Here is a 42,026-nt window from a genome sequence, read left to right as displayed (position 1 = left end):
ACCGAACCCCAACAGCACCGCTTCCCTTCCTCCCGCACCGCGTTTCCGTTAGCGCGAAAGAGGCGTGATTCTATGCATCCGCCCCCATCCGCGCAAGCCCTTTGTGAAGAAAGTTTGAAACAGCCTCCGGGCGCTGGCGCGCACGGACCGTAAAACGCAACGCCCGCCGCCCTCCAAAGATATGACGAAGGCGCCGCTTCCCTTCTATATAAGAGGACGCGGAACAAGCAAGGAAACGGGCGCGGTCGAGTATCATGCCGCGACCGAACCACGCACTCATATTGATGATGGACAGCACGACTCAATCCGGCGACAGCGACCTTCGCGACGAATATGCGGCACTGCGCGAGCGCGCGATCCTGCTGGAAGAACAGGTGCCGCCGCTTCTGCAACGCATCTCGGACATGTTGCCGCGCATCAGCGGCGAATCCGAACTGGCCGACACGCATCGCGAGCGGCTCGTCGGCGCACGCAATGCGGCGCTGGTCTCGATCGAAAACTATCAGCAGGCCATTCCGTTCCTGCAGACGGCCGACTCGATCATCGAGCAGCTGGACAAGGCGCCCGAACGCGACGAAGACATCGAGTGGCGCGAATCGCTGCTGCAACGGCTGGACGAGCTGATCGACGTCGCGGTCGTGATGATCGACGATGCGGACAGCTACTTCGAACACGCGCAAGCCTGCGACCTGTCCAGCGTGCCGAAATCCATCCTCGAGAATTGAGCAGGCTTACCCGAAATCGCGCGATGCAGAGGCGTCGCGCCACGCCCGCCGACAGTCGCTAGCTGACCTCTTCGTCGCCGGGCCTGCCGCATCCCCTCACGAAACGCCCCCTGCGATCGCCATCATCCCGCGCAGAGCAGCACGCCGCTCCTACGGCGAATCGAGCACGATCGTCTCGCTCATCATCGGCACGCGGATGTATCCGCCCGCCGCATCGCCGTACGCATGCGCGTTCCCGTCGATCACGTATTGCGCGGTCAACGCACACAGCGTCGCGTCGCGCGCATCGACGGAACGCAGCGTCGATACGTCAATGCCCAGCCGCTCCAGCAAGTGCCGGCGCTGGTTGCGCTTCTGCTTCGCCGACGCCACGGCCTTGCCCAGCATCGCGCAGGTAATCGCATACGGATAGGTTTCGAAGCTCACGCGTCCGCCCGCGTAGCGCGCGTCGGTCAGCAGCGGATAGGCGCCGGCGAGCGCGCGGTAGACGCGCTCGCCCATGAACATCCAGTCGAAGAAGCCTGACGTGCTCGCGACGGCCTGCGCCCGCGACGGTGTCGGAAAGCACGAGATCCGTTCACGCGCGAGCGCCTGTTCGGCCGCGCGACGGCCGCTCCCTGTCCACCACAGGCTCGGCGCGTCGACGCCGATGGCGACGACATCATGAGCGAGGCACAGGGCGGGCAGCGACTCGGGCGCGATCCGCGCTTCCCGGCAGACGACCGTCGACCCACGCAGGATCACGAGATCGCACAGCTTCCTGTCGCCGCCGACGTCGACGCCCGCCACGGCAGCCGATTGCCGTGCGGCGGATCGGGCCGATCGCATAACGCGTGCGTCAGTCCGCCGGCCGCGCGGCGTACGCGGTGTCGAAGATCGCCTCGAGACCGGGATGGACGCCGCGCATCGGATCGACGACCGACTTCGCCCAATCGAAGTACGCCTGCTTGCGTTCGAGCGGCCAGTCCGCGGGCGGATGCCGGGCGATGTCGCGCAGGTTGCAGATCTTGTCGGCCAGCTTCACGAGCTTCGCGCGCCGGCTGATGGTGGCCGCGTGTTCGACCTGCAGACGCTTGCGTTCTTCCTTAGGCAACGACTTGTCGTCGGTGACTTCCATCACGATGTCCGCCACGTCCTTGCCGAACAGCCGCAGCAATTCCTGCTCGGTCGTCTCCGTATCCTCGACCGTGTCGTGCAGCACCGCCGCGACGATCACGCGTTCGTCCTCGACGCCGGCTTCGTTGGCCAGCACGTCGGCGAGCGCGATCGGATGATTGATGTACGGCGACGCCTCTTCGTCCTTGCGCCGCTGATTGCGATGCTTGTCCGCCGCGAACGCAATCGCGGCTACCAGCTTCTTCATATTCCCCCCTCGTGTGGCCAGACCCGCGACCGTTGAACCGGCCGCATGCGTTTCGGAACTGCTCATACTACCTGTACGCGATGACCCTTCCCGCGCGCCGACCCTCCGGCATACCGCGCATCACGCGCCGGCCGGCGCGCGCTGCAACTCGACCACGTTGACCCGCGCGCCGAATACGTCCCGCACGAGCGGCAGCAGGTGGTCGTGGTGCGTCAGGAACAGCACCTGGGTGCGCGTCGACAGATCGCGCAGCGCATCGAGCCCCGCCTTCGCGCGCGCATCGTCGAAATTGATGAACAGGTCGTCGGCGACGAACGGCAGTGCGGTGCGGCTGCCGAGCTGCAACTCCAGCGCCGCGATCCGCAGCGCGAGGAACAGCTGATCGCGCGTCCCTTCGCTCAGCCCGGCGACCTCGACCGACGTTCCCCTCGCGCGGCGCGCATACAGCGCGGGCGGCGTCCGCTCGGTATCGACGGTCAGCTTCGCGAATTCGCCCAGCGTGAGCCCCGCGAAAATCTCGCCCGCGCGCCGGAGCATCGGCCCCTGCTTCTGGTCGCGGTAGCGATCCGTCGCCCACTTCAGCAAGCGGCTCGCGGTGGCTGCCTCCAGATACTGTTCGGCCGCGTCGCCCATCGCCGCCAACGCCTCCTGCCGTTTCGACTCGGCAACCGCCGCGTTCGCCTGGCCGTCGATCGCGCCGAACGCCTGGTCGGCCACGACCTGCTGCTGCGCCAGCTCGTTCAGCCGCTTGCCGACATCGCCGAGCGACTGCTTCACCGCTTCGAGATGCGCGGGCACGTCGGCAATGTCCTGTTCCGCCACCTCGGCCTCGACGGCGGACCGGGACAGCCCGTCGCCGTCGCGCACCAGCGCTTCATGCGCGGCATCGACCGCCTGCCGAAGCTGGCGCTGCCGATCCGAGCGCTCGGCCAACGGCAGCGCCGCGTCGATCGACGCGACGCCGGCCAGTTGCAGCAGCGGCTGGATGCGCGCATCGGCGCCCGCGACCGTGGCGGCCGCGTCCGCGACCTTGGCGTCGGCCTGCCGCACGGCCTCGTCGGCACGATCGATCGCCCGCGCGACTTCCCTGGCGGCCGCGAGGCGCATCGTCAGCCGGCGCGCCACGTCCGGCCAGTCGCCGCTCGCCAGCCATTCCGGCGCGAGCGCTTCGGCAAGCCGCCGCGCGCCGGCCTCGAGCGCGGCCAGCTCAGCGCGGATCGCGGCGATCCGGTTGCGCGGCGCGTCGGCATCGGCCAGTTCGGCCGTCACCGTGTTCGCGAGCCCGAGCGCGCCTTCCGCCGCGGCCAGCGTCGTCGCGCTCGCGGACAGTTTCGCGTCGGTCAGCGCGTCGCGCCATTGCGCTTGCCACGCGTCGTAAGCCGCTTGTGCAAGGTCGGCCCGCGACTGCGCGGTCGCGCACCCGCGTTCGGCTTCCCGCGCGCGATCGTCGAGACTGTCCTTTCGTGCGGCCGCTTTCTCGGCCGACTGGACGAAGGTCTCGGCAACGGCGACGAGCGCGGCCAGCCCGTCCGACTCGCCGCCTCGCGATACCGTCGACAGCGCCGCACGCAGCGCGGCTTCCGCGCCGGCGCGGGCAGCACGCATCGTGTCGAATTCGCGGCGCTGGCGATCGAGATCGGCCTGCGCGGCGAACACCGCGTCGCGCTTCGCCAGCCAGTCGCCCATCGCCGCCAGCGGCATGCCGGGCACCGCGGCGGCCGTCGCGAGCGCGGCCCAGGCGTCGCGATGCGCGGCGCGTTCGCGCTCACGTTCGTCGAGCGCGGCCTGCCGGCGCGCCACGCCCGCACGCGCGGATTCGACCTGCTGACGCAGCGACTGCAGCGTCGCCGCGGCCTGGGTCGCACCGAGCTGTGCATCGACGAGTTCGTCCGCGAGACGAATCGCGTCGTCGACCGCCGGCGCGCCCGTCACGAGATCGACGGCGCCGCGGCGGATATCGCCCCACGCGCCATCGCGACGCGCGCGTGCCGCCAGCACGTCGGCGGTCGTGACGACCTTGTGGTTCTCCGCGAAATGCCTTTCCTGCAATTCAAGCCGCTCGAGCTCTTCGAGCGCACCGTCCCGCGCGTCGCGCGCGGCAGCGACGGCGCTCGCGCGTTCGCTGTCTTCCTTGAGCAGCGCGGCAAGCCGCGCCGCCGACGGCACGTCGAGCGCACGCAGCGCGTCGACCGGCATGCGCCATTGGCCGAGTGCATCGAGCGCGCCGGACAGCGTGCGTTCGGCAGCCGCGATGTCGTGCGCGAGCGCCTGCTCGCGCGGGCCGCTGTTGCGAAAACCCTGCGCATCGGCCAGCGCCGCGCGCAACGCTTCCGGCGCGTCGACGGTCGACAGGCGCGCGTGTTGTTCGCGGACCTGCGCCAGTTCGCGCGTGCGTTCGTCGAGCGATTCGCGCGCGCCGGCAAGCGCCTGGTGCAGCGCGCCGTGTTCGCGCAGCAGGTTCGCGACGGTTTTCAGCGACAGCGCCGTCGGCAACGCGGCGCGCAGCGACGCTTCGTCCGTCGGCCAGCCGAGCTGCGAAGCCGCCGACGACGCGGCGCACAGGTGCCGCTCGACGTCCGCGCCGAGCAGCAGCAGATCCTGCGCGTGATTCATGCACGCGCCGCGCAGCCGATCGAGCGCCTCGATATCGGCTTCGAGCGCCAGCGTGTCGGCGTCCGCGGCGATCGCATCGCGCGCCTGCCGCTTCGCGAGCAGGTCGGCGCGCCGTTCCTCGAGCACCTTCTGCTCGGCCGCGAGATCGCCCTGCGCCTTCAGCAGATCCGCATACGCGGTCGGCGGCAACTCGACGACCGCGCCCAGTTCGGCCAGCGCCGCGTCCTTGACCGTCAGCTCCTTCAGGTACGGCGCGAGCCGCCGCACGCGTTCGAGCTTCGAGCGCAGCGCTTCGAGCCGGCGCTGTTCCGCGCGCGCCTGCTCGATCTGCTGCTCGACCGCTTCGCGCGCGTCCTTGCGATCGACCCAGTCGCGCGTGCGCACCTGGACCGTCTTCAGCTCGGCCACCGCTTCGTTGAATGCCGTTTCGGCCAGCGCGAACGCGCTACCGCTGCGACGCGGCGCCCACAATTCGAGCGCGCGCGCGTCGAGTTCCTCGCGCACCGGCCCGAGGCTGCCCACCCCGGCAGCCGATTCGAACAGCACCTGGCCGAGCTTGTCCGATGCATCGAGAATGCTGCGGCCGCCATCGACCAGCCGCCCGTGATCGAGCCCGAACATCTGCTCGAAGAATTCGCGCGTCGCGCCATCGAGAATCGACGCCAGATAGTCGTCGGGCAGCTTGTCGTCGGCGGGCGTGCGCAACGGACTGCGCCCGCGCGCACGGTGGAACGCGAGTTCGCCCGTGCCGCTCTCCAGTACGCCGCCGATCCGCAACTCGGGCGTGCTGTGCAGGAAATCGAGCGGCGTCTGCAGCTTCATCCCGAACAGCAACTCGGACACGGCCGTGCGAATCGTCGACTTGCCGGCCTCGTTCGGCCCGACGATCACATGGAAGTCCTCGGCGGCCGACGGGAACCGCAGCGTCTCGTCGGTGAACTTGCCGTACTTGATCAGATCGAGCTGACTGATGCGCATCGCTTATTCCCCCCTCGCGAGCCGCGCGAGCAACGCGGGCCCGACCTGCTCGACCAGCGCCGTCAGCTCGCCCGCGCGCGCCATCGTCAGCAACGGCACGTCCTCCTTCACGTCGCTGCGGACCTTGCCGACGAACGGCTTCAGGTCGCGTTCGAGCAGCGCGAGGAAATCCGGATCGTGCGCGGCATCGGCCAGGATCTGCTTCAGGTCCTCCAGCGCTTCGAGTTGCTCGCTCTCGCCCGACTGATGATCGGCAGCGGACGTCGCGAGCCGGACCTTCTCGAGCCACAGCCGCTCGTTGCCGATGATGCCGATCTGGTTCAGCACTTCCGCACGCAACTGCGGCGCGCGGCCGAAAAAGAGGCCGTGCGCGGGCGTGCGTCCCGTGACGGTGACGCGCACCGCGCGCGGCACGTGGCCGTCGACGGTCAACAGCGCCTCCAGCGACTGGCCGATCTTTCGCGACAGATCGGCCACCGACAGGCAATCGGACGCATCGACCGACACGGCTTCCCAGCGCAGCACGTCGAGATACAGACGTTCGACCTGCGTCCTGCCTTGCTCGACCGTGACGAGCACCGCGCCGCGCCGGCCCGTCTCGCGGATATGACGTCCCTGCAGGTTGCCGGGAAACACGACGGTGGAGGAGCCCGTCCATTGCTGGAATTCGTGCACGTGGCCGAGCGCCCAGTAGTCGTAGCCTTTCGCGTGCAGTTCGGCCAGCGTGCATGGCGCGTAGTTCGCATGCGCCGCGTAGCCTTCAAGCGCCGTGTGCAGCACGCCGATGTTGTAGTGCCCGGGCACCGGGTCCGGATAGCCGATCGCGAGATTGTCGACGACGGCCTTGTCCTTGAAGCTCTGGCCGTGCAGCGCGACGTCGAATTCCGGCAGCCTGACGGTTTCCGGCTTGCGGTGGCCGAACACGGTGACGTTGTCGGGCAGCGTCAGCTTCTTCGTCATCTCGCTTTCGGCATCGTGGTTGCCGCCGAGGACGAACGCGCGGATGCCGGCCTTGCGCAGGCGCCCCATCTGCTGGCCGAAGAAGATGCCGGTGTTGTGATCCTTCCAGTCGCCGTCGTACAGGTCGCCCGCGATCACGAGGAACGCGACTTCCTCTTCGATCGCACGATCCACGAGTTGCCGCAACGCCTCGCGCGACGCGTTGCGCAACTGCGCGGCCGGCGCGTCGGGATACGCGCTCAGGCCGTGCAACGGGCTGTCAAGGTGAATGTCTGCCGCGTGGATGAACTTCACGAAGGTTCCTCTGTTTCATGGCGAACGGGCGACGCCGCTCGCACGGGCCGTGCCGTCATGCGTCGTCCCGGTAGCCGCCGGGCTTGCCGCCGCACATGCGACACGCGTCGGACCGGATCATGCTGCCCGCTGCAAGCGGGTCGGGATGGTACCTGAAAGCGGGTAACGACATGCGCTCTCCGTCGGTCGGGATGACGGGGAAGCACGCGATACCGATGCGAACCGACATTGTGCCGCAGCACGAGCGAGCGACGGCGATACCGCGCCGCTGAAGAACGGGCAGCACACGACATGATGGCCGCGCGATCGCCCAATAGCGCGGATGCGCGCCGAATCGTGTGTCGGGCGAAACCAAACGGAAACGGCGTTGAACAGGCAGCAGGAAAGCACACAGGCTCGCCCCGCGTGCGTCACGATGCACGCGGGCGCCCGGCTACCTGCGCTCACTCGCCGCGCGGGACCGGCGGCGGCGCATAGCCGTTGTCGTTGCCGGGAAACGGATTCGCGCTGCGGCGCAGCGCGTCCTCGTCGCTCTCCTTCTGCGCGAACAGCGCGACGCCGATCACGCCGACGTTCGCGGCATCGCCGTACTTCGAATTCGCGACATAGCTGTCGGGCACGACCGCGAAGCGGAACGCGGCAACTTCGTCGCGGCTCTTGCGGAAGCCCTCGATCGTCAGCGTGCGGCCCGGATACAGCACGTAGCCGCCGTTCGTATAGCTGCCCGGCCGCCCCGACCGCACGTCGAGCCCGTCGACCGTCGACACGACTTCGAACGCGCGCCGCCCCTGGTTGCGCAACACGATCATGTAGCGCGATCCCTCGACGCCCGCCATGTGCCAGCGGCCGTCGCGGCGCGCGAGACGCAGCGGCGCGCCCTTCTCGTCGGTAAACGACAGCGCGATGTCGCCGTTCGCAAGCGCGACGCGGGTCGGCAGCCGACGCACCTGCGACGCGGGAAGATGGCCGGGCAGCACGTCGTTGTAGTAAACCGACGCGAGATCCGTCGGATTCGCCGGATCCGCGCGTTCGAATTCGACCTGCCGGGTTTCGGATCGCACCGACTCGCCCCACGCGGTGCCGAGCCCGCGGCGCTCGCTGGCATCCGGTGCGGGAGCGGACGCGGTGGTACTGGAAGGCGGCGGGGGCGGCGCCGCACAGGCGGCCAGCCACAGCGCGCAGGCGAGCGCGAGAAGACGGAACAGAATGGTCATGACGTGATGCCTCGGAATGTTATCGGACCGCGCCGGGCGCGCCGGAACGGTGTTTTTGTATCGTCTGTCGTCACGGTGTCGATCGGACATGCTGGCCCGTGCCGACCGGCGCTGCCATCGCGGCGACCGGCGGTCGGGAGCCCTGCTATTTAAGCATGGCGCGCGTGCATTGGGCAGGGGTCGGCCGTCGATCCGGGATTGATCGAGCGCGGCACTTCGGTGATATTCGTTGGAGGTATTTTCTCACCGATGGGCGCGTTGCTGCCGGGCGACCCTGCGCGGGTGCATCGTCAAAGCTCGGCACTTCAACCGCTCGCGATCCGCGAATACAGTCGGCAGATAACGTTTCGATGCCGGCGCGACTTGCAACAAGGCAACGTATCGCTCTCGGGCAATGCGGTAACCGGGACGACGGCGGCCCCCCGTCCCGGCATCGACTATTCGACGACGTCGGTCGTCGCGATCCGACGGCGCCGACCTCGGATCATCGTCTCGCGCGCGGTCTCACCGGCGAACCGCCCCTCATGCGGTGACCAGCTTTTCATCCGGCTGCTGGAGAAAACCGTCTTCGTAGAAGTAATCGAAGAACGTGCGCAACCAGTCGTTGGCCGGACGCAGACTCGATGCGAGCACGTCGCCCGCGAGCCGCTTCAGTTGGGTGACGTCGATCGGAAGAATGCGCCCGACCGTCGGATCCGCAACGGGATTCAATTTCTTGAGCACCGGAATCAGCATCGAAAGCGGATGCGCCGGGTCCTGCCGCACATGCTCGGCCAATGCCGCGAGCCACGCGTCGTAGCTCACCCGCTCGATCGCGAAGCCTTCGTCTTCGATGAAATCGACCAGCGCGTCCAGCGAGTTCCAGCGCGGGTTGATCACATGCACGCCCTGCCCCGCGGCAGTCGGGTCGAGCGACGCGCGTACGATGATCCGGCTGACGACGTCGACCGGCAGGATGTTGTCGAATCCGACGTCGCGCGGCGCCTTTCCAAACAGGATGATGCCCTTGATCAATCGACAGAACAGATCGTCCAGGTTCATCCGCCCGCTCACCGCATGCCCGACGATCCGCGCCGGACGATAGACCGTGACGGGAACGCCGCGCGCGTGCGCCTGCGCGAGCAACTGCTCGGCGACCCATTTGCTCTGTTCATAGCCGCTCGTCAGGTGTTCGTGGAACGGCACCGCGAGCGTTTCCGGCAACGCATCCGAATAACGGTTCAGCGTGCCGACCGTGGACACGTAGTGAATCGGCGTCACGCGATGCAGGCTCGCCAGTCTGACGATGTCCTGGGTCGCCAGCACGTTGACCTGCTTCAGCGTTGCGTACGGATAAACGAAGTTGACCAGCGCGCCGTTGTGGTAGATCGCATCGATTTCACGTGCGAGCGCGTCGAATGCAGCCGCCGACAAGCCCAGGTTCGGCTCGCCGAGATCGCCCGGCACGGCGACGATCCGATCGCGGTGCTGCGCGTCCCACAAGCCGTGCGACTGCATCGCGGCCTCGATACGTCGCACGCCGGCGGCCGGATCGTCGGCGCGCACCACGCACATCACGCGTGCGTCGGTCGTCGCGAGCAGCGTATGGAGCAGGTGCACGCCTAGGAATCCGGTCGCGCCCGTGAGCAACACCGTCCGATACGGGCGCCACGCATACGGTTGCCGTGTCCCGATCGCCGGGTCGAGCCGCGCTTCGCCCGGCAAATCGACGGCCGGCGTATCGCGACGCACATCGCCATTCGCGATACTGGCGGCCAGGCCGGCGATCGTCGGCGCGGCCAGCAGCGTTTCCATGTCGATCGGGTGCTGAAGCCGCTCGCCGATCTGATACAGCATCACGGTGGCTTGCAGCGAATCCCCGCCGAGATCGAAGTAATTGTCGTGAATGCCGATACGCGGCTGCTTGAGCAACACGCACCAGATGTCGTGGATCGCCGTTTCCACCAGGTCGCGAGGCGCCGCATGGCGACCATGCCGGCGAACCTCGACGTCACCGGAAAGCAGCCGGACACGGTCGATCCTGCCTTTCGCGGAACGCGGCAGGGCGGCGAGCGCGACGACTGCGCCGGCGGACAGTGCCGGCACGCCGCGCAGCCCGGCCAGTCGGCGCACGATGTCCGCGGCGTCGGCCGTCGCGTCCTGATGGAACAGCGCATGGTCCCATTGTCCGCTTTCGGCGATCCGCTCGACGAGCGCCACCTCATCGACGCCCGCCTGCCGTGCGACGTCGGCCTCGAAATCGAGCCAGTCCGCCGTCGTCTCGTCGGAACACGCGCTTCGGTCGGGCAGCCACGTATGACAGCCATGCTCGGTGTGCCACGCGTCCAGCGTCGTGCGCAACCACGTACCGTTGCGCGTGACGGTCAGGCTGTCGCGGTCCGGCTTGCCGTTGCGCAACATCAGATCGGGCACCGAATGCCCCGACACGACGAGCGTACCGAGCGCGTCCCCACCCGCCGGGTTCAGATGGGTGTCGGCGACGAACACGGATTCATTGGCCGATACCACGCCCGATTCGACGCGATCGAATCCATCGGCCGACGACACCGCATGCGGGAGCGACCACGCAGGCCAGCACAATTGCCGGAAACGCTTCGCGCCGGGTGCGAGCTCGGCGAGTCTCGCGGCGTCCGCACGCGTCAATGAGCGTGCATCGGCCATGACCCAGTCGGTGCGAAGCGCGCCGGCCGACAGCATCGACGCGGCGCGGACGATATGACGCGTCGCTTCCGGACTCAGGACGATACCGTGCCAGTGCGCATCCGGAGACGCCGCTCGCCGCAGAAACGCGGGATCGCCGGCGCTCGCGATCTGGTGCAGCGACAGCCCGGCACTCAGTGCGCCCAATACCGTCCACAACGCCGTATGCGACAGCGGCCCGTCGCCGAGCGCAACATCCCGCGATGCACCGGCCGGTAACGTCGCGCCGAACGCGCGCGCGGCTTCGACAAGCTGGGCGTGCGTATAGCGCACGACATGCCAATCGCCATCGACATCGCGCCGCAGCAACGAACATGCGCCCTGTACCGGATCTGAACGATCGTCGAGCGCACCGTCGATTTGCCCGTACATCGGGTCCTGCTCGTCGAATACGTAACACATGACGCCGGTCAACGGCGTATGCTGCGCGGTCGTCACGCAGCTTCGCAGCGGTTCCGGCGACCAACTGCCGTCGACGAGCGCATCGAACGCGGCCGACGGCAGATTCGGATCGGTCATCGCGCAATCGACGCCATACGTCAGCCCGGACAGCAGCAAGACCAGCCCGGAGACGGGGTCGTCGCATGCAATCAGCACGCGCTCGCCCGGCCGATAGCCGAAACGCCGCCATTGATGAACGGCACGCTGCACGCGATCGGCCATCGTTCCATAGGTGACGCCGTGCGCGCCGCCCGGCGACTCGCGCCCGTCCAACCGGGCAAAGGCGATTCGATCCGGCGTGCGTGCGGCATGCGCGGCGATATGCGCCGACAACGTCGCGTCGCCCATCGATGCGTGTGCGGATGCGTCGGACACGCCGCCGGTACCCGTCGACGGTCGCGCATCGAGCATGAGATCGCGCACTTTTCGCGGGGTCGCGTCGGCCAGGATTTCGAGGAGCCCGCGGTACTGCGACGCCATGCGTTCAATGAACGCCGCGTCGAAACGGGCCGTGTCGTAGGTCAACTGAAACGTCAGCGTATCCGTCGGCAATACGATCAGCGCCAGCGCATAGCTCGTTTCCTCGACGGCGCGCGGGTCGTCGATCCGCCACCCGCAACTCGCCGCGAGCCGGTCGAACGCATCCCGGCCCGGATAGTTCTCGAATACGTAAAGCGTGTCGAACAGCGATTGCTGGCGCGGCACTTCGCTGCATTTCAATACGTCCGCGAGTGCGCTGTGCGCATGCTGTTCCAGGCGCTGCGTACCGGCTTGCAAGCGTCGCAACCAGTCGGCCGTATCGAGCTCGCCGTCGAGCGTCGCACGCCACGGCAGCGTGTTGATGAACAGGCCGGCCATGCGTTCGATGCCGTCCACTTCTGCCGCACGTCCCGATACGACGATGCCGCCGACGACGTCGTCGCAACCGCCGTAGCGCGCAAGCAGCATCGCCCACGCACCCTGGCACAGCGTATTGAGTGTCACCCGGGCGACGCGGCACGCGCGGCCGGCCGCCTCCATCCATCCGGCCGGCATCGTGTCGGCCCGAACCGACAGCGTGCGGCGCGTGTCGGCGCCGCTTGTGGCACCGTTCGCCGGCGAAGGGCATACCGACGGCGCGAATCCTGCCGGCCTGCGATAGCCGCGCAACAGATCGCGCCAATAGTCGAGCGAACTGTCGCCATTGCGTGTGCGCAGCCACGCAACGTAGTCGCGATAGTCCCGCGCGACGGCAGGAAGCGGCGCGTCCGGGCGGGAATAACGCTGAAACACCTCGCCGAGCAGCAATGGCATCGACCAGCCGTCGAGGATCGCATGGTGATAGGTCCACAGGAACCGATGCCGCTCGTGACCGAGTTCGATCAGCGTGACGCGCATCAGCGGCGCGACGCTGAAATCGAAGCCGCGCGCGCGGTCGCTCGCGAGCAATCGATCGAATCGATCGGCTTGCTCGTCGGCCGCGTGATCGCGCCAGTCGATCACCTCGAACGGCAACCCGACCGTATGCCGGACGACCTGCAACGGATTCTCTTCGTGCAGGCGAATGAACAGCGTCTTGAGTGTGTCGTGGCGATGCACGACCGCTTCCCACGCGCCGCGGAATCGCTCGAGGTCCAGCGGGCCATGCAACACGCAGGAAAATTGCTCGACGTAGATGCCGGAGGCCGGATCGAGTCGCGAATGGTGAAGCATGCCTCGCTGCAGAGGCGTGAGCGGGTAAATGGTGTCGACGTTTCGGGTCATCCTGGATTCCTGGTGCGGTCATGCTCGACGAACGCGCGGTATCGCGCGCCGCCGCGTTCAGCGCTCGAGTGCATCGATTTCTTCCAGCAGCGCGTCGAGCGCGTCCTGGTCGACATCGAGTTGAGGAACGTCGTCGGGTGTCAGACCGCCCACCCCGTCGGCGCTGCAATGGCGAATCAGCATCGTCAGCGCCTCTTCGACGCGGCACATCAGGCAGCCGATGCTCTCATCGACGCCCGGCACCCCGAAGAAGCTGGACTCCACGGTCAGCCTGCCGCGCGACACGTACGCGACGACGTCCAGCAGGTGCGTGCGCCGCTGGCGCGGGCTGCGGATGCTCGGCGCCGGTTCGGGCGGCCCGCCGTACAGCGGCGACGACGGTCCCGACAATTGCTCCAGTTGACCGAGGTAGGTAAACAGGATCGGTGCGCGCGGAAACGATGTCAGCGCATCGGCGCCGGCCTGCGGTTTCGTGTCGAGATAGCGCAGCACGCCATAGCTCGCGCCCTTGCGCGGCACCTCGCGCAGTCGGGCCTTGACCGACTTGATGAGCGCCGACGGATCCGCGGCGGTGGCCGGCGTGTCGATCAGCACCGGATAGATCGACGTGAACCAGCCGACCGTGCGGCTCAGGTCGATCGCGTCGCCGAGGCCATCCCGGCCATGCCCCTCGACGTCCACCAGCAACGCATCGCTGCCGCTCCAGGCATGGAAACCCGCGTGCAGCGCGGCGATGAGCAGATCGTTCGCGTCGGTGCCGTAAGCACGCGGCGCCGTGGTTCGAAACGCGTGCGTCAGATCCGCATCGAGCGTGATCGCACAACTGAGCGACGATTCCTGATAAGCATGCTGAACGATCGAGGTCAGCCCGTGACGCATCAGCGCCACCCGCTTCGGCCCATCCAGCACGTCGCGCACCTGTGCGTTCACGTTGCGCCAGTAGAGACGGTCGTCGTCGAGCGCGTCGCCCTGCGCCAGCGCAAGCCACTGGTCCACCCAAGCCTTTACGGAGCTCGTCTTCGGCGGCAACGCCGCCGCCGTGCGGTCGCGCAAGCGCAGATAGCAATCGGCCAGGTCCTGCAGCAGGATGCTCCAGGACACGCCGTCGATCGCCATGTGATGAACGACGATCAGCAGCCGGCTGCTCGACACGCTGGTGCTCTCGAGCCACCTGACCGCGATGAGCCGACCGCCCTCGAGGTCGAGGCTGCGCTGTGCGGCGTCGATCGCATCGCGCCACATGCGTTCGCAATGCCGGCCAGCCGAGTCGATACACGGGACGATCGCAAAATCGACGGCGTCGGCGCCGCCGTCGCCGGCAAACATGTGCCGCATTCCATCGCCGTGCGCGACAAACCGGGAACGCAGCACGTCGTGATGCCGCATGACGACGCGAATCGCCTCGGCCATGATGTTCGCGTCGGGCGTCTCGCCGAGCGGAACGAGCAGCGCCTGGTTGAAGTGCGAACGATCGACGTCGACGCGCTCGACGAACCATTGCGCCGCCGGACCGAGCACCGTCTCGCCCTGCACCGGCCCCTGATCGACATCGAGGCCCGGCGTCTCGCGCACCACCGTCGACAGGCCCGCCACGGTCGTATGCAGGAAAATGTCCTGCGGCCTCAAATACATGCCGTCGAGCGCGGCCCGCGATACGATGACCGCGGCGAGAATCGAATCGCCGCCCAATTCGAAGAAATCCTGATCGACGCCGACCGACGGCTGGCCGAGGACGTCGGCCCAGATCGCAGCGAGTTTGCGTTCGATGTCGGTCGACGCGCGACGGTCGGCCCGCTCGCTTGCGCGAGGCAGCGGGAGCCCGCCTGCGTCGAGTGCGCCGCCCGCGTCGAGCGGCAGCCGGTCGAGCACCACGATCGCGTCGGGGTGCATCGCGTCCGGCAACGCATGCTTCAATGCCGAACGCACCGCGTTTTCGAGCGCATGCGCATCCACGTGGCCGTCATCCGCGACGAGATAGGCGACCAGCATTTCCTGCGTGTCGCGGACGACGCATGCACAGGCGACGGCGGCCACACCGGGGATCGCGGAGATCGCCTGTTCGACCGTGCCGATTTCGATCGGCACGGGCCGGTGACGCGCGACCCGTGACGAAGGATCGGCGCACAGCAGGTCGCCGCCACGGCGCACGACCGACACGCCAGTGGGTATCAGCGCCCTGTCCGGGGGCGCGGTTTCGAGTGCAGCTCCTGCAGCCGACGCGCGGATCGACGCGCCGTCGAAGAAATGCAGTTTTCCGGCCTGGCGATCATCGGCGAAACTTCCGGACGATCCGAGCGCGAATGCAACACGTCCCGGATACGACGGCGCCAGCAATTGCCAGCCGTCCGGGCCGGCCGCAAACGCACACAGCGCCGAACCGGTAGCCGCGTGCTGCACCGGGACGAAGTACGCCGCCGTGGGTATCCGGTTGGCCGCGGCGAGCGACTTCAACGGTTGCGGATGCTCGCCGTACGCGACAAGCGCGCGTGCCCGCCCCACGCCGGCGACGTCCGCACGTTGCAACAGAAGCGACGGCAGCAGGAGCGACGGGCCGTCCGCGAGCAACCGGTCGAGTGCCGCGTACGCGATGGTCGCGATTGCCGGGTCGCCGGAAGCGAGCGCACCAATGGCGGCCTGCTCGGACAATCGAACCGTGCCGCCGACAAGCACGGCCTGCGCAAGCGCCGCTGCCGACAGCCAGTCATGCGCGCCGTGCGGAACGAGCACCGTTGCGTGGGCGTCGAGATGGAGCAATTGACCGACATAGTCGAGCAGCGGCTCGACCGCAGAAGCGCTGCCTGCGGCAACGCCGTCGCCGCGCGCGGCGTCATCGCGCGCCTGCACCACTTCTATCGTGTCGATCTCCCAGCCGGACCAACCATCGCCACGACCGCTGCACACTGCGTCGGCCGTGTCGCCCGACACTGTATAGCACGCGCCGACGGCGCGGATCGCGAGCAACGCGACCGCGCGCTCGGCGACACTTTGCAGTCGGAGTTCGACGCGTTTTCCGACGCCGATCCCGAGGGCGTCCAGTTGTGCACGGACGGCGCGAACCGCATCGCGGACCTCGCCGCCGCTGATCGCGCGATGGTCGAATTGCCACACCACGCGCGACGCATCCCGCTGCATATCGGATTCGGCATCGGCCGCCCGACGCACGAATGCGTCGGCCGCGGCAATGCGGCTTCGCGCATCGTCGGTCGGTGCGGTCGCGAGTGTGTACTGGTGCAGCGAACGGCGCGTGTCAGCCACCACCTGCTCGACGAGATGCGCATACTGGCTCGCGAATCGCGCGATCGTTTCGTCGTCGAACAGATCCGTATTGAACGTCCAGGCGGTCAGGTATTCGTCACCGAGATCCTGTACGTTGAGCGTCAGGTCGTGTGTCGCGCCGCGCGTACCGGTGCTCGATGCGGCGAGACGCTCACGATAGAACGGCACGCCGCTCCCGCCTTCGGCGGCGAAATCGCCGCGCGCCTGGTTCCAGTTGTACATCACCTGGTAGATCGGCGACCGGCTCGGATCGCGCGCCGGACGCAATGCATCGACCAGCAACGGAAACGGATAATCCTGGTGATCGAGCACGCGCAGCATCATTTCGCGCGTGCGCTGCAGCAGCGCGTCGAACGAATCGTCCGGTCGGACTTCGCACGCGAGCACGACCGTGTTCACGAAATGACCGACCACGCTCTCGCTGCCCGGCGCATTGCGCCCGGAAGTCGGTGCGCCGATCATCACCCGCGCCTGCCCGGTGTGAAGGTGAAGATGCAATTGATAGACCGCGAGCAGCAGCATGTACGGGGTCACGCGCAGCAGCCGGGCCGTGTCGCGCACCTGCTGCGATAGCGTCGCGCCGAGCGACGGATCGTAGACGCGTCCATGCTCGGTTTTGCGCGGCGGGCGCAACCGGTCGGTCGCGAGGCTCAACACCGGAAATCCGTGTGCCAGCTCGCGCCGCCAGAACGCCGCGAGATGCTCGCCGTCCGCGCCGTCGAGCCGTGCGCGCTCGTGTTCGACGCAATCCTTGTACTGCACCGGCAGCGGCGGCAACTTCAGCGGCTCGCCCGCGCGGGCGAGACGGTAGAGCGTGCGAAGCTCGTTGAGCAGGATCTCGAGCGACCAGAAATCGGCGGCGATATGGTGAACGTTCAACAGCAGCACCACGCGAATCGCGTCGGCGCCGTCGTGCTCGTTCAGCAGCAGCTTGAGCCGGATCGGCGATTGCGTCAGATCGAACGGGCGATTCGACTCTTCGTCGATCCACCGGCGGATCGCGGCTTCGTCGGCCGCGAACACGCGATCGACCGAGAACTGCGCGCGCGCTTGCGACCCCACCTGCTGACGCGGCTCGCCATCGATCACGCGGTACGCGGTGCGAAGGATCGGATGGCGTGCGATCAGATAGTCGACGCAGCGGCGCAGCGTGGATAGGTCGACATCGTCGTCGATGCGCGTCGCATACGTCACGTTGTATGCCGCGCTGTCGGGATTGAGCTGATGCAGCGACCAGAGCGATTTCTGCGCGAACGAGAGCGGGTAGGTGCCCGCCGTTCCCGCAAATTGCTCGAGCAGCGCGATGAGCGTCGCCTTGTGGGTCTTCAGCTCGTCGACGAGCGAAGGTGTGACCGCGCCCTTCGGCGCCTTGTATTGCAGCTTGCCGTCCTGGGTCCAGAGCTCGATGCCGCGCCCCGCCAGTTCGTTGATGAATTCGATCGAGCTCACAGCTCTCCTCCTTCCATTTCGACGCCGAACGTCGCTTCTCCTGACACCACGTCGATCCGGTCCGCCGCGCGCGATGGGGGTGTTCCGTCGGGTGCCCGCGACTCGCTGCGGTCGAGCGTCGTCACGATCGTGCGCACGACGTCGTCGACGGACGCGCCTTCGAGCAATCGCCCGAACGGAACATCGACGCCGAGCTCGCTGCGCAATGCATTGCGGAATTCCGCGGCCATCAGCGAATCGAGGCCGAGCTCGATCAGCGGAATATCCGGCGCGATCCGCTCGCTCGACGTATGCAGGGTCGCGGCGATGGCGTCGGTCAGGTGTCCGCGCAGCAATTGCATGCGCTCGTCGTCCGGCACCCCCGCGATGCGCTCGCGCAAGCCAGGGCCGGTACCGGCCGGGCGACTCGCCGGCGGCGCTGGCGGCACGAGTTCCGACAACAGCGCCGCCATCGCCCGGCTCGGGCTGCGCTTGATCAGCGTATCGACTTCCACGTTCCAGATCTGCGTCTGCCCGTCCGGTTCGGCGACCAGCGCGTCGAACACGCGCAGTGCGACGTCCGGCTCGATCGGCTTGAGACCGAACGATGCGATGCGGCGCAGTTGCCGCGCGTCGAGCTGATCGACCATCCCGTTGCCGCCCCACAGGCCCCAGTTCATCGTGTGCCCAGGCAGGCCGTCCTGGTTGCGCACGGCCGTCAGCGCGTCCACATAGGCGTTCGCGGCGGCGTATGCACATTGCCCCGGGGAGCCGATGCAAGCCACGATCGACGAAAACGACACGAAGTGCCGCAGCGGCAGATGCGCGGTCGCGCGATGCAGATTCAACGTTCCCGCGACCTTCGGCGCGAGCACCTTCAATACGTCGGTCATCGGCTGGGTCGCGAACAGGCCGTCGTCAAGCGTGCCCGCCGCATGCAGGACGCCGACGAGGGGGTGCGCGGAATCCGCTTCGAGCGCATGGACGAGCGCGTCGATGTCGGCGGACGAGGCGACGTCGGCCGCCACGAATTCGACGATCGCGCCGTGCGCATCGGCGATCGACGCAAGTCGCGCGCGTTCGCTGTCGGCCGGGACCTGGCGGCTGGCCGACACGATCTTCGGCACGCCATTCCGGATCAACTGCTCGATCACCCGCGTGCCGATTGCACCGCGTCCGCCCGTCACCAGATAGGCGCCGTGCGCAAGCGGTTGCGCCGCGCCGGCGTCGCGTGCGACGAGCCGCGGGACGTATACGGCGTCGCCATGCGACACGAACTGCGTCTCGCCGGTCGTCGCGGCGCCCGCCACTGCGGTCAGCGCGCGCGCGCAAGACGTCGCATCGGGCGCCGGCAGATCGACCACGCACACCGGAATGTCGCCGCTCTCGTGCATCAGGCTGCGGGCAACGCCCCAGGCCGCCGCCTGAAACGGCGCTACGCGCACGTCGATGCCGGGCACGTGCTGCGCCGCGTGGGTCACGATGCAGACGGCCGGCGTGCCCTGCGGCCAGCGAGCCGACTGCACTTCGCGCCATAGGTTCGCGAAGCGCCGGTAAGCTGCGCCGACTGCGGCGAGTTCATCCTCTGATTCCGCGTCGTCTCTCGACGGCCACACATAGAGCAGCACGGTACGTCGTGCATCCAGGCCGGCTAGTGCATCGTCGAGCGCAGCACGAATGCGCCGGGTACCTGCATCGTCGTCGAACAGGTCGTCCGCCGGCAGCGCCGCGATTGCACACGCGTTGTCAGCGTCTTCACATGCCTGCGCCAGCATCGCGTCCAGCGCGGACCCGTTGCCGATCAGCACGAAGTTCGCGCGCGCGTCGGCCGCCTCATGTTTGGCCGCAAACAGCCGCCAGACGAGCGTGTTCAGCGCGACAGGCTCCGCGACCCGCTGAAACCGTCGCGGATCGACGGCCATCAGCCGCAATCCGGAGACGACGGCGACGCAGCTGCCCGCGTCGTCGTATATCCAGAGATCCGCGGTAGCAACGCTGCGCTTCACCCGAGCCCGCACTGCACACCACACCGCCTGCACGCCGCGCATCGGCATGCAAGCGATCCGTTCGATGCCGATCGGCACGAAGGCGGTGTTCAGCTCGGCATCCCATAGCGCGCCCGCGACGGTCTGAAACGCATTGTCGAGCAGCGCCGGATGAACGATGCGGACGAGGTCGTCCGTGCCGTCCGGCTCCATTTCGATTCGGGCCAGCGCCACGTCGTCGCCCCGCGACAGCGCGCGAATCGAGCGAAATGCACCGCCGTATTCGAGCCCGGTCGCTTGCAAGCGCGCGTAGAAACCGTCGACAGGCAACGCGTCGCCGCATTGCGCGCGCCATTCATCGAGCGCCGGCACGTCGGACACGTCGGCAACGCCATGCGTCGTCCCGATCTGCGCGGCGCACTGCAACATCCATTCGGGTTGCGACGCGGCCGTGTCGTGGCAGGCGTGAATGTCGATCCGCACGCCTGCTTCGCCCGGATGCGAGGGGTCGCCTGCGTGCACGACCGTGCCGAACGTCACCGCGTTGCCGGGCTCCAGCGTGAGCGCGTTATCGAACGACACCTCACGCGCGACCAGCCAGCGGCCGGCCGCGGATTCCGTATCGCCGCCATCGCGCCGCGATGCCGCGTCGAGCAGCGCCTCGACGAAGCCTGCCGCCGGAAAAACGAGTTGCCCGTGCACGCGGTGTCCGCCCAGAAACGGCAGATGCCGATCGGACACCTCGCTCTCGTAGCGAAGATGATCCGATGCCGGAATCGCGAGATGCCGGCCCAGCACGCCGCGACCGGCGGTCCGACGCGCGCCGGTTGCGCTCGTCAGCACGTTCGCCCGCTGCGCCGGCTCCCGCGCATTCACCCAGTAACGCTGCGCTTCGAGCGGATACGGCGGCAGCACGCCGCGGCGCGCGGCTTGCCGCATCGGCGCACCGGTTCGGGAGCGCTCGTACGCATGCCAGTCGACACGACGACCGCACATATAGACATGTGCCAATGCACGCAGCAACTGCTCGGTTTCGCGCCCGTCATTGCTCATCGACGGCAGCGCAATCACGTTGCGATGATCCGCCCGCTCCGCCGTGCACGCGGAGACGAGGCTCGAAAGCGTCTTGCCAGGCCCGATCTCGATGACCGTCGTCACCTTGTCGTCGAGCAGGGTGTCGACACCCGCACGGAAGGCTACGGTGGCCCGGACATGCTCGACCCAATACGCGGGATCGCACAGGCGTTCGGCCTCGAATCGGCCCGTCACGTTGGACACGATCGGAATCGCAGGCACGCGATAGCGCACGGTCGCGGCGACGGCGCCGAAATCGGCGAGCATCGGCTCCATCAGCGGCGAATGGAATGCGCGCGATACCGCCAGCGCCTTCGTCGCGATGCCGCGCGACGCGAACAGTCGCTCGATCGACTCGATTGCGCCCGGGTCGCCCGACACCAGCACGCTCTCCGGTGCGTTGTCCGCGGCGATGGCGACGCGTCCGGGGTAGTCGCGCACCGCATCGGCCACGTGACGCACGCTTGCGAACACCGCGAGCGCACGGCCCGGCGCGGTGAGCGTATCCATCAAACGTCCGCGCGCCGTCACGAGACGGCAGCCGTCCTCGATCGAGAACACGCCGGCGATGCATGCAGCCGCGTACTCGCCGATGCTGTGGCCCATCACGACCTCCGGCACGACGCCCCAGTGCATCCACAAGCGCGCGAGCGCGACCTCGAGCGCGAACATCGCCGGTTGCGTGTAACGCGTTTCGTTGATCCGGTCCTGATGGTCGCCCCACAGCACGTCCACGAGCGACAGTTCTCCTTGCGCCTCGATATGGCTGTCGCATGCGTCGAATACGTCGCGAAACGGCGCGAAATCCCGATAGAGCTGTCGAGCCATCCCGGCGCGCTGCGCGCCCTGTCCGGTAAACAGGAACGCAAGCCGGTCGCGGGCGCCGCCCGGCTGCCCGCTCCGGACCGTCATGGCCCGCGCCGCGTCCGACAGCGCATCGAGCAGCGTGTCGCGAGCATCCGCGACAATCGCCACGCGATGCCGATGGCTGTCGCGCGCGAGACGCAGCGCGCTGGCGACCGCGTCGGGCGCCAGCGACGCGTCTGCCCGCACGTGCGCCGCGCAGTCTTCGATCGCCTGTTTCAACATCGGCGCCGTGTGGGCGGACAACGGCCAGATATCGTGACGCGCGTGCCCGGCCAGCGCGACGTCCGCGTCGGGTTCCGCTGCGCGCGTCTCCTGCCATGCCTCAATGATCAGGTGTGCGTTCGTGCCGCTCATGCCGAACGAGCTGATCGCCGCGATACGCCGGCCCGGTCGGGACGACGGCCACGCCGCATGCTCGGTCGGCACGCGAATGCCGTTCGCATCCCAGTCGACGTGCGTGGTCGGCGTATCGAAATGCAGGTGCCGCGGCAATTCACCTTTCTGCAGCGCGCACACGACCTTCATCAGCCCCGCAACCGCGGCGGCCGATTCGAGATGCCCGATATTCGTCTTGATGCTGCCGACGTACAGGTCGCCGGTGCGATTCGTGTCGCGGCAATACACGTCCTCGAGCGCACGCAGCTCGATCGGATCGCCGAGCGGCGTACCGGTGCCGTGCGCCTCGACGTAGTCGACGTCGGCCGGCGACACGCCGGCATGCTCGAGCGCGTCGCGGATCACGTCGCGTTGCGCACGGCCATTCGGCGCCGTCATTCCGTTGCTGCGCCCGTCGTGATTGACGGCGGAGCCGCGGATCACCGCCCGGATCGGCCTGCCCTGCGCCCGCGCGTCGGACAGCCGCATCAGCGCGACGACGCCGCAGCCTTCGCCGCGCACGTAACCGTCGGCGGCCGCGTCGAACGTCCGGCAGCGGCCGCTCGGCGACAGCGCCTGAAGCTCGCTCAGCGCGATCGTCATCTCCGGCGACAGCATCAGGTTGACACCACCCGCGAATGCGACATCGGACTCGCGGGTACGCAGGCTATGGCAAGCCAAATGGACGGCGACGAGCGACGACGAGCACGCGGTGTCGAGATGCAACGCCGGGCCATGAAACCCGAACAGATAGGAAATGCGTCCGGCCGCGAAGGGCCGCGCGGTACCGAGCGAGGTCTGCGCATAGCTGAGCGCGTCACCCGCTACGCTCTCGCTGACGCGCGCGTAGTCGTCCACCGACGAACCGACGAACACGCCGGTTCGGTACGACGCGATCGTTTCCCGCGAAAAGCCGGCATCTTCCAGTGCACGCCACGTGCATTCGAGCAACAACCGCTGCTGCGGATCGATGTGCGGCGCCTCGCGCTCCGACACGCCGAAGAATCCCGCATCGAAACGATCGACGTCGTCGATGAACCCGCCATGCCGGCTGTAGCTCGTGTCGCGCCGGCCCGGCCGCGGATCGTAGATCGCATCGGTCCATCGGTCGGCCGGCACCGGGCCGACGGCGTCGGTCCCGTCCGCGAGCATCGACCAGAGCGCGTCGGCGGAATCCACGCCGCCGGGCAGGCGGCAGCCCATGCCGACGATGGCGATCGGTTCGTTCATCGCGCTGCGCGCTTCTGCCAGTTCGCGTTGCAGCGCGTCGATCTTCAGCAACGCTTGCTTCACGGGTGTAAGGGGCGCGGCGGGCGCGCGATTGGACTCGATCATGTGTACCACTCCAGACGTTCGCGGAACGAGACTGCCGGGGATCGGCTCAGCGCTGCAGCGCTTTCAGCAGCAGCGCTTCGGCCTGCGCGTCGGAGAGCGCCGCAAGCTGCTCCCGGGTAGGCTGCGCGTCGGCGCCGTCGACGATCGGCGCGGAACGCGCGTGCGCGGCGGCCGGTGCGGGCGCGTCGCTCGATCGCAACGCATCGGCCGCGCCCTGCAACCGCGCCAGATGCGCGGCAAGCTGCTCGACGTTCGAACAGTCCCACAGCACGGCGGCGTCGAACGTCAGCCCGATCGTGTGCTGCACCTTCAACGAAAACTGGAGCGCGCTCATCGAGTCGAAACCCATCTCGACCCACGCGGCCGTGCGCGACACTTGCGCCTCGGCGATCTTGAGCCGCTCGGCGACGATCCGTACGATCCGGTCCGCGATTTCGCGCTCGATCAGCGTCGATTCGGAATGGGGCGCAACCTCGGCGACAGCCGGCGCCACCGCACCGTCACGCGCCGCGCCCGCATCCATCGCATAGGCGCCGTCGGTCCAGCTGGCGACGGCTCGCAGTTCGCCTTGCAGATACGCACGACGACACAGCGCACGCGCGATCTTGCCGCTGGAAGTCTTTTCGATGGTTGCCGGCTCGACCAGCACGATCGCGTGCGGCGTGACCCCGAAGTCCTCGCCGATCGCGACCACCATCGCGCGCAGCGTGGCGTCGAGGTCCAGCGTGCGGCGCGCGGTGCGCCCGACTTCCTGGATGATCACGAGCTTCTCTTCGCCGTCCGCCTGCACCGATACGGCGGCGCCGCACCCGCGGCGCAACGCCGGCACCGCGTCCTGCACGCACGCCTCGATATCCTGCGGATACAGGTTGCGCCCGCGAACGATCAGCATGTCCTTCACGCGGCCGGTCACGTACAGGCGGCCGTCGACGATCGCGCCCAGATCGCCGGTGCGCAGGAACGGACGGGCGCCAGGCGCGTCATCGACATGCGCGCCGAACGTCGACCGTGTCGCTTCGGGGTTGCCGTAGTAGCCCACGCCGATCGCGCCGCCGCGCACCCAAATTTCGCCGACGCCGTTCGGGTCGGCCACCGGGCAACCATCGGGCCCTGCGATCCGGATCTCGGTGCCGGGCGCCGTGCCGCCGCACGACACGAGGCTCTTCGCGTTCGCGGCGCCGGGCTGAACCGGTTCGACGATGCCTGCGGCAAGCTTCACGTTGTCGACGTCCAGATAATGGGCGCCTTCACCGTAAGGGACACCCGATACGATCAGGGTCGCCTCGGCCATCCCGTAGCACGGATAGAACGACCCAGGAGCGAAGCCGTGCGGGCTTGCGGCGTCGATAAAGTCGGTGACGGTCTGACGATGAATCGGCTCCGCGCCGCAGAACGCCACCCGCCAGCTGGACAGATCGAGCCGGCCGCCGTCGTCGCTTCCGTCGAGGGCGGCCGCGGCAAGCGCATACGCGAAATTCGGCCCGCCGGACGTCGTCGCACGGTGTGCGGCAATCGCGCGCAACCATCGCCCCGGCTGCTGGACGAACGCAACGGGCGACATCAGCACCACCGAAAGCCCGATCGACGCCAGTTGCAACGGCATCGACAGTCCCATGTCGTGATACAGCGGCAGCCACGACAGCATGCGCGTGTCGCGATCGTGCTGCATCAGCAGCGCGATCGACCGTTGGTTGTCGATGATGTTGCCGTGCGTGATCATCACGCCCTTCGGCGTGCCCGTCGATCCGGACGTGTATTGAAGAAACGCAAGATCGTCCGGCGCCGGCATGCGCGGCAACGCCGACGTGTCCTTCGCACCCGCGTCGACGAGCGCTTCGTACGTGACGAGCTGGCAGCCGGTGAACAGCTGCTGCGTCGCGCGCAGGGTCTCGATGGTCTCGACCGAGGTCGCCGGCGCGACGATCAGCGTGGCGCCGCAATTGTCGGCAATCGCGTGCAGCTTCGCCCATTGCGCGACCTTGCGTACCTGCTGCGGATGATAGGCCGGCACGGCGACGCGCCCCGATGCCAGACATCCATAGAACGTGCAGACGAACTCGGCGCTCGTCGGCAACAGCAGCAGCACGCGAGCGCCCGGCTCGGTCAGTTGCGCGAGTCCGCGCGCCACGCGCATCATGCCGGCATGCAGATCGCCGAACGTGCTTTCGCTTTCGATCGCCTCGCCGTCGCGCAGGATGGTCAGCGCGACGCGGTCGGGGTCTCGCTCGGTGTGATGGGCGAGCGTCTCGATGATGGAGGTCGGTTCGACTTCCATCTGAAACACGTTCGGATTCGGATGCGTCGTCATGGTGTATCCAGAATGAGGTCCGTGCGCGCCGCCGCGCAAAGGCGGCGGCTTGCGCACGGGGGGTGATCTCATGCGTGTCGCAGGAACGCGTCCGCGATCGCGCGGCGATTGAGCTTGAGGTTGCGCGTGCGCAATCCGCCTTCGACGTCGAACGCGCGGTCGGTGAAAATCACCTTCACCAGTTGCCGTTGTGCGGGCAGCGTGCCGTTGACCGCGCGGACGAGTTCGCGCAGCGCGTCGGTGACGTCGGGATCGTCCGGCCGGCGCGTCGCGATGACGACGCTGAGCCCCGCTTGCGGGCCCGCCATCACGACGGCCACGTCGACGCGCGGATCGCGATACAACAGCGCCTCGATCGGCTCGGGATGGAATTTCTCGCCGTTGCTCGTGATGATCGCGTCCTTCTTGCGCCCGACGACGCGCAGAAAGCCGTCGCGATCGAATTCGGCAATGTCGCCCGTCGCGACCGCATTCGGTGCGATGAATGTCGCGCGACTGTCCTCTTCCGGCGCATCGAAGTAGCCGAGCGACAGCAGGGCGTTCCGTGTGACGACGACTTCGCCGTCCCCCAGCAACGAGACGCTGCCCGGCTCCGCCGGCTGGCCGACCGTACCGACGCGTACCTGCCCGGGCTTGTTCCACGCAACCATGCCGGCCTCGGTGATCCCGAACGCCTCGTACAGCGCGATCCCGCAATCCCAGAAGAAATCGAGCGCCGCGCGCTTGATCGGCGCCATCCCGGTGACCATGTAGCGGATGTTGCCGCCGGTCAGCGCGCTCAGTCGCTCGGCGAGCGTCGACGGATCGCTGCCGGGCCCGGCAGCCGCGCGCGCCAGCGTATGCAGCGTCTCGTACAGCACCGGCGGTGCGATCACGAACGTCGGCTGGTGCCGCTTGAGCCCCGGAAAGAGTCCGTGGAACGGCACCGACACGAGATCGACCCCGTGATACAGGCAGAAGTAGTACGTCATCCGTTGCTGATAGTTCGCGAACGGCAAGAACGTCAGGAACCGCTCGCCCGGTGCGACGCCGAATGCGTCGCCATACAGACCGAGCAAGTGCGCGGTGCCGCGGCGGCTCATCACGAGCCCTTTGGTCCTGCCCGTCGTGCCCGAACTGAACACCAACGAATGGGTATCGGGCATATGCTCGACCCGCACCGGCTCGATGCGCGCGTGCGAATCGCCGCGGCTGGCGGGATCGATATCCACGACGCGCCCGGCAATCGTCTCGCCGGCATCGATCCATCGTGCGTCTACTGCCAGCACACTCAGCTGGTAGCGCTCGATCAACGCGTCGCACGTGTCGAGCAGGCCATCGTTCGGAAACGCGACCGAAACGCAGCCGAGCTCGATGCACGCCAGATCCCACACCATCCACGGATAGCCGTTCGGGGCCGCGATGCCGACGCGCGCCCCGGGTACGAGGCCGATTGTCTTGCCGCGCTCGACCGTGGCGAGCACGTCTTCGAACAGTTCGTGGAAGGTCCGGACGGTTTCGGCGCCCTTGTCGTCGACAAAGGTCAGCGTATGACTGCTGTCGCGCAAGCGCGCGACGAGATCGTCGAAGGTCATCATCGGCGTTGTCCCGTCACGCGTGCGCGACGCCCTCGGCGGACGCGTAGTACTTTTGCGCGGCGCTTTCATACATGTTCCAGAACAGCTTGCACGTGTGGCGCACCGCGAACAGCGCTTCCTGTTGCATCTCCACGGTCGTGCACAGGTCGGTCACGAGCGAGATGCCCTCGGCGACGTGCGCGACGTCCTCTTTCTGGTGAACCGAGAAGAATCGCGTGTCTTCCTCGGTGAGCCCGTAGCACTTCGCCAGAATCGAGTGGCGCGCGTCGCCCGCACGGGTTTCCAGGCTCTGCCCTTCGCTCGCGATCATCACCGCGGCGGCGCCGATATGGTAGGTACCCTCGCCCTTGCAGTTCTCGAGGCGATAGTCGATCAACTCGCGCGTGGCCGCGGACGGCGTCCACGCATCGCGCTCCTCGTCGCTGATGTTTTGCGCGCGAATGAAGTCTTCCATGAGCTCGACATGGTTCTTCGTTTTCGAGAAGCGCCCGGTTTCCTCTTCGAACAGGTTGTACAGCAGCCGGCGCTTGTGGTCGGGGAACGGGCAGCGGAAGTACAGGTTCTCGATGTACTCGAGAAAGTACCGGGTGATCTGGTATCCCTCGAGCGAGATGATCTTCAGCAAGCGCCAGTTTTTCTGCGGCGTGAACAACTCCGCGAAGATCGGGTGATCGAGCGTGAGCTGCTCGTCCAGCGTTTCGCGCAGCGCGCGCGAAAACGTCGCTTTGTCCATCAGCACGGCTTCTTTGGTGAGGGTCATGATCGTTCCCTGTCGGTGAGGTAACCGGCAATGTAATGGCCGCTTTCAAGACTGAAACCTGTCCGTTCGGGCGAGTGTTTCCCTTGCTGCGCCAACCCTGTACGTCAGTGCAGGTAGGCAGTGCGGTGGCTTGACGCTATAAAGCGGAACCCCTACGGCACTTGGAGAATCCGATGGACGACCACGCGAACGTGTTCGCTACGCTTACCGAACTGATTCCGCAGATTGCTGCGCTCGATATTGCGCCGGACATGCTGACGCGGGAAACGTCGCTGACGTCGGATCTGATGCTCGATTCGATCTCGCTGCTGTCGCTGATGGCGCTGACCGAGGATCGGCTCGGCATCAGCTTCGCATCGCACACGGAACAGGTCGCGAACCTCGAAACCATCGGCGATGCGGTTGATCTGGTGGAAATGCTGTTGTCCGTGAAAGCGTAACGAGATGACGATGAACGATCATCCGCACGACGCATGCAGGATGCCGTCGGCCGGCGGCGACGACCGTATCTGCCTGCTGGATGCCGGCGACCTCGCCGCGCTGCGCGCAGCGGCCGATGCCGGCGATGCGACTACGGCACTCGGTGCGTACCCGCGCATCGCTCGGCTTCGCGACGCATTGAACGCGCCCGGTTCCGGGCAGCTCGCCGTCGTCGTCGACGATCCCGAGATTCGCCGCACGCGCGAATTCGCGTCCTTGCCCCGCCTCCTGTCGGCCGCGCTCGACGTTGCGTCCGCATCCGTTGCGAACGCATGCATCGTCGTGCTCGGCGACGCGCTCGCGGACGGCACGGCCGCCATCGGCGAAGCCGGTACGCTATCGCTGGCGTCACTCGACACGCTCGCCGACGCGGTCGCCGAAACCGTGTTCGAGGTACGCCGCCGCGTCGACACGTACTTCGAGCAAGAGCCGCTGGCGTTGCCTGCCGAAACAGCCGGCGCGGCTTGCCTGCTGACGGCTGAAGCGGTGCTGGCCTGGCTTGCGACGCAAGCGTCGCCCGGCCTTCACGTCGTGCATGGCGATCGGCGTATTGCTTGGCGCGAACTCGCCGAAAGCGTCGCGCAAAGGGTGCCCATTCCGACGCGAAGCGATGCCGACGAGGCCGGCTCCGACGCCGTTCTCGCGCTGCTCGAAACGAATCTGAAGCACGCCGAGCACATGCTGGGATACGCGGATGACGCGCACGTTCCCCCGACCGACATCCGTTCTCACCGACTACGCTGTGACGGCTTCGACTGGCAAGCCCGGATCGCTTCACGCGTCGCCGCTCACGCGGCCCGGCACGAACGGCGCGACGCTCCCCGGTTTGTCGACCTGCCGTCTGCGCGCCGGATCACGACCGGCAGCGGGCATGGGTATCTGAATGCCGGGCGCGGCTCGCGGGCCATGCTGCTCATCAACGCATTCGGCATCCCGCACGACGTGTGGCACGACTTCGCGGCCGGATTGGCGCCGGATTTTTCGCTCTATCTGGCGGACGACGCGAGCGATGCGTCAGCCGATGCAGGACTGACACGCGCGTACTATTCGAGCCCCGATGCGCCGGACCGCTACGCGCGCAGCGTGGCTGAATTGCTCGACGTCGAGGGGATCGACGCGATTCACGTCGCGAGCTGGTGCGGAGGCGCCCGATATGCGCTGGCGCTGGCGCGCGCACTGCCCGGCCGCATCGCGTCGATGAGCCTGATCGCGCCGTCGTTTGCCGGCGCGCAGGACTACGACGGCGCCGACAGCGCGTACGAAAACAATCTCAATACGATGTGCTCGCTCGTCGCGCGCATGCCGAAGGCCGCGGACAGCATGGCCAAATCGATGATCGGGCTCCTGGAGAAGCGGGCACGCAGCGACGCACGCGAAGGCGGCCACGCATCGATGTTCGCGCTACCCGATTCGGCGACCCGTCACTGGCTGCACGCGCCGTTCGTGTCGGCGGCGAACATGATCGAATACAGCCAGCAACTGCTGAATTTCCGCGCCCATCGGATCGAAGCCGAACGCGACGGATCGATCGCCGGCATCCCCGCGCTGCTCGTGACCGGCGAATACGACGAAATGACCTGCGCGATTCGTGCGCGAGCCATTACGTCGGCCCAGCTTCGCCCGATCCAGATCGAGCTCCAGGCCGGCAGTCATCACATGGTTCAGCAGAATGCGGCGCTGCTCGCGCAACTCGTCAGCGCGTTCGTCGGCGATCGGGCGCTGACACCCGACGCACTGCCGCATCCGAGACTGCGCGTCCTCCCTGCGGCCGACCGCGGCGAGAGGGAGAGGGAGACAGAGATGGAATCGGGCGAACTGTGACGCACGCGCCTTCCGATGCCCGTTCGGACAGTTACAGGCCCCGGGCATCGATCACTAAAGTCGCACTGTGAAGCAAGCCGGATCACACGCGGCCGATCGCGTCGTACAACTCGCAAACGACGCACAAGCCAACGCCAACCCGCTGGTCGGAGATGTCGAATGTACGCAAACAGCCTAGTCGAACTGATCGGCGATACGCCGCTGCTGTATCTGAAAAGCCTGTCGAATGAACACAGGCGAATCCGCGTGTATGGAAAGCTCGAGTGCTACAACCCCGGCAACAGCGTGAAGGACCGGAGCGCGCTGCAGTTGCTCCGCCAGGCCGAGCGCGACCATGGCCTCAAGCCGGGCTGGTCGATCGTCGAATCGACGTCGGGCAACATGGGGCACGCACTTGCGATGCTGTGCGCCACGCGCGGCTATCGCTTCATTTGCGTGCTCGATCCGAAGACGCCGAAGACGAATGCGAATCTCGTGCGCGCATTCGGCGGAGAGGTCGAGATGGTCGAACACCCCGACGAGACGGGCAGCTATCAGCGCAAGCGCATTGCGGTCGCGAAGGCGATTGCCGCGAGCGTGCCGAATTGCGTGAACCTCGATCAGTACAACAATCCGGCCGCGATCGACGCCCACTATTACTCCACCGGGCCCGAAATCGTCTCCCAGCTCGCCGATCGGCTCGACGCCGTGATCGTGTCCGCGAGCACCGGCAGCCATCTGAGCGGCATCGCACGCTATGTGAAGGAGCGCGACCCGGCCACCCGCGTGATCGGTGTCGAGCCCGACGGCTCGGTCGTGTTCGGCGGCACCTACCGGCCGCATCTGCAGAACGGCGCGGGGCTCAGTTTTCAGCCCGGCAACATCCTGATTCATCTCGTCGACGAAACGATGCGCATCGTCGATCGCGATGCGTTCGTCGGCTGTCGTCGCCTCGCGCTCGACGAAGGGTTGCTGCTCGGCGGTTCGTCCGGCGCCATCGCGCAGGCCGCGCGTCGCTACGTCGCCACCTTGCAAGGTCCGGCCAACATCGTGCTCGTCTTCCCCGATAGCGGCACCAAGTATCTCGACACGATCTACGACGATCAGTGGCTGGTCGATCATGGCCTCCAGGCCGTGCTCGACGACCTGTGCACCGACGCGCCCCCGCCACGCGCCGAAAGCGCCGTGGCCCTCGAAACCACGTGATCCAGGGACACCCATGAACGACTCCATCCGTACCTTGCTTGCCGACGGCGCGCAGTATCCGATCGCGTTGCCGAAGGCCAACGTCACGCACGTCACCTATCGCTGGACGAACGCCGTCGACGATACGTTGGGCGCGCAGATCGTCGAACTGATGCGGCGCACGAGCGAAAGCGCGCCGATCATCGGCTTCGCCGAAACGATCACGGACGCGGAAGCGAGCCGCTATCTCGACGAACTGCGCTCGAATCTCGCCGCGGAAAAGGTGCGCCTGCTGACGATCTTCGCGAACACCGGGCAGCTGATCGGCCTGTGCACGTTGCGCCGCAACCTGAACCCCAACAATCGCCATATCACCGATCTCGCGAAAGGCATGATCCACGACGCCTGTCGCGGCGGTGGCGTGCTGCCTGCCGCGTTCGTCGAGATCGCGCTGCAATGCGATCGGGACAATGTCGAACTGCTGACGCTCGACGTGCGAGACGGCACGCCCGCTCACCGCGTATGGGAACACTACGGTTTTCAGACGTGGGGCACGTTGCCGGACTACGCCCGCGCGAACGGGAAGATGCATGCCGGCCACTTCATGATGCAGCGCGTGGCCGACCTCAAGGAACGCGCGCTCGGCATGCTCACCGGTCGCGACGCCGACCGCACCGCCCCCGTCAAAGCAACGGCATGAGCCACGCCATCTACGACGGGCCGATCATCGACTCGCACTGCCACATCGCGTCGACGCGCTTCATCCCCACTGCGTTCCTCGAGGGATTCTGCGCCAACGTTCATGTCCGGCTCGTCGCCAATGGCGTACGGAAATCGCGATCGGAACTGCTCGATACCTATCTCGCGCAAAGCCAGGACCATTTCGGCGATGCACTGGTGGCCGACATGACGTCGGCCGGGATCGAGCAGGCCGTGGTGTTGCTGCCCGATTTCACGTACGTGATGAAAAGCGACCTCACGATCGCCGAGATGTATGCCGAGCATCATGCGATTCTGCAGCGTCACGGCGAGCGCTTTCACGTTTTCGGCGGCATGGATCCGCGTTGGGGCGCGGACGGTGTCGCGTTGTTCGAGAAAGGCGTGGTCGAGTACGGCTTCTCCGGATTGAAACTCTATCCGCCGTGCGGCTACAGCCCGAGCGACAAGCGCCTGTACCCGCTGTACGAAATCTGTCGAGCCCACCGGTTGCCGGTGCTTCTGCACGTGGGGCCGACCAGCCCGGCGCTCGAGTTTGCGTACTCGCACCCGGATCTGCTCGATCGCGCGGCGTTCGATTTTCCCGACGTGAACTTCATCCTCGCGCACGGCGCCGTCCATCACGTCGACGCTTGCGCGCGACAGTGCGCGTATCGACCCAACGTGTATCTCGACGTCAGCGCATTTCTCGGCTCGCAGCATCCGCAGGGGTGGTCGGTCGCGCTCGCGGAGCTGTTCCGCATGAACATCAATCACAAGATTCTGTTCGGCACCGACTGGCCGGTCTTTCGCAACTCGGGCGGCCACCGCAAGGTCATGGAGCAGTTCCTCGCCGCCGATGGCCCGCTCGCGGCGGTCGCGCCGGTGCAACGCAAGTGGTTGATGTCGGGCAATACGCGTGCGCTGCTGCCGACATCGCGCACGATCGATGCGGTCGCGTGATTCCGGCCGTCGCATGCGACGGCCGTCCCGCACGCACTATGGGCTCGCCGCTGCGTCGATGATCGGCGCGCTGCTCGTCTGGACCGCATGGCCGGGGCATCGCGCCGACGCGATGGCGGAAACCGCCGACGCGCCGGACCACTGGCGCGCCGACGAACGGGCGCAGCTCGAATCGATGCGCCTGCCCGCGAACGTCGTCGTCAAAGTCGACCCGTCGAATCGCGTGGCCACGTCCGCACCGGCGGCGCAGCTTGGCAAGCGTTTGTTCTCCGATCCGCGGTTCAGCCGAAACGGCGCGATCGCCTGTGCAAGCTGCCACACCCCCGATCGCCAGTTCGAAGACGGCCGACCGCTGGCAATCGGCCTGGGCATCGGCGTGCGTCGCACGATGCCCGTCGTCGGCATGACCGATGCGCCGTGGCTGTTCTGGGATGGCCGCAAGGATAGTATGTGGTCGCAGGCGATCGGGCCGATCGAGGATCACAACGAACACGGCGGCACCCGGCTGCGCGCCGCCCATGTGCTTGCCGAGCACTACCGCGACGCTTACGAGCCGCTGTTCGGACCGCTGCCCGACCTGAGCGCGCTGCCCCGTGACGGCGGCCCGCTCGGCACGGACGCGGAGAAAGCGGTGTGGCAGCGACTCGACGAACGCACCCGCACCGACGTGTCGCGCGTGTTCGCGAATCTCGGCAAGGCGATCGCGGCGTACGAAGCGACGCTTCAATACGGGCCTTCACGCTTCGATACCTATGTCGACGGCGTCCGGACCGGCGATCCGGCCAAGCTGGCCGCGCTGACACCGACCGAGAAAGCAGGCCTGCGCCTGTTCGTGAACAAAGGCCAATGCATGACCTGCCACACCGGGCCCATGCTGAGCGACCGGCAGTTCCACAACATCGGCGTCCCGCCGCGTAGCGGGACGGCCGCCGATCCGGGTCGCGCGGCGGCGATCGCCAAGGTGTTGCACGACGAATTCAACTGCATGGGGCCGTTCAGCGACGCGAAGCCCGAGCAGTGCGACGAGTTGCAATTCATCTCGACCGACGATCCCCAAATGCTCGGCGCGTTCAAGACGCCGAGCTTGCGCAACGTCGCGCTGCGGCCGCCGTACATGCACGCGGGTCAATTCGCGTCGCTGGACGCGGTGATGCGCCACTACGCGGACGCGCCCGCGGCCGCGATCGGGCATAGCGAACTGAAAAGGATCGCGTTGTCGGACGACGAGCAACGGCAGCTCGTCGCGCTGCTCGGCGCGTTTTCCGGCCCCATCGTCGAGCGCTGATCGTCCGCGCCGTCGTGCGTCAGCGCGACGCGTCGCGAACGGCGACGCCCATCACCTTGACCTGGCCGCCAAACGGCAACGCAGCGGCCTGATAGACGGTTCGCGCCGGCCGGCGATCCGCGGGAAACAGGTCGGCATAAACCCCGTTCACGTCCGCGAGCGCACCGATGTCGGAGAACGCGATGTCGACGAACACGAGATCCCGCGGGCTGAATCCCGCCGCCTCGATCGCACGGAACAGGTTCGCGAACGCGCGCCGCGCTTCTTCGGCCGGCGTACCGGGCACATAGCGGCCGTCGGCATCCAGCGAAAGCTGGCCGCTGAGATAGCAGGTGTCGTTCGCGACCACCGCATGGCTGATCGGCGACGGCCACTGCGGCAGTTCATGGCCCGAGGTCACATAGTGTTTCATGCAGTGCTTCTCCTTGAAGCAGGTGGCGCTGCCGCGTCACAAATAGTGCTTGACGAGCAACTGGAAGAGATTCGACTGAGGCAGCGCGCCATATTCGGTCGACGACGCGCCCGCATTGATCTGCCATTGCAGCGCGACATCGGTTCTGGCGAAGCGATAACGCGCCTCGAGCCATGTGAGCCGGCTTCGATCGGCGAGGTTCAACCTGACGAAACCGGAGAGATCCAGACGCTGGATCCACGCGTCCTGCCACCTGATCATCGCGAAGAGCCCGTCGCGGGTCGTCGGGTCCTGCTGGGCGGCCGCCAGCGTTCGATACGCGGCGTAGCCGGCCGGCGGGCCATTGCGCAGTGCCTGCCAACCCGCACGGTCGAGCGCGGCGCCGTCCCGGTCGTATTCCAGCGTGACGGAAAGATTGCGCGACGTCGTGCAAGTCGCACCGGTTGCGAGTTTCCAGCGGAACGCGACATCGCTGTACGGCTGCCCAAGCGCACGCGCCAGCGTCGACGGCCCTCGCCCGCCCGACCACTCGACGTAGCCGACACACGCATTGTTGACGAGATGAACCAGGTTGACACCGAATTGCGGCGAACTGCCGGGCTTTCCGTCATCGTAGATCACGATCTGCGGCGACAGATCCGAGATGACGCGCTGGCTGAACTGAAGCATCCAGCGCGTGCGCTGATTCGTTGCGCCGAAGTCCGGCGAGAACGATGCGTCGGTGGCGCGATCCGCTATCCGCGGCGCGACGAGCGCACTGACGGAACCGTCTGCCCACAATTGCTGGCCGCGCAGCATCACCGTACCGAGCCGGTTCTCGCGCAGGCTCGCGGGATCCACCGAGGTCACGGAACGAACCGCGTTGTCGCGGAAAAAGTCGGTGGGGTTGTAGCCGGTCGCAACGCCGAGCCGCACATTGACGCGACCGGCCTGCAGCAGCGTGCTGCCGCTGCCTACGCGGCCGTCCACATACAGTTCTTTCAGCGTGTTGATCGCGCCCGAGTCGCCATCGAAGCGCCACGGACCGTTCAGGTCGAGTCGGTCTGCAAGACTGATGCCCCAGCCGTTCGAGAATGCGTGACGCGCCGTCAGGTCGAGCGACAGCCGCGTGGCCGTCCGCGTGCCGCCCGGGCGCAAGGTGGCGAAGCGCAGGCCCGGTTCAAGACTGAACTGGTACTTGCCGTCGTCGACCTTCTGCACCGGCGTCGCGTCGGCCAGCGCCAGCCCGGCCTCTTCCGCGTCGTTGGCATGGCATACGCCCGCCATGCCGGCCAACGCGATACAGGCGATGCCGATGCGCGTCATCATTCAGGCTGGAAACGCGCCATGAAATCGGACTGGAACCAGGCATCCGGAATCTCCTTCGCCACGTAGTCCGCATATCGCATCACGGTCACGAGACTCGGATTGAGCCCGTCGATGATCACGATCTCGGTGGGCCGCAACGCACCGAGCTGCTGCTGAAAGCGCCGATAGAACGCGGTCTTGAGAAGCTTGCCGCTTTCGCTGAAGAACCGTGCCTTCACGGGGCGCGAGTCCGTCGTATCGATCCACATTTCAATCGAGTGATACGTCATGTCGGATACGCTCTGGACCAGCTTCAGCCGGTACGCACGGCGCATCTGGCGCTCGCCGTCCTGCACGTCCTCCTCCGCCTCGACCCGGGCACGATATCCCTGTGCGAAATTGACGGTGACCACGTCGCCGTTCGACGCCTGCCCGAGCAGCCGTTGCTGCGGCGAAATGCGGATCGTCGCCTTGCTTGCCGGATCGAAAAACCACAGATCGTTGCCGCTCTTGAGCATCAGCTTGTTCGCATCGCGCGCCGGCGCGGCGAATCGAATCAGGCTGCGAAACTGACCGCTCGTCGGGTTGATCCGCGAATAGGCGGTCAGTGCGTTCGAATCCGTTTGCTTGCCGTCGGTGTACTGGGTCAGCGTGACGTTCAGCGTGAACGGTTCGCTCGGGTTGCGAACGGCATCGCTCGCGGCGAGGATGCGTTGCGGATCGGGCGCGGCGTGTGCGGTACAGCAGGCGAGTGCGAGAATCGCGGCGGCGGACAGGCGCGCCATCGAATGCGTCTGCATCGGAATCTCCGGAGCAATTACGGAATGACAGGGACGAGTTCGGCTCCCACCCGAAAAACGGGTGGAAAACCGACAGGCTTGGGGAGGAACGGGGTAACGCTGCGGTGTGCCGCTCAGTAGCCCGGATACTGCATCTGCAGTGCGACCCATGCGGCCGTGCGCTTGCCGAATTCGGACGAGATCGCATTCAGCGATGCATCGAGCGCATGCAACGGATAGCGCGTGATCGGCGCGGACAACATCCGCGTCGGCGCGTCGACGCCGGCCACGCGGTCGGGAACGATCGTCAACCCGCGCCGGGTGCGCACGGGTTCGCGGTTCGCGGCCACCGTGTAGGCGGTCGAGCGGAACGTCGTGGAATACGCGTCGGCCTCGAGCACGAGCGCGATTTCGTCGACGCCCGGCGCGATCGGAATACCGAAATCCTCATGCGACCAGAACGACACGTAGTTGGTTGCGATCGTCGCCATCGCCGGCAAGCCGAGGTTGAAGCGGTCGCTCGCGATCTCGGACGACCATGCAGGGCGTCCGAGCCGCTCGGCGACCTGCAGCGCACGTTCGCGCCCCGCGAGCGCCTCGACGAGCGCAAGCGATACCGGAATCGTCGCGGTGACGCCGGTCGTCGTGACGACCTTGCCATCGGCAACGTAACGCTTGCCTTCGACCCAGCGCGTATCGGCAAACTTCTTGCGGAGATCGTTCATCGAATACCAGTGCCCGGTTGCACGGCGACCTTCCAGCAGCCCCGCACGGGCGACCACCCAGACGCCGTCGCACACGCCGATGATCGTCGCGCCCTTCTTCGCCTGCTCGGCCACCCACGCCAGCAGCGCCGGATCGCTGTCGCGATGCACGGCCGGCACGATCACATAGTCGGCCCCTTCGGGCACGCGCTGATCGAACTGGGCAGTGGTTTCGTCCGGAATGACGTTCATCGGTGCCGGGAACATCCGGATGGGGCCCGGTTTCGTCGCAAGCGCGACGAGATCCGCCGCGCCCGATTCGGCCACGATCCCATAGGGAACGACGTAATCGGTCAGCTCGGTATAGTAGTTTTCGCCGACGACGGCGACGATCGGGCGCGTGCGCCCGAAGCGCGGCTGATACGCGGGCAGCCGGTCCGCGCGTGCCGCCGCGGGCGCGGCGGCGGCCGGCGCCGACGCTTCGCTCGCCGGCCCCGCATGGGCCATGTTCGCGATACCCGATGCAAACGGCGCGAGCAGCACCATCATCCAGTACAACATGACTTTTCGCATTGAAGCCTCTCCGTGTATGGAACTCATCCAGTAATCGGGCATGGCGCCCGTGTCGACCGTCATGACGCCGCCGCCGGCGGCAACACGATGTTGAACGTCACGTCGTCGTCGCGCTGCGCGTCCCGGACCTTCAGCGTGATCGTCCACCAGCCGGGCATGCTGAACTTCATCCCTTGCAGTCGATACGTCCCGTTCGCGTCGCCGTCGATCACGCGAGGGCGCGTCGGCAGACCGTGCCCGTGCTGAGGCATCCCGCCACCGACATCGATGCGCGCACCGCGCACGGGCTCGCCCGATGCACGCTTCACGATCACGGTCCATGCATGGATCCGGTTCAGCGGCGGCGGTGTCGTCGGCGGTTCGAGCGTCACGACGTACGCGCCCGACGCCGTCGCTTGCGTCAGCGACAAATTCAGACCCGCGGGCGCCGGCTGCTCGGCCGGTGCGCCACATGCGCCGAGCATCGCGATGCCACTCCCGGCGAAGGCTAACATGACAATCCGCCGACGAATCGATTTCATCGACATTTCATCGATGGCCGATCCGATCGTTCGATCACGCATAGCGGAGCGCATCGACGATCTCCATTCGCGACGCGCGGCGCGCGGGCAGCAACGCGGAAAGCATCGCCACCACGAGCAGGCCGATCGCGGTACCGACGATCAGGTCGTTCTCGCCCCACACACGAATGATCAGCGGCACCGGCGAGCGGCCCGGCGGCGTCCACGTCAGACCGCTGACGTTGATGACGCCGGCGAGCAACGCCGCGCTGGCGACGCCCAGCACCGCGCCGATCACGCCGAGCAGCAACCCTTCGCACAGGAACAGGCGACGCACGCCCGCACGGCGCAATCCCATCGCGCGCAGCGTGCCGATTTCGACCGTGCGTTCGAACACCGCGGTGCTCATCGTGTTGCCGACGGTGAACAGCACGATCGCGGCGATCAGGAGCGCGACGAAACCGAACAGCGTCGCGAACATCGCAAGCGCTTGACCATAGAACGGGTTCAGCACCGTGTAGTCGACGACTTCCGTGTCCGTACCCGCGAATTTCGTTTTCAGCAGCGCCTCGATCCGCGCCTTCGCGGCCGGCAAATCCGACGTGTGGCGCAACTGGACGACGATCGCCGTCGCCATCGGCCGCCCGGTGCCGTAGACGAGTCGTTGCGCTTGCGCGAGATGCAGGCCGACGTACATGTCGTCGTATTCCTTGATGCCCTGTCGCTCCGCCTTCACGACCTGCAGTTCCGCCACGTTCGGCGCACCGCGCGCGGTCGCCGCAAGCAGTTCGATCCGCCGGCCGTCCGCCGCGGCAACCGGCGCCGCACGCGTCCCCTCGGCAAGGGCCGCGATGTCGCCCGGAAGCGGCGAAGCCGGCGTGGTATCCGCGGGCTTCCCGGGCGGGTGGCAGTCGGGTACCTTGAGCGGCCCGCACAGTTCGAGCACGCGCGCGAGGCCCGTCCCGATCACGGCTGCGTCGCCGGTCGTGCCGGTCAGCGCCATCGGCGGGATCGTCACGGGGAACTGATAGTCGTTCCACGCTCGCATCCGGTTCTGGTCGTCGACGCGCACGCCGAGCGCGAGCGCGGTACGCGACAACCCCGCGTCGAAGTTGCCCGCGATACCCTGCAACTGCAGCGTGGGCGTCGCGACGAGCACCATCGTCGCCAGTTCCGGATCGGCCTTCACCGCATCGATGATCGCCTCGTAGTTGTCGATCCCGTACGCGGAAGGATTGCCGCTACCGAACTCGTAGAACCCCTTGCGTTCGATCTGCAGGTGGCCGCCGTACTTCACGTAATCGGTTTGCAGACCGTACGTGATGTTGCGCGTATAGCCGCCGAACAGCAGCACCGCGTGCGCGCCGACGATCATCGCGAGCAGGGTCGTGATCGAGCGGCGACGGTTGCGCAGCAGATTGCGGAGCGCGAGCGAAAAAGTCTTCATGCGAACGCCTCCTGGTCGTCGGTGCGTGTCACGTCGGACACGATCCCGTCGGCAATGTGAACGACGTCGTCGCCTGCCGCGATGACCTGCGGATCGTGCGACGAAATCACGAACGACACGCGCCGCTCCCGTTGCAACCGCCGCATCAGCGCGATGATTTGCTGACCGGTCTTGCTGTCCAGATTGGCGGTCGGCTCGTCCGCCAGCACGAGGTTCGGCGACGCAACGAGTGCGCGTGCGATCGCGACGCGTTGCCGCTGACCGCCGGACATCTGTCCCGGACGGTGATGCGCCTTGTCCGCGAGGCCGACCGCATCGAGCATGTCCCGCACCTTCAGTGCACGTTCGGACTCCGTCAATCGCGTGCCCGCGAGAAGCAGCGGATATTCGACGTTTTCGTGCGCCGTGAGCACCGGCAGCAGATTGAAGTTCTGGAAGACGAAACCGAGCCGTCGCGCACGAAAATCGGACAGTGCGTCGTCCGACAAACGACCGACGTCTTCTCCCGCCACGACGATGCGGCCGCGGTCGGGCCGGTCCACGCATCCGACGAGATTCAGCAACGTCGACTTCCCGCTACCGGAAGCACCGGCGATGACGGTCAGTTTTCCGTCGCGAATGTCGAGCGTGACGTCGCGCAGCGCGGTCACGTTGACGGAACCCATCAGATACGACTTTTCAACGGCTTCGAGTATTACGGCGTTCATGGTCTCGATGTACGAAGTTGGCAGGCCGCGACAGCACGGTGCAGGACGATCGCGCAGCGCAGAATACCAACTTGCGTCTAGGGAAAAACCTGTTCGTTGGGGCAGCATCCGGGCGCGAACCCGATGCCGGGATCGCATGTCGCGCCCCGCATTCGCGAACAATCACGGCCGGGAGGGATCGTCAACCTGTACCGTCGGACGGCACCCGTCGCCGGCCCTTGCGATTACGCTGCACCGTCATCGGCGCGCCGCCCCGGATCGGATCGCGGCTGCGACGCGTCACGACTTCCGCTCTCAATCGGCATGCCAGTCAAGATCACGCCCTGGTTCATCCTGCATCGCCCCCAACCCGCGGCCACGCACCGGCTGTTCTGCTTCCCGTACGCCGGTGCCGGCTCGCTGCTCTATCGGCGCTGGGCGCTCGAACTGCCCGACTGGATCGAAGTCGTGGCGGTCGAACTACCGGGACGCCAGACGCGCTTCTCGGAAGCGCCGCCCACGTCGCTGGATGCGATGACGGATGCATTGGCCACCGCCGCGCACGGGCTCCTCGACAAACCGTTCGGCACCTTCGGATACAGTTTCGGCAGTGTCGTCGGTATCGAATGGCTGAGGGAACTCGACCGACGACGGCTTCGCGGGCCCATTCACGCATTCTGCGCGGCGCACCGTGCGCCGCATGTCGTCCCTCGTCCGTTAGCGATTCATCGGTTGCCGGAACCGGACCTCATCGACTGGCTGAAGACGATGGGCGGCACACCGGATGCGTTGCTGTCGGAGCCGGACTGGCTTCGGCATTTCCTGCGTGCGCTGCGAGCCGATCTGGCGCTCGCCGAAGGCTATTGCACCGATACGCCTTTCGCGTTGCGCTGCGGGCTGACCGTATTTGGCGGCCTGCACGATCCGCATGTCGACATCGACGCGCTGCGCGAATGGCGCCGCTACAGCGGCGGGCCGTTCTCGCTTCATCGGTTCGACGGCGATCATTTCTTCATCCATGCCCGGGAGCGCGAGCTCCAGGAGCACGTTGTCGCGACGCTGGCCGCGCACGCATAGTCTCGATACAGGGGACCGGTCGCGCCCGCCTTGTTTGCGAGGTCATTGCGTCACAGCATCACGCGCTCGATCCCGCCATGGTTCGCCCGTGCGACATAATCGGCCATCCAGTTCTCGCCGAGCACCTGGCGCGCGA

Annotated in this window: 26 protein-coding genes; 8 read left to right on the top strand and 18 right to left on the bottom strand. The window is 66.9% G+C overall.

Annotation, left to right across the window (positions count from 1 at the left end):
- Nucleotides 1-254 precede the first annotated feature (254 nt).
- Complete coding sequence (locus J8I35_RS32270) at nt 255-725, top strand: hypothetical protein (protein WP_050016596.1); 471 nt, start codon at nt 255-257, stop codon at nt 723-725.
- Between the two features lie 150 nt (nt 726-875).
- Here J8I35_RS32270 and J8I35_RS32265 read toward each other — a convergent pair whose 3' ends face one another.
- The 11 genes from J8I35_RS32265 to J8I35_RS32215 form a co-directional block, all read right to left on the bottom strand.
- Nucleotides 876-1,553, bottom strand: coding sequence for a DUF429 domain-containing protein (locus J8I35_RS32265; RefSeq protein WP_209929053.1), 678 nt, complete (start codon nt 1,551-1,553; stop codon nt 876-878).
- Between the two features lie 10 nt (nt 1,554-1,563).
- Entirely contained in the window at nt 1,564-2,088 is a 525-nt protein-coding gene (locus tag J8I35_RS32260; RefSeq protein WP_006489846.1) for an HD domain-containing protein, read from the bottom strand.
- Nucleotides 2,089-2,208: 120 nt separating this feature from the next.
- Complete coding sequence (locus J8I35_RS32255; protein ID WP_209929050.1) at nt 2,209-5,679, bottom strand: YhaN family protein; 3,471 nt, start codon at nt 5,677-5,679, stop codon at nt 2,209-2,211.
- 3 nt (nt 5,680-5,682) lie between these two features.
- On the bottom strand, nt 5,683-6,933 hold the full coding sequence (locus tag J8I35_RS32250; RefSeq protein WP_209929043.1) for a DNA repair exonuclease: 1,251 nt from the start codon (nt 6,931-6,933) through the stop codon (nt 5,683-5,685).
- Nucleotides 6,934-7,376: 443 nt separating this feature from the next.
- The gene (locus tag J8I35_RS32245; protein WP_209929041.1) at nt 7,377-8,147 is read right to left on the bottom strand and encodes a hypothetical protein; all 771 of its coding nucleotides are present in this window, start codon (nt 8,145-8,147) and stop codon (nt 7,377-7,379) included.
- 522 nt (nt 8,148-8,669) lie between these two features.
- On the bottom strand, nt 8,670-13,031 hold the full coding sequence (locus J8I35_RS32240; protein ID WP_280884923.1) for a thioester reductase domain-containing protein: 4,362 nt from the start codon (nt 13,029-13,031) through the stop codon (nt 8,670-8,672).
- 57 nt (nt 13,032-13,088) lie between these two features.
- Complete coding sequence (locus J8I35_RS32235; protein WP_209929035.1) at nt 13,089-17,756, bottom strand: condensation domain-containing protein; 4,668 nt, start codon at nt 17,754-17,756, stop codon at nt 13,089-13,091.
- Entirely contained in the window at nt 17,753-23,371 is a 5,619-nt protein-coding gene (locus tag J8I35_RS32230; RefSeq protein ID WP_209929033.1) for a type I polyketide synthase, read from the bottom strand. The genes J8I35_RS32235 and J8I35_RS32230 overlap by 4 nt, the downstream gene beginning before the upstream one ends.
- 46 nt (nt 23,372-23,417) lie before the next feature.
- The gene (locus tag J8I35_RS32225) at nt 23,418-25,679 is read right to left on the bottom strand and encodes an AMP-binding protein (RefSeq protein WP_209929031.1); all 2,262 of its coding nucleotides are present in this window, start codon (nt 25,677-25,679) and stop codon (nt 23,418-23,420) included.
- Nucleotides 25,680-25,747: 68 nt separating this feature from the next.
- Complete coding sequence (locus J8I35_RS32220; protein WP_209929030.1) at nt 25,748-27,256, bottom strand: AMP-binding protein; 1,509 nt, start codon at nt 27,254-27,256, stop codon at nt 25,748-25,750.
- Nucleotides 27,257-27,269: 13 nt separating this feature from the next.
- Nucleotides 27,270-28,016 carry an iron-containing redox enzyme family protein gene (locus J8I35_RS32215; protein ID WP_050016614.1) on the bottom strand — a complete coding sequence of 249 codons (747 nt, stop codon included), beginning with the start codon at nt 28,014-28,016 and terminating at the stop codon, nt 27,270-27,272.
- Nucleotides 28,017-28,189: 173 nt separating this feature from the next.
- Here J8I35_RS32215 and J8I35_RS32210 point away from each other — a divergent pair, with 173 nt between their 5' ends.
- The 6 genes from J8I35_RS32210 to J8I35_RS32185 all read left to right on the top strand — a co-directional run bounded on the left by J8I35_RS32210 (nt 28,190) and on the right by J8I35_RS32185 (nt 34,425).
- The gene (locus J8I35_RS32210) at nt 28,190-28,456 is read left to right on the top strand and encodes a phosphopantetheine-binding protein (RefSeq protein ID WP_050016620.1); all 267 of its coding nucleotides are present in this window, start codon (nt 28,190-28,192) and stop codon (nt 28,454-28,456) included.
- Nucleotides 28,457-28,466: 10 nt separating this feature from the next.
- A complete protein-coding gene (locus tag J8I35_RS32205; RefSeq protein WP_209929028.1) occupies nt 28,467-30,317 on the top strand; it encodes an alpha/beta hydrolase in 1,851 nt (616 codons plus the stop codon).
- Between the two features lie 159 nt (nt 30,318-30,476).
- Nucleotides 30,477-31,502 carry a cysteine synthase family protein gene (locus J8I35_RS32200; RefSeq protein WP_239469026.1) on the top strand — a complete coding sequence of 342 codons (1,026 nt, stop codon included), beginning with the start codon at nt 30,477-30,479 and terminating at the stop codon, nt 31,500-31,502.
- 13 nt (nt 31,503-31,515) lie between these two features.
- Entirely contained in the window at nt 31,516-32,181 is a 666-nt protein-coding gene (locus tag J8I35_RS32195) for a GNAT family N-acetyltransferase (protein WP_050016626.1), read from the top strand.
- Nucleotides 32,178-33,140, top strand: a complete 963-nt coding sequence (locus tag J8I35_RS32190) for an amidohydrolase family protein (protein WP_209929027.1) — start codon at nt 32,178-32,180, stop codon at nt 33,138-33,140. Before J8I35_RS32195 ends, J8I35_RS32190 begins: the two co-directional genes overlap by 4 nt.
- Nucleotides 33,141-33,153: 13 nt before the next feature.
- Nucleotides 33,154-34,425: a cytochrome c peroxidase gene (locus J8I35_RS32185; protein ID WP_245170520.1), complete on the top strand. Its 1,272-nt coding sequence runs from the start codon at nt 33,154-33,156 to the stop codon at nt 34,423-34,425.
- 19 nt (nt 34,426-34,444) lie between these two features.
- Here J8I35_RS32185 and J8I35_RS32180 read toward each other — a convergent pair whose 3' ends face one another.
- The 7 genes from J8I35_RS32180 to J8I35_RS32150 form a co-directional block, all read right to left on the bottom strand.
- Nucleotides 34,445-34,837 carry a RidA family protein gene (locus J8I35_RS32180; protein ID WP_089490172.1) on the bottom strand — a complete coding sequence of 131 codons (393 nt, stop codon included), beginning with the start codon at nt 34,835-34,837 and terminating at the stop codon, nt 34,445-34,447.
- Nucleotides 34,838-34,873: 36 nt separating this feature from the next.
- Nucleotides 34,874-36,145 (bottom strand): hypothetical protein, encoded by a 1,272-nt coding sequence (locus tag J8I35_RS32175; protein ID WP_245170519.1) that lies wholly within the window; start codon nt 36,143-36,145, stop codon nt 34,874-34,876.
- Nucleotides 36,142-36,909 (bottom strand): outer membrane lipoprotein-sorting protein, encoded by a 768-nt coding sequence (locus tag J8I35_RS32170; RefSeq protein ID WP_245170521.1) that lies wholly within the window; start codon nt 36,907-36,909, stop codon nt 36,142-36,144. Before J8I35_RS32170 ends, J8I35_RS32175 begins: the two co-directional genes overlap by 4 nt.
- 128 nt (nt 36,910-37,037) lie before the next feature.
- Nucleotides 37,038-38,180 carry a DJ-1/PfpI family protein gene (locus J8I35_RS32165; protein ID WP_124595562.1) on the bottom strand — a complete coding sequence of 381 codons (1,143 nt, stop codon included), beginning with the start codon at nt 38,178-38,180 and terminating at the stop codon, nt 37,038-37,040.
- A gap of 59 nt (nt 38,181-38,239) precedes the next feature.
- Nucleotides 38,240-38,674 (bottom strand): FixH family protein, encoded by a 435-nt coding sequence (locus tag J8I35_RS32160; protein ID WP_245170518.1) that lies wholly within the window; start codon nt 38,672-38,674, stop codon nt 38,240-38,242.
- Between the two features lie 61 nt (nt 38,675-38,735).
- Entirely contained in the window at nt 38,736-40,127 is a 1,392-nt protein-coding gene (locus tag J8I35_RS32155) for an FtsX-like permease family protein (RefSeq protein WP_209929016.1), read from the bottom strand.
- Nucleotides 40,124-40,834 carry an ABC transporter ATP-binding protein gene (locus J8I35_RS32150; RefSeq protein WP_050016640.1) on the bottom strand — a complete coding sequence of 237 codons (711 nt, stop codon included), beginning with the start codon at nt 40,832-40,834 and terminating at the stop codon, nt 40,124-40,126. The genes J8I35_RS32155 and J8I35_RS32150 overlap by 4 nt, the downstream gene beginning before the upstream one ends.
- Nucleotides 40,835-41,137: 303 nt before the next feature.
- Between J8I35_RS32150 and J8I35_RS32145 the strand changes: the two genes are divergently transcribed.
- Complete coding sequence (locus J8I35_RS32145) at nt 41,138-41,890, top strand: thioesterase (protein WP_209929014.1); 753 nt, start codon at nt 41,138-41,140, stop codon at nt 41,888-41,890.
- Nucleotides 41,891-42,026 lie beyond the last annotated feature (136 nt).

This window comes from Burkholderia sp. CpTa8-5, assembly GCF_017815045.1.
Taxonomy (GTDB): domain Bacteria; phylum Pseudomonadota; class Gammaproteobacteria; order Burkholderiales; family Burkholderiaceae; genus Burkholderia; species Burkholderia sola.
The sequence above is the reverse complement of the archived record's forward strand: the minus strand, read 5'-3'. Positions and strand labels throughout refer to the sequence as shown.

Coding starts and splice junctions, on each gene's coding strand:
- J8I35_RS32270 (WP_050016596.1), top strand. CDS start 255: ATGCCGCGACCGAACCACGCACTCATATTGATGATGGACAGCACGACT.
- J8I35_RS32265 (WP_209929053.1), bottom strand. CDS start 1,553: ATGCGATCGGCCCGATCCGCCGCACGGCAATCGGCTGCCGTGGCGGGC.
- J8I35_RS32260 (WP_006489846.1), bottom strand. CDS start 2,088: ATGAAGAAGCTGGTAGCCGCGATTGCGTTCGCGGCGGACAAGCATCGC.
- J8I35_RS32255 (WP_209929050.1), bottom strand. CDS start 5,679: ATGCGCATCAGTCAGCTCGATCTGATCAAGTACGGCAAGTTCACCGAC.
- J8I35_RS32245 (WP_209929041.1), bottom strand. CDS start 8,147: ATGACCATTCTGTTCCGTCTTCTCGCGCTCGCCTGCGCGCTGTGGCTG.
- J8I35_RS32240 (WP_280884923.1), bottom strand. CDS start 13,031: ATGACCCGAAACGTCGACACCATTTACCCGCTCACGCCTCTGCAGCGA.
- J8I35_RS32230 (WP_209929033.1), bottom strand. CDS start 23,371: ATGATCGAGTCCAATCGCGCGCCCGCCGCGCCCCTTACACCCGTGAAG.
- J8I35_RS32225 (WP_209929031.1), bottom strand. CDS start 25,679: ATGACGACGCATCCGAATCCGAACGTGTTTCAGATGGAAGTCGAACCG.
- J8I35_RS32220 (WP_209929030.1), bottom strand. CDS start 27,256: ATGATGACCTTCGACGATCTCGTCGCGCGCTTGCGCGACAGCAGTCAT.
- J8I35_RS32215 (WP_050016614.1), bottom strand. CDS start 28,016: ATGACCCTCACCAAAGAAGCCGTGCTGATGGACAAAGCGACGTTTTCG.
- J8I35_RS32210 (WP_050016620.1), top strand. CDS start 28,190: ATGGACGACCACGCGAACGTGTTCGCTACGCTTACCGAACTGATTCCG.
- J8I35_RS32205 (WP_209929028.1), top strand. CDS start 28,467: ATGAACGATCATCCGCACGACGCATGCAGGATGCCGTCGGCCGGCGGC.
- J8I35_RS32200 (WP_239469026.1), top strand. CDS start 30,477: ATGTACGCAAACAGCCTAGTCGAACTGATCGGCGATACGCCGCTGCTG.
- J8I35_RS32195 (WP_050016626.1), top strand. CDS start 31,516: ATGAACGACTCCATCCGTACCTTGCTTGCCGACGGCGCGCAGTATCCG.
- J8I35_RS32190 (WP_209929027.1), top strand. CDS start 32,178: ATGAGCCACGCCATCTACGACGGGCCGATCATCGACTCGCACTGCCAC.
- J8I35_RS32185 (WP_245170520.1), top strand. CDS start 33,154: ATGCGACGGCCGTCCCGCACGCACTATGGGCTCGCCGCTGCGTCGATG.
- J8I35_RS32180 (WP_089490172.1), bottom strand. CDS start 34,837: ATGAAACACTATGTGACCTCGGGCCATGAACTGCCGCAGTGGCCGTCG.
- J8I35_RS32175 (WP_245170519.1), bottom strand. CDS start 36,145: ATGATGACGCGCATCGGCATCGCCTGTATCGCGTTGGCCGGCATGGCG.
- J8I35_RS32170 (WP_245170521.1), bottom strand. CDS start 36,909: ATGGCGCGCCTGTCCGCCGCCGCGATTCTCGCACTCGCCTGCTGTACC.
- J8I35_RS32165 (WP_124595562.1), bottom strand. CDS start 38,180: ATGCGAAAAGTCATGTTGTACTGGATGATGGTGCTGCTCGCGCCGTTT.
- J8I35_RS32160 (WP_245170518.1), bottom strand. CDS start 38,674: ATGTTAGCCTTCGCCGGGAGTGGCATCGCGATGCTCGGCGCATGTGGC.
- J8I35_RS32155 (WP_209929016.1), bottom strand. CDS start 40,127: ATGAAGACTTTTTCGCTCGCGCTCCGCAATCTGCTGCGCAACCGTCGC.
- J8I35_RS32150 (WP_050016640.1), bottom strand. CDS start 40,834: ATGAACGCCGTAATACTCGAAGCCGTTGAAAAGTCGTATCTGATGGGT.
- J8I35_RS32145 (WP_209929014.1), top strand. CDS start 41,138: ATGCCAGTCAAGATCACGCCCTGGTTCATCCTGCATCGCCCCCAACCC.